At 72.4% G+C, this 57671-nt stretch carries 49 protein-coding genes (1 of these 49 running past the window's edge); 28 read left to right on the forward strand and 21 right to left on the reverse strand.

Features of this window, described 5'->3' with window-relative positions; all coding sequences use genetic code 11:
* Positions 1–55: 55 nt before the first annotated feature.
* The 7 genes from yajC (at position 56) to ABIA38_RS25270 (ending at position 8889) form a co-directional block, all read left to right on the forward strand.
* Complete coding sequence (gene yajC / locus ABIA38_RS25240) at positions 56–547, forward strand: preprotein translocase subunit YajC (RefSeq protein ID WP_424641093.1); 492 nt, start codon at positions 56–58, stop codon at positions 545–547.
* A gap of 174 nt (positions 548–721) precedes the next feature.
* Positions 722–2494, forward strand: coding sequence for a protein translocase subunit SecD (gene secD, locus ABIA38_RS25245; RefSeq protein WP_424641094.1), 1773 nt, complete (start codon positions 722–724; stop codon positions 2492–2494).
* Positions 2494–3669, forward strand: coding sequence for a protein translocase subunit SecF (secF, locus tag ABIA38_RS25250; protein WP_424641095.1), 1176 nt, complete (start codon positions 2494–2496; stop codon positions 3667–3669). The genes secD and secF overlap by 1 nt, the downstream gene beginning before the upstream one ends.
* Entirely contained in the window at positions 3669–4211 is a 543-nt protein-coding gene (locus tag ABIA38_RS25255) for an adenine phosphoribosyltransferase (RefSeq protein ID WP_424641096.1), read from the forward strand. Before secF ends, ABIA38_RS25255 begins: the two co-directional genes overlap by 1 nt.
* Positions 4212–4364: 153 nt before the next feature.
* Positions 4365–7061 (forward strand): RelA/SpoT family protein, encoded by a 2697-nt coding sequence (locus tag ABIA38_RS25260; protein WP_424641097.1) that lies wholly within the window; start codon positions 4365–4367, stop codon positions 7059–7061.
* Between the two features lie 159 nt (positions 7062–7220).
* Complete coding sequence (locus ABIA38_RS25265) at positions 7221–8126, forward strand: ABC transporter ATP-binding protein (RefSeq protein ID WP_424641098.1); 906 nt, start codon at positions 7221–7223, stop codon at positions 8124–8126.
* On the forward strand, positions 8116–8889 hold the full coding sequence (locus ABIA38_RS25270) for an ABC transporter permease (protein ID WP_424641099.1): 774 nt from the start codon (positions 8116–8118) through the stop codon (positions 8887–8889). The genes ABIA38_RS25265 and ABIA38_RS25270 overlap by 11 nt, the downstream gene beginning before the upstream one ends.
* 604 nt (positions 8890–9493) lie before the next feature.
* Here ABIA38_RS25270 and ABIA38_RS25275 read toward each other — a convergent pair.
* The 14 genes from ABIA38_RS25275 to ABIA38_RS25340 all read right to left on the reverse strand — a co-directional run bounded on the left by ABIA38_RS25275 (position 9494) and on the right by ABIA38_RS25340 (position 25585).
* Complete coding sequence (locus tag ABIA38_RS25275; protein WP_424641100.1) at positions 9494–11860, reverse strand: beta-ketoacyl synthase N-terminal-like domain-containing protein; 2367 nt, start codon at positions 11858–11860, stop codon at positions 9494–9496.
* Between the two features lie 11 nt (positions 11861–11871).
* Complete coding sequence (locus ABIA38_RS25280; RefSeq protein ID WP_424641101.1) at positions 11872–12948, reverse strand: hypothetical protein; 1077 nt, start codon at positions 12946–12948, stop codon at positions 11872–11874.
* Positions 12949–13015: 67 nt separating this feature from the next.
* Positions 13016–16153 carry a hypothetical protein gene (locus ABIA38_RS25285; protein WP_424641102.1) on the reverse strand — a complete coding sequence of 1046 codons (3138 nt, stop codon included), beginning with the start codon at positions 16151–16153 and terminating at the stop codon, positions 13016–13018.
* On the reverse strand, positions 16153–16449 hold the full coding sequence (locus ABIA38_RS25290; protein ID WP_424641103.1) for an acyl carrier protein: 297 nt from the start codon (positions 16447–16449) through the stop codon (positions 16153–16155). Before ABIA38_RS25290 ends, ABIA38_RS25285 begins: the two co-directional genes overlap by 1 nt.
* Positions 16443–16946, reverse strand: coding sequence for a 4'-phosphopantetheinyl transferase superfamily protein (locus tag ABIA38_RS25295; RefSeq protein WP_424641104.1), 504 nt, complete (start codon positions 16944–16946; stop codon positions 16443–16445). The genes ABIA38_RS25290 and ABIA38_RS25295 overlap by 7 nt, the downstream gene beginning before the upstream one ends.
* Positions 16946–17770, reverse strand: a complete 825-nt coding sequence (locus ABIA38_RS25300; RefSeq protein ID WP_424641105.1) for an SDR family NAD(P)-dependent oxidoreductase — start codon at positions 17768–17770, stop codon at positions 16946–16948. The genes ABIA38_RS25295 and ABIA38_RS25300 overlap by 1 nt, the downstream gene beginning before the upstream one ends.
* Positions 17767–19041 (reverse strand): phosphopyruvate hydratase, encoded by a 1275-nt coding sequence (eno, locus tag ABIA38_RS25305; RefSeq protein WP_424641106.1) that lies wholly within the window; start codon positions 19039–19041, stop codon positions 17767–17769. Before eno ends, ABIA38_RS25300 begins: the two co-directional genes overlap by 4 nt.
* Positions 19042–19052: 11 nt before the next feature.
* Entirely contained in the window at positions 19053–20072 is a 1020-nt protein-coding gene (locus ABIA38_RS25310) for a transketolase family protein (RefSeq protein WP_424641107.1), read from the reverse strand.
* On the reverse strand, positions 20065–20865 hold the full coding sequence (locus tag ABIA38_RS25315) for a transketolase (RefSeq protein WP_424641108.1): 801 nt from the start codon (positions 20863–20865) through the stop codon (positions 20065–20067). The genes ABIA38_RS25310 and ABIA38_RS25315 overlap by 8 nt, the downstream gene beginning before the upstream one ends.
* Entirely contained in the window at positions 20862–21773 is a 912-nt protein-coding gene (locus ABIA38_RS25320; RefSeq protein ID WP_424641109.1) for an aminotransferase class IV, read from the reverse strand. Before ABIA38_RS25320 ends, ABIA38_RS25315 begins: the two co-directional genes overlap by 4 nt.
* A 300-nt stretch (positions 21774–22073) precedes the next feature.
* Positions 22074–22655 carry a TetR/AcrR family transcriptional regulator gene (locus ABIA38_RS25325; protein ID WP_424641110.1) on the reverse strand — a complete coding sequence of 194 codons (582 nt, stop codon included), beginning with the start codon at positions 22653–22655 and terminating at the stop codon, positions 22074–22076.
* Positions 22656–22668: 13 nt separating this feature from the next.
* The gene (gene aepY, locus ABIA38_RS25330) at positions 22669–23826 is read right to left on the reverse strand and encodes a phosphonopyruvate decarboxylase (protein WP_424641111.1); all 1158 of its coding nucleotides are present in this window, start codon (positions 23824–23826) and stop codon (positions 22669–22671) included.
* Positions 23805–24668 (reverse strand): isocitrate lyase/phosphoenolpyruvate mutase family protein, encoded by an 864-nt coding sequence (locus ABIA38_RS25335; RefSeq protein ID WP_424641112.1) that lies wholly within the window; start codon positions 24666–24668, stop codon positions 23805–23807. Before ABIA38_RS25335 ends, aepY begins: the two co-directional genes overlap by 22 nt.
* 83 nt (positions 24669–24751) lie before the next feature.
* Positions 24752–25585, reverse strand: a complete 834-nt coding sequence (locus tag ABIA38_RS25340; protein WP_424641113.1) for a phytanoyl-CoA dioxygenase family protein — start codon at positions 25583–25585, stop codon at positions 24752–24754.
* Between the two features lie 324 nt (positions 25586–25909).
* On the opposite strand from ABIA38_RS25340, the gene ABIA38_RS25345 reads away from it, so the two are divergent.
* Positions 25910–27112: a sensor histidine kinase gene (locus ABIA38_RS25345; RefSeq protein ID WP_424641114.1), complete on the forward strand. Its 1203-nt coding sequence runs from the start codon at positions 25910–25912 to the stop codon at positions 27110–27112.
* A gap of 87 nt (positions 27113–27199) precedes the next feature.
* Here the strand turns inward: ABIA38_RS25345 and ABIA38_RS25350 are convergent, their stop codons facing one another.
* The 3 genes from ABIA38_RS25350 to ABIA38_RS25360 all read right to left on the reverse strand — a co-directional run bounded on the left by ABIA38_RS25350 (position 27200) and on the right by ABIA38_RS25360 (position 30328).
* Positions 27200–27805 carry a response regulator gene (locus tag ABIA38_RS25350; protein WP_424641115.1) on the reverse strand — a complete coding sequence of 202 codons (606 nt, stop codon included), beginning with the start codon at positions 27803–27805 and terminating at the stop codon, positions 27200–27202.
* 343 nt (positions 27806–28148) lie between these two features.
* A complete protein-coding gene (locus ABIA38_RS25355) occupies positions 28149–29378 on the reverse strand; it encodes a DUF349 domain-containing protein (protein WP_424641116.1) in 1230 nt (409 codons plus the stop codon).
* Between the two features lie 104 nt (positions 29379–29482).
* On the reverse strand, positions 29483–30328 hold the full coding sequence (locus tag ABIA38_RS25360) for a peptidylprolyl isomerase (RefSeq protein WP_424641117.1): 846 nt from the start codon (positions 30326–30328) through the stop codon (positions 29483–29485).
* A gap of 302 nt (positions 30329–30630) precedes the next feature.
* Here ABIA38_RS25360 and ABIA38_RS25365 point away from each other — a divergent pair, with 302 nt between their 5' ends.
* The 7 genes from ABIA38_RS25365 to ABIA38_RS25395 all read left to right on the forward strand — a co-directional run bounded on the left by ABIA38_RS25365 (position 30631) and on the right by ABIA38_RS25395 (position 38077).
* Positions 30631–31326 (forward strand): MBL fold metallo-hydrolase, encoded by a 696-nt coding sequence (locus tag ABIA38_RS25365; RefSeq protein ID WP_424641118.1) that lies wholly within the window; start codon positions 30631–30633, stop codon positions 31324–31326.
* 14 nt (positions 31327–31340) lie between these two features.
* A complete protein-coding gene (hisS, locus tag ABIA38_RS25370; protein ID WP_424641119.1) occupies positions 31341–32600 on the forward strand; it encodes a histidine--tRNA ligase in 1260 nt (419 codons plus the stop codon).
* A complete protein-coding gene (gene aspS, locus ABIA38_RS25375; protein ID WP_424641120.1) occupies positions 32597–34495 on the forward strand; it encodes an aspartate--tRNA ligase in 1899 nt (632 codons plus the stop codon). Before hisS ends, aspS begins: the two co-directional genes overlap by 4 nt.
* Positions 34496–34778: 283 nt before the next feature.
* Positions 34779–35243: a hypothetical protein gene (locus ABIA38_RS25380; RefSeq protein WP_424641121.1), complete on the forward strand. Its 465-nt coding sequence runs from the start codon at positions 34779–34781 to the stop codon at positions 35241–35243.
* On the forward strand, positions 35240–35752 hold the full coding sequence (locus ABIA38_RS25385; protein WP_424641122.1) for a hypothetical protein: 513 nt from the start codon (positions 35240–35242) through the stop codon (positions 35750–35752). Before ABIA38_RS25380 ends, ABIA38_RS25385 begins: the two co-directional genes overlap by 4 nt.
* A 106-nt stretch (positions 35753–35858) precedes the next feature.
* Entirely contained in the window at positions 35859–36668 is an 810-nt protein-coding gene (locus tag ABIA38_RS25390) for a vWA domain-containing protein (protein ID WP_424641123.1), read from the forward strand.
* Positions 36669–36715: 47 nt separating this feature from the next.
* Entirely contained in the window at positions 36716–38077 is a 1362-nt protein-coding gene (locus ABIA38_RS25395; protein ID WP_424641124.1) for a replication-associated recombination protein A, read from the forward strand.
* A 1880-nt stretch (positions 38078–39957) separates the two neighbouring features.
* On the opposite strand, the gene ABIA38_RS25400 is transcribed toward ABIA38_RS25395, so the two are convergent.
* Positions 39958–40674 carry an alpha/beta hydrolase gene (locus ABIA38_RS25400; protein ID WP_424641125.1) on the reverse strand — a complete coding sequence of 239 codons (717 nt, stop codon included), beginning with the start codon at positions 40672–40674 and terminating at the stop codon, positions 39958–39960.
* 153 nt (positions 40675–40827) lie between these two features.
* Between ABIA38_RS25400 and ABIA38_RS25405 the strand changes: the two genes are divergently transcribed.
* Complete coding sequence (locus tag ABIA38_RS25405; RefSeq protein ID WP_424641126.1) at positions 40828–41739, forward strand: NAD-dependent epimerase/dehydratase family protein; 912 nt, start codon at positions 40828–40830, stop codon at positions 41737–41739.
* A gap of 26 nt (positions 41740–41765) precedes the next feature.
* Here ABIA38_RS25405 and ABIA38_RS25410 read toward each other — a convergent pair whose 3' ends face one another.
* Both ABIA38_RS25410 and ABIA38_RS25415 read right to left on the reverse strand, forming a co-directional pair.
* The gene (locus ABIA38_RS25410) at positions 41766–43271 is read right to left on the reverse strand and encodes a threonine/serine ThrE exporter family protein (protein WP_424641127.1); all 1506 of its coding nucleotides are present in this window, start codon (positions 43269–43271) and stop codon (positions 41766–41768) included.
* Positions 43272–43743: 472 nt separating this feature from the next.
* A complete protein-coding gene (locus tag ABIA38_RS25415) occupies positions 43744–44526 on the reverse strand; it encodes a DUF2470 domain-containing protein (RefSeq protein ID WP_424641128.1) in 783 nt (260 codons plus the stop codon).
* Between the two features lie 314 nt (positions 44527–44840).
* On the opposite strand from ABIA38_RS25415, the gene rpsD reads away from it, so the two are divergent.
* The 12 genes from rpsD (at position 44841) to aroQ (ending at position 56194) form a co-directional block, all read left to right on the forward strand.
* The gene (gene rpsD / locus ABIA38_RS25420) at positions 44841–45452 is read left to right on the forward strand and encodes a 30S ribosomal protein S4 (protein WP_424641129.1); all 612 of its coding nucleotides are present in this window, start codon (positions 44841–44843) and stop codon (positions 45450–45452) included.
* A gap of 252 nt (positions 45453–45704) precedes the next feature.
* Positions 45705–46139: a DUF948 domain-containing protein gene (locus ABIA38_RS25425; RefSeq protein ID WP_424641130.1), complete on the forward strand. Its 435-nt coding sequence runs from the start codon at positions 45705–45707 to the stop codon at positions 46137–46139.
* Between the two features lie 3 nt (positions 46140–46142).
* The gene (locus ABIA38_RS25430) at positions 46143–46505 is read left to right on the forward strand and encodes a DUF6167 family protein (RefSeq protein WP_424641131.1); all 363 of its coding nucleotides are present in this window, start codon (positions 46143–46145) and stop codon (positions 46503–46505) included.
* Entirely contained in the window at positions 46505–49174 is a 2670-nt protein-coding gene (gene alaS / locus ABIA38_RS25435) for an alanine--tRNA ligase (RefSeq protein WP_424641132.1), read from the forward strand. Before ABIA38_RS25430 ends, alaS begins: the two co-directional genes overlap by 1 nt.
* Positions 49175–49307: 133 nt before the next feature.
* Entirely contained in the window at positions 49308–49808 is a 501-nt protein-coding gene (gene ruvX, locus ABIA38_RS25440) for a Holliday junction resolvase RuvX (protein WP_424641133.1), read from the forward strand.
* Positions 49805–50968 (forward strand): endolytic transglycosylase MltG, encoded by a 1164-nt coding sequence (gene mltG, locus ABIA38_RS25445; RefSeq protein WP_424641134.1) that lies wholly within the window; start codon positions 49805–49807, stop codon positions 50966–50968. Before ruvX ends, mltG begins: the two co-directional genes overlap by 4 nt.
* Positions 50965–51819 carry a shikimate dehydrogenase gene (locus ABIA38_RS25450; protein WP_424641135.1) on the forward strand — a complete coding sequence of 285 codons (855 nt, stop codon included), beginning with the start codon at positions 50965–50967 and terminating at the stop codon, positions 51817–51819. Before mltG ends, ABIA38_RS25450 begins: the two co-directional genes overlap by 4 nt.
* A 178-nt stretch (positions 51820–51997) precedes the next feature.
* Positions 51998–52696, forward strand: a complete 699-nt coding sequence (locus ABIA38_RS25455) for a prepilin peptidase (protein ID WP_424641136.1) — start codon at positions 51998–52000, stop codon at positions 52694–52696.
* A 148-nt stretch (positions 52697–52844) separates the two neighbouring features.
* On the forward strand, positions 52845–54029 hold the full coding sequence (aroC, locus tag ABIA38_RS25460; protein WP_424641137.1) for a chorismate synthase: 1185 nt from the start codon (positions 52845–52847) through the stop codon (positions 54027–54029).
* A gap of 4 nt (positions 54030–54033) precedes the next feature.
* Complete coding sequence (locus tag ABIA38_RS25465; RefSeq protein ID WP_424641138.1) at positions 54034–54663, forward strand: shikimate kinase; 630 nt, start codon at positions 54034–54036, stop codon at positions 54661–54663.
* Positions 54660–55754 (forward strand): 3-dehydroquinate synthase, encoded by a 1095-nt coding sequence (aroB, locus tag ABIA38_RS25470; protein ID WP_424641139.1) that lies wholly within the window; start codon positions 54660–54662, stop codon positions 55752–55754. The genes ABIA38_RS25465 and aroB overlap by 4 nt, the downstream gene beginning before the upstream one ends.
* Positions 55751–56194: a type II 3-dehydroquinate dehydratase gene (gene aroQ / locus ABIA38_RS25475; protein ID WP_424641140.1), complete on the forward strand. Its 444-nt coding sequence runs from the start codon at positions 55751–55753 to the stop codon at positions 56192–56194. Before aroB ends, aroQ begins: the two co-directional genes overlap by 4 nt.
* 83 nt (positions 56195–56277) lie before the next feature.
* On the opposite strand, the gene ABIA38_RS25480 is transcribed toward aroQ, so the two are convergent.
* A protein-coding gene (locus tag ABIA38_RS25480; protein WP_424641141.1) for a trypsin-like peptidase domain-containing protein crosses the window boundary here: on the reverse strand, positions 56278–57671 show its 3' portion. Its footprint extends 628 nt past the window's final position; only the last 1394 of its 2022 coding nucleotides appear in the window; its start codon lies off the right edge, out of view; it ends in the stop codon at positions 56278–56280.

Genomic DNA, 57671 nt, shown 5'->3' on the forward strand with positions numbered 1-57671 from the left:
CCGAGTGTCACCGTCCGGGCCGCCGAGCGGCCTTGGGAAGGAATCGTTTCAAGCCGTGGACCCGCTTACCCTCCTCCTGCCAGTAATCATCGTCGTGGTGTTCTACTTCCTGATCATCAAGCCCGGGAAGGCGCGCCAACGACAGGCCATGGAAACGCAGAACTCGCTGGTCCCGGGGGCCGAGGTGCGCACCATCGCGGGTCTGTACGCGACGGTCACCGAGGTCGAGGACGATTCCGTCATCCTTGAGGTCGCCCCCGACGTGCACTGCCGCTTCGTCAAGACCGCCATCGCGGCCGTGTTGACCTCCGGTGACGAGCCCGAGGACGACGAGGTCGAGGACGAGCACGAGGACGCCGCCGAGACCGGCGACGACGTCGTGCGACTCGACAAGAAGCCCGAGACCGCGGACACCGAGAGCACGGACGCCAAGGCGGCGGACGCCAAGACTGCGGATGCCAAGACTGCGGACGAGAGCCGGGGCGAGGGCACGAGCAAGACGCCCGAGACCGGCGACCGGCTGCGCAAGGACGACAAGCAGGACTAGTTCGGCTCGTGTGGGGTGCGGTGGTCCTCGGGCCACCGCAGCGCAATACAGTCAAGTGACCGGGGGTGACACCCCGGATACGACAGCGCCCGGCGACCCGCCGGGCGCCGTGCCGTGCCGGCGGATGCGGCGAGAGCCCGTCCGCGGCGGCATCGAGAGGGAGATTGGGCGAAGGTGGCAGCACCGAAATCGAGTTCCCGAGGGCACCCGGGGCGGGTCCTGGCCTTCATCGGGGTCGTGATCGTCGCGTTGTACGCGATCATGTTCTCGACCGGGGACAAGACCCCACGTCTGGGCATCGACCTCGCGGGCGGCACGAGTGTCACGCTCACCGCAAAGGCCGACCAGGGCCGTAGCGGCGCGGTCAACAAGTCGAACATGCAGACCGCGGTGGAGATCATCCGCCAGCGCGTCAACGCGTTCGGCGTGTCCGAGGCGGAGGTGCAGACCGAGGGCGATCGCAACATCGTCATCAGCATCCCCAAGGGCAAGAACGAGAAGGAGACGGCGGAGCAGGTCGGCCAGACCGCGAAGCTGTTCTTCCGGCCCGTTCTCGAGGCGTCGCCGATCGCGCCCCAGGGCGGCACCAAGCTGCCGCTGACCCCGCCGTCGACGCCCCCCGCGAGCACGCCGCCGGCCGCCGGCACGCCCCCCGCGGCGAGTGCGCCGCCGTCGGCACCCGCGTCCAACAAGCCGCAGGGTCGGGTGATCCCGAACCTGAAGGACGCGCCCGGCGCCACGACGCCGCCGGCGAACCCGCCCGCCGGCACTCCGCCGGCCACTACTCCGCCCGCGACGCCGCCGGCCGGTGCCGACGCCAACGGCATCACGCCCGAGCTGCGCGCGAAGTACACCAACCTGGACTGCAGCCTCCCGCAGAACCGCGGCCTGGGCATCGAACCCATTCCCGAGGACAAGCCGACCGTGGCGTGCAGCCGCACGCAGGGCGACAAGGCGGAGAAGTACATCCTCGGCCCGGTCCTGATCCCCGGCACCGACGTGTCCTCGTCGAAGGCGCAGCTGCCGCAGAACGGTTCCGTCGGCGGCTGGGAAGTCGAGCTCAAGTTCTCCGACTCGGGCACCAACAAGTTCACCAAGATCACCGGTGACCTGGCGGCGAACAAGTACCCGACCAACCGCTTCGCGATCGACCTGGACGGCGTGGTCGTCTCCGCGCCGTCGGTGCGGGCGGAGATCCCCGGCGGCAGCGCGGTGATCTCCGGCGACTTCACCCGCACCTCGGCGAAGGACCTGGAGAACGTGCTCAAGTACGGCGCGCTCCCGCTGTCCTTCACCAAGAGCGACGTGACCACGGTGTCCGCGTCCCTCGGCGGCGACCAGCTCCGGGGCGGCCTGATCGCGGGTGCGATCGGCATCGTCCTGGTCATCCTGTACTCGCTGTTCTACTACCGCGGTCTGGGCCTGGTGAGCATCGCGAGTCTGGCGGTGTCGGCGGCGCTGACCTACGCCATCATGTGCCTGCTGGGCCGAAGCATCGGCTTCGCGCTCAACCTTCCGGCCGTGTGTGGCGCGATCGCCGCGATCGGTATCACGGTGGACTCGTTCATCGTCTACTTCGAACGCATCCGGGACGAGATCCGCGAGGGTCGCACGCTGCGCCCGGCCGTACAGAAGGCCTGGCCGCGTGCCCGGCGCACCATCCTGGTGTCCGACGCGGTGTCGTTCCTGGCCGCCGCGGTGCTCTACGTGGTCTCGGTCGGCAAGGTCCAGGGCTTCGCGTTCACGCTGGGCCTGACCACGCTGCTCGACGTCGTGGTGGTGTTCCTGTTCACCAAGCCGCTCATGACGATCCTCGCCCAGCGCAAGTTCTTCGCGGACGGCCACAAGTGGTCCGGCCTCGATCCCGTCGCGCTCGGTGCCAATCAGCGCCAGTCGTATCGCAGCCGTCGTCCGCGGACGCGCACTGCCGGCGTCAAGGAGGCGTGATGAGTCGTTTGGGTGACCTCAAGAACATCGGCGTCCGGCTGCACCACGGTGACGTCTCGTTCGACTTCGTCGGACGCAAGAAGCTGTGGTACTCGATCTCCGGCCTGATCCTGGTGCTCGCGGTCGGCGGTCTGCTCGGCCGCGGGCTGCACGAGGGCATCGAGTTCAAGGGTGGTTCGGTCTACACGATCGAGCACACCTCGGCCTCGCAGAACGACGCCCGCAAGGCGGTCGCCAACTTCACCAACGGCACCGACGCCATCGTGCAAAAGCTCGGCGGCGACGGTCTGCGGATCCAGCTGGCCGAGTCCGACGCGAACAAGACCAAGGTGATCGCGGCGGAGATCGCCAAGGACCTGAAGGTCGCGCCGGACAAGGTCAACACGCAGGTGGTCGGTCCCAGCTGGGGCAAGGAGATCTCCAACAAGGCCCTCCAGGGCCTGGGTTGGTTCATGCTCCTGGTGGTGATCTACCTCACCTTCGCCTTCGAGTGGCGGATGGCGGTCGCGGCCCTGGTCGCGTTGATCCACGACATCGTGATCACCATCGGCGTCTACGCGCTGGTGGGCTTCGAGGTCACGCCCGGCACGGTGATCGGTCTGCTGACGATTCTCGGTTACTCCCTGTACGACACCGTCGTGGTGTTCGACACGGTCAAGGAGAACACCAAGAGCATCACCAAGCAGACCAAGCTGACCTACAGCGAGGCGGCCAACGCGGGGTTGAACCAGACCCTGGTGCGATCGATCAACACCACGATCGTCGCGCTGCTCCCGGTCGCGTCGCTGCTGTTCGTCGGTGGCGGGCTGCTCGGCGCCGGCATGCTCAAGGACATCGCGCTGTCGCTGTTCGTGGGTCTGGCCGCAGGCGCGTTCTCCTCGATCTTCATCGCCACGCCGATCCTGGCCGACCTCAAGGAGCGGTCGCCGGAGATGCGGCAGCTGGCGAAGAAGGTGGCCCAGCGGCGGGCGGCCGAGGCGAAGGCGGCCAAGGCCGCCGAGGCCTCCGGGATCCCGGTGGAGCAGACCGACCCGGACGCGGCGGGCGAGACCGACGCCGATGCCGAGTCGGACTCCGACGAGGACGAGACCGTCCCCGCGCAGGGCGGTGCGCCCCGCGCGGGCGCCGCGCGCGGCCGGGCGCGGACCCGTCCCGGTGGCAAGAGGAAGCGTTGATGGCCGACGACGAGCTGCGCGAGCTGCTGGAGAGCCGGATCCGGGACGTGCCGGACTGGCCGCAGCCCGGTGTGGTGTTCAAGGACATCTCGCCGCTGCTGGCCGATCCGGTCGCGTTCGCGGCCCTGGTCGACGCGCTGGCCGAGCGTTGCCGGGGCCGGGTGGACAAGGTGGCCGGGATCGAGGCCAGGGGCTTCATCCTGGCCGCCCCGGTCGCCTACCGGGCGCAGGCCGGCTTCGTGCCGGTGCGCAAGGCGGGCAAGCTGCCGTGTGCCACCTACGCGCAGTCCTACGAGCTGGAATACGGCTCGGCCACCCTCGAGGTGCATCGGGACGCGTTCGAGCCCGGTGACCGGGTGCTCGTGATCGACGACGTGCTCGCCACCGGCGGGACCGTCGAGGCCACGATCGACCTGGTGCGCCGGGCCGGCGCCGAGGTGGTGGGGGTCGAGGTCCTGCTCGAACTCGGCTTCCTCGACGGCCGGGCGCGGCTCGCGTCGGCGTTGCCGGCGGGCCTGCTGGAGTCGTTCATCGTGGTGTGACACGCCGCCGCAGGCGGGCCGTCGGCGGCCGGAGGCGCCCCAGGTGGGGAGCCTCCGGCCGCCGTCGTTTCGGCGGGTGCGGCACCGGATGGCCCAGTCGTGAGGGCGCGGGTCAGTACGATGGAAGTTCCGTCATCTGTGGGAGGAGTTCCCTTGCCGGACGAGGTAGCGCCCGTCGCGTCGTCCTCGGGGGATGCCGTCGAACACGCGGCTCCTTCCGACGACGCCACCCGCGTCACGCCGGGCCCCTCGGGGCACCCGCCGGTCGGCGCCGGAGCCGCCGACCAGGCGGCGGCGCGGGCGCGCTCCGCCGAGGGTGCCGAGCCTTCCGCCGGGGAGTCGGCCGAGGCCGCGCCGCCGCCGGCCGCCGCCGACGCGGCGCAGCCGCCCGCCCGTGCGGCCCAGGACAGCGCCGACGGCCCCCGGGGCAGCGACGGGCACAGCGGGCCCGCCGCCGGCGCGGCCGGGCCCGAGGCCAGGGGGCCGCGCCCGGCGGCCAAGGCCGCACCGGGCCCGGCGGGCGCATCGCGCGGCGGCGAACGCTCGCGCTCGTTGCGGGTGGACGGGCCCAGCCGGGTCCGGGCCCGCCTGGCCCGCCTGGGCGTGCAGCGCAACAGCGTCTACAACCCGGTCGTGGAGCCGTTGCTTCGGGTGGTCCGGGTCAACGACCCCAAGGCCGACCTGCGCCAGATCGAGCGGGCCTACACCACCGCCGAGCGCTGGCATCGCGGCCAGCGACGCAAGAGCGGCGACCCCTACATCACCCACCCGCTCGCGGTCGCCACCATCCTGGCCGAGCTGGGCATGGACCCGCCGACGCTGATGGCCGGGCTGCTGCACGACACCGTCGAGGACACCGACTACGGGCTCGACGCGCTGCGCCGCGACTTCGGCGACACGGTCGCGATGCTCGTGGACGGCGTGACCAAGCTTGACAAGGTCAAGTTCGGCGAGGCGGCCCAGGCCGAGACCGTGCGCAAGATGGTCATCGCGATGGCCAAGGACCCGCGCGTCCTGGTGATCAAGCTCGCCGACCGGCTGCACAACATGCGCACCATGCGCTACCTCAAGCGGGAGAAGCAGGAGCGCAAGGCCCGCGAGACGCTGGAGATCTACGCCCCGCTGGCGCACCGCCTGGGGATGAACACGATCAAGTGGGAGCTGGAGGACCTGGCCTTCGCCATCCTCTACCCCAAGATGTACGACGAGATCGTCCGCCTGGTCGCCGAGCGCGCGCCCAAGCGGGACGAATACCTGGCCCTGGTCACCGATCAGGTCCAGGGCGATCTGCGCTCGGCGCGGATCAAGGCGACGGTGACCGGGCGGCCGAAGCACTACTACTCCGTCTACCAGAAGATGATCGTGCGCGGCCGCGAGTTCACCGAGATCTACGACCTGGTGGGCATCCGGGTCCTGGTCGACTCGGTCCGCGACTGCTACGCGGCGCTCGGCACCATCCATGCGCGGTGGAACCCGGTGCCCGGGCGGTTCAAGGACTACATCGCGATGCCCAAGTTCAACATGTACCAGTCGTTGCACACGACGGTGATCGGTCCCGAGGGCAAGCCGGTCGAACTGCAGATCCGTACCTTCGACATGCACCGCCGGGCCGAGTACGGCATCGCCGCGCACTGGAAGTACAAGGCCGAGGCGGTCGGCGCCAAGGGCGCGACCAAGGCCGACGCCAAGCCCGCGCGCAAGGGCGAGAACCCGGCCAACGACATGGCCTGGCTGCGCCAACTCCTGGACTGGCAGCGGGAGACCGAGGATCCGGGCGAGTTCCTGGAGTCGCTCCGCTTCGACCTCTCCAGCCAGGAGGTCTTCGTCTTCACCCCCAAGGGCGACGTGATAGCGCTGCCGGCCGGCTCGACCCCGGTCGACTTCGCCTACGCGGTGCACACCGAGGTGGGACATCGCACCATCGGCGCCCGGGTCAACGGCCGCCTGGTGCCGCTGGAGAGTCGGCTCGACAACGGCGACCTGGTCGAGGTGTTCACCTCCAAGAGCGAGACCGCGGCGCCCAGCCACGACTGGCTCGGCTTCGTCAAGTCGCCCCGGGCGCGCAACAAGATCCGCCAGTGGTTCTCCAAGGAGCGCCGCGAGGAGGCGATCGAGCAGGGCAAGGACGGGCTGACCCGGGCCATGCGCAAGCAGGGCCTGCCGCTGCAGCGGCTGATGTCCGGCGGCGGGGACACCCTGGTCACCCTGGCGCACGAGCTGCGCTATCCCGACATCTCCGCGCTCTACGCGGCGATCGGCGAGGGGCACGTCTCGGCGCAGACCATCGTGCAGCGCCTGGTCGAGTCGCTCGGCGGCGAGGAGGGCGCGACCGAGGACCTGGCCGAGGCCACCCGGCCGACCACCACCCGGCGTCGGCCGCGCTCGACCGGCAACCCCGGGGTCGTGGTCAAGGGTGTGGACGACATCTGGGTCAAGCTGTCCCGGTGCTGCACACCGGTGCCCGGCGATCCGATCATCGGATTCGTCACCCGGGGCAACGGCGTCTCGGTGCACCGGCAGGACTGCGGCAACGTGGAGTCGTTGTCCCAACAGTCCGAGCGGATCGTCGACGTCGAGTGGGCGCCGACCGCGTCCTCGGTGTTCCTGGTCGCGATAGAGGTCCAGGCGCTCGATCGTTCGCGGTTGTTGTCGGACATCACCCGGGTGTTGTCCGACCAGCACGTGAACATCCTGTCCGCGTCGGTGGCCACCACGCGCGACCGGGTCGCGGTGAGCCGGTTCACCTTCGAGATGGGTGACCCGAAGCACCTGGGCCACGTGCTCAAGGCGGTACGCGGGGTGGAGGGCGTCTTCGACGCGTATCGGGTGACCAGCGGGCGGCAGCAGTAGGCAACGCGCGGGTGCGAGGCGGCGTCGGGAGGCTCTCCGGCGCCGCCTCGCGCGTTGTCCGCAGGACTGGCCGGCGCGGGCCGCGCCGGGTGGGTTCGACCCCCTCGTACCGGGTCCGGACGCGTTGACCCGAGTTTCCTTACGTCATATAGTTACTGCATGTTGAGCGTCGCTGGATTACGGAAGCGCTATGGCGAGGTCGTCGCCCTCGACGGATTCGAACTGGAGGTGGCACCCGGGGAGATCGTCGGGCTCGTCGGCCACAACGGGGCCGGGAAGACGACGTTCGCGCGGGCCGTGGCGGCCCTGCTCCGGGTGGACGCGGGGACGGTGCGCGTCGCCGGCCGGCCGATCACCCCCCGCCGTCGGCGACCCGGCGAACTCGGCCTCGCGCCACAGGAGTTGGCCTTGTTCCCGACCACCGCGCTGGAGAATCTGCGCTATGCGGGCCGACTCTACGGCCTCGGGCGGCACACCCTGGCCGAGCGGATCGCGGAGACCGCCGAGGCGCTCGGCCTGACCGAACTCCTGCCGCGGCCCGTCGAGGACCTCTCCGGCGGCCAACAGCGCAGACTGCACGCCGCCGCGGCGATGTTGCACCGGCCCCGCGTGTTGCTCCTGGACGAGCCGACCGTCGGCGCCGACCCGGTCACCCGCGAACTGCTCCTGCACGCCGTGCGGGACCTGGCCGACCGCGGCACCGCCGTCGTGTACACCACCCACTACCTGCCCGAACTCGAGGTCCTCGACGCGACGTTGGCGGTCGCGGACCACGGTCGGGTGATCGCTCGCGGCTCCCGCGCCGAGTTGCTCGCCGCACTGCCCGGCCGGGTCACCCTGTCCTTCGCCGACGGCGCCGGGCTGGTCTTCCCGCCCGATCTGTCCGGCCACGCCGGCGGCCTCCACGGGGACGACGTGGTGATCACCGCGATCGATCCGGCCGCCGCTGCCGCGCGACTGCTCGCGGCCAATCCGGAACACGCGGCGCGGCTGCGCTCGATCGCCCTGGACGCGCCGTCCCTCGACGACCTCTATCGGGAGTTGCTGACCCGCAATGGCGCTTGAACTCGCCGGTGTTCGCCGGCTCTCCGCGGTCGCCCGCCACCAATGTGTCCTGATGGCCGGCGACCCCGGCCCGCTGATCGCGTTCACCGTCATCCCGATGGTGCTGGTCAGCGTGATCCGGCCGATGATGGTGCTGCTCTCCGAAGCGTTGCCGAAGGACCTGACCGACGGCACCGCCCAGGCCACCGCCGGGATGGCGGTGATGTTCTCGTTGTTCGTGCTGAAGCTGGTGGGCGCCGGTCTGCTCGACGAGCGCACCACCTGGCACACCTGGGACCGGGTCCGGGCCAGTCCGGCCCGGTTGGGCGAGATCCTGGTCGGCAAGGCGGCGCCCATGTTCGCCTTCCTGCTCGTGCAGCAACTGCTCCTGTTCGGCTTCTCGGCCGCGGCGTTCGGACTGCGGCCGGCCCGGGGCTGGTGGGCGGTCCTGCTGGTGAGCGTGGCGTGGCCGCTGTGTGTGCTGGCGCTGGGCACCGGCGCATCCACCCTGGTCCGCACCTCCGCCCAGCTCAGCGCGGTCGGGGATATTTCGGCGGTGGTCACCACCATCATGGCGGGCGCGCTCGTGCCGTCCGCGATGTTGCCCGGCTGGATGCGCCACCTCGGTCCGCTCACCCCCGGCTACTGGGCGATGAGCGCCTACCGATCGGCACTGAACGGCTCGGCCCCGCACGGTCTGGCGGCCTCCCTCGCGGTGCTGACCGCGTTCGCGCTCGCCGGACTGGCGGCCGGGGGCTGGGCCGGGCGGCGCGCGTCACGCTGATCGGGAGCCGGGCGATCGAGCACCGGCCGATCCAGAACCGGCCGATCGAGCACCGGCCGATCCAGAACCGGGCGATCGAGCACCGGGCGATCGAGGACCGGCCGATCGAGCACCGGCCGGTCGAGCACCACCAGGGCGGCGGCGGCCGTGCTCTCGTGCGTGATGGTGAGCGCGAGGCCCGTGGGGCCGGGCCCGGCCGCCACCCCCGCCGCCCCGCCCAGCACCACCATCGGCCGATGCCGTCGCCGGCACGCTCCGCCCGGTGCCCGACACTCGGTCGGGTCCGGCAGGATCTCGATGTCCGGCAGGTTCGGCTCGACCAGGCCCAACACCTCGATCACCGCGAGCTTCGCGGCGTACTTGCCGGCCCAGGACAGGCTCGCCGGCCCCCGCGCCAGGTCCAGGGCCTCGCGAGCGGAGAACACCGCCTCCGCGGCGGCCGGCAGTACGTCCTCCGGGTGCCGGCTCGGCAGCGGCAGCAGGACCAGTACGGCCGCGCCCCGAGGGTCGTGCAAACGCGAGACGGCGAGCCCGGTGGGAAGGCCCGGGCCCGCCGTCCGCGCGGCCGGGCGGATCGCGCCGTCCGGCCCCGCGCCGACGCCACTCATCGCGACGGGTCGGCCCGGGCGTCCTCCGGCGCGCCGAGCACCGTCGCGACCACCCCGGCGCAGCCGACCGTCTCGATCAGCACCCGGCGGATCACGCCCTGCTCCGGCCCGTCGGCCGAGGATGCGTGCGCGCCGAGCGCCGACAGGTCGAGGTCGCCGCGCATCGCGGCGATCGCGGTGAGTACGTCGAGGAGCCCACCCGCGGCCAGTGTCTCGCCCAGTCGCCCCCGGGTCCGCGCGATCGCCGTCGAACCCGGGAACACCCGGGCCAGGGCCACGAGTTCGGCCTGCGCCTCGACCCGATCCGGGGCTGCCCCGGCGGCGAGCACCCAGTCGATCTCGCGCGGCCCGCGACCCGCGGCGGCCAGCGCCCGGCCGGCCGCCGACGCGAAGGCCGAGGGGTCGGCGGGCCGCCCGGCCGCAAAGTCGGCGCCGCCCGCCTGACCGGTGCCCTCCACCACGGCCGACGCTCGCCGGCCGCGCGCCCGGGCCCGCCGGGCGGACTCCACCACCACCGCCGAGGCGCCGTCGACCCACCGCCCCGGACCCCACCACCGGAGTTGCGCGTCCCGGAACGTGTCGGTGATCTCGTCACAGCCCACGACCACGGCGTACGGCACCTCCCCACGCGCGACCAACCCGCAGGCGTGATCGAGCGCCTGGAGCCCGGCGGTGGCACCGGAGAGGAACGTGATGGTCGGCCCGCGCAACCCCAGGCAGATGCCCAGCGTCCCGGGCGCGGACGTCATCGTGGTCCGGGCGAACGATGCCCGCCGGGCCGGGACCAGGAGTTCGGACAACGATCGGCCGAACTCCTCGACGCTGCGCATCGGGCCGCTCGCCGTGGCGAACATCAGCGCCGCCTCCTCGGCCGGCCCGTCCTGCGCGCGCGGATCGATGCCGGCCTCGCGCAACGCCTCGACGGCGGCGACCACGGCCCGCCGGGTGAAGCCGTCCATCCGCCGCCACTGCCCGGGCAACACCTCGTCCGGGCAGGCGAGTTCGGGCCCCTCGGCAACGGACTCGGCGGCGGCCGGCGCGGCCCACAGCGCGGCGTGCCCGACCCCGGCCGGTCCGACCGCGCCGACGCCGGTGATCACCACCCGATCGCGAGCGGCCCGAGCGCGGGATCGGGCCGGGACCGCGCCGGGAGAGGCGAGCAGGATCGAGGCGTTGTTGCCGCCGAACGCGTAGCTGTTCGACAGCACCACCTCGACCCGGGCCGGCCGGGCGTGGTCGGGCACGATGTCGATGCGATCGTCGAGCACCCCGCCCGCGCCCGCCGTCGGCGGCAACACGCCCTCGCGCAGCGCGAGTACCGACGCGACCGCCTCGATCGCCCCGGCCGCGCCGAGCGTGTGCCCCACCGCGGACTTGACGCTGCTGATCGGGACCGCGCCCACCCGGTCGCCGAACAGCAGGATCATCGCCTCCTTCTCCATCGTGTCGTTGCTCGCCGTGCCGGTGCCGTGCCCGCTGACGTAGTCGATCCGCTCGGCGCCGAGCCCGGCCGCCGTCAACGCCCGCCGGGCGGCGGCCAACGCGCCCCGGGCGGTGGGATCCGGCGCCACCGGATGGTAGGCGTCCGCCGACATGCCGCTGCCCAGGAACTCGACCAGGATGTCGGCCCCGCGCCGGACCGCGTGTTCCCACTCCTCCAGGATCAGCACCGCCGCGCCCTCGCCGACGCTCATCCCGTCCGAAACCGTGTACGGGGCGCAGCGCCCGGCACTGGTGGCGCGCAGTCCGTGGAAGCCGGCCAGGGCGAACAGGCACAACGATTCCGCGCCGCCGGCGACCATCACCTCCGCGCGGCCGTCGCGGATCTGCGCGGCCGACCAGGCGAGCGCGGTGGTACTGGAGGCGCACGCCGTGGAGATCACCGCCTGCGGCCCGCGCAGCCCGAAGCGGCGGGCGATGTGGTCGGCGGGGCGGGTGTACATGTCCGCCACGTGCCGCTCGCCGCGCAGCGGCAGTTCCGCGCCGTCGGCATGGAACATGCCCTGGCAGGTCCCGATCCCGAGCCCGTGCCGGCCGCCGTCGGGCACCGGTGCGGCCAAGCCGCTGTGCGCCAGCGCCTCGGTGACCGCCGCGCCGAGCATCGCGGTGGTGCGCTCGACCGGCTCGCCCCCGGTCGCGGCGGCCAGGGCACGGTCGTCGACCCGCGTGACATAGAGCTCGCCGAGCGGGCCGGGTACCGAGCCCAGCAGCCCGAGCGCGGTCCGGCCGGCGAGCAACGACGCCCAGAACGGCTTGACGCCGACCCCGAATCCGGACACCACGCCCAGTCCGGTGACGGCCACCCGCCGGTCGCCGCCGACCCCGCCGGGGCGGACGTCGGCGTGCTCCGCGTCCTCGTCCATCGTGTCCCCTCTCACCCGATCGACACGGACCAGCTCAGCGGGACCAGATACGGCGACGACACCGAGCGCACCGGGATCGGGCCGTCGACGCCGGTCACCTCGCAGTCGATGCCGGACGCCGCCCAATCCGGCGCCACCCGGGCCAGTGCCAGTGTGCGACCCGGTCCCGGGCTGTCCGCGTGGTGGACCAGCCGGCCGATGGTCAGCCCGGCCACCGACACCTCGGCCTGCTCGGCCGGTTCGACCCCGCGCGGCAGGCTCAGGCCGACGGTGCGTACGGCGGGGCCGGTCTTGAACTCGGCGAGCAGCGCGTCGCGGCCGATGAAGTCGGGCTGGTCCAAGTCGGCGAGCCAGTTGTAGCCGCAGCCCAACACCGTGTCCCCGGGCCCGACTTCGCGATGCGGAAGCGGTTGGCGCACCTCCAGCATGGCCGCCTCCAGGGTGCGGAACCCGGCGGGGACCGCACCCTTGGCCACGGCCGCGTCGAACAGCGCGGCGCCCAGCGCGGCGGGCACGAACACCTTGTAGCCGTACTCGCCGGTGTATCCGCTGCGGGCGACCAGGATCGGCGCGTCGCGCCAGGTGCGGTGCACGATCCCGCCGAGCGGTACCGAGGTCACCCCGTCGCCGAGCAACTCGCGCAACACCCGCCAGGCGTACGGCCCCTCGATCCCGATGGTGGCGAACTCGGGCCGTACGTCCTCGGGTTCGACGCGGTCGGCGTCGTCGAGGGCGGCGCCGACGGAGGTCAGGTGGGCGAGGGTGTCCGGGCCGCGACCGAACGCGGTCTCGAGCAACCAGCGGTCGCGCAGTCGATAGGCGGTGATCGTGTCGAGCGGATGGCCCGCCGGGTCCAGGAGCAGCGTGGTCGCCGACTGCCCGGGGAAGACCGCCTTGAGGTCGCTGGGTACGGCGGTGCGCAGCAGTGCCTGGGCGCCCGGGGCGGGCAGCGCGATCAGGCCGGTGCAGTCCAGGTCGAAGACGGCCGTCTCGTGGCGCAGCGCGTGATACTCGCGTTCGTCGTCGCAGTAGGTCCAGGGCACGACCGCGTGCTCGATGACGGCGGTCCGCAGGGGTGTGGCCGGCACAGTGATGTCCCTTCGTTCCTTGGATGTTCGAGACCGGGCCCGATCGGCGGGCGATGGCCGGCGGCGCTCAGTGGGCCGCGGCGGCGGCTGCCCGGAGGGCCTCGGCGAGTCGGCCCAGTGCCCCGGCGGGCACCGGACGCGGCGCGTTCGCGACGGCGAGGCAGGTCGCGGTCACCGCGCCGGCCGCCGCCGAGGATTCGGTGCGGGCCAGCGCCCGGATCGACCAGTCGTCGCCGTCGCGAAAGCCGAGTACGTCGGTGTCCGGTGGTCCCGCGAGGAGCAGGCCGGGGCCGGGCGGGTCGGTGGGCTCGGCCGGGACCAGGGCGCCGCATCCGGCGGAACCGGCGATCGGCCGGTTCGAGCCGTGCGGCGTGGCGTGGTACTCGAATTCGGTGCCCTGGCGCAGGCCGCGGAAGAACCAGGGCGATGGTTGCGCGGCGTGTACGGCGACGCAGAAGTCCGGCGCCGGGTCGAACGCCCGGCCGTCCCGGTGCCCGCGCGTGAGCACGATCAGCAGCGAGGCGCCGGGTGTCATCAGGTAGTCGACGTCCAGGCCGAGGTCGGTCCCGGCGAGGTGGATCTCGCCGGTGAGCCGCAGCCCGGACCAGGTCCGGCCCGCCGCGGTCAGGTGGGTGGGCGCGGTGCGGATCGGCGTCCAGGCGAACTCCTCGCGCGCGACGCTGGTGTTGGGGTCGGCGCGGTGTGCGACGGTGGATATGTTGAGCCCGCCCCGGGCCCTGGGCACGATGCCCATCGGCCGCGGGCGCGGGTAGGTGGAGCGCAGCAGTTCGGCGCCGCCGGGGCGGCGCAGGCCGACCACGCTCGCGCCGAAGTCGGGCGCGATCCGCGCGGTCAACTCGCCGTTGTCCAGTACCCATACGTCGCCCGTGTCGACCGCGGTCACCGGCTTGGCGGCGGCGCCGCGGGTCACCGGCAGCACGTCGTGCCGCGAGCTCTGCCGGGCCGACTCCTCGACCCACTCGACCCGGACGCCGACCGATCCGGGCCGCCGCGCCGGTACTACGATCCGTCCGGCGAAGGGGTGGTCGCCGGCGGCGTCGCCCGCGAACAACGTCTCGGCCGGCCCGCCCTCGACCGCCGCCGTCAGCCGGCCGTGCCGGGCCCGCGCGGAGAGTACGGTGAGCCGGCCGCGCACAAGCATCGTGTCCGGGGCGGTCTCGACGCCCGCGTCCACCTCGCCCGTCGGCTCGAGGCCGATCCGTACCGGCACCGGCGCCGCGAGTGGTGGACGCTCGATCGCCGGCATCGGCTCGGCGGGATCGGTCAGCGCCGCGCAGGCGTCGCGAACCGTACGCTCGTCGCCGGGTCCGCAGAAGAGGGCGTAGCCGGGGAAGGACAACACGCCCTCGGCTTCCGGGTCGGCCGGCTCGCCCGCAAGGAGCAGTGCCGGCATCCACTGCAAGCCGTACCGCAGTTGCTCGGCCCGCTGCCACAGCAGGCCGACGCTGTGTCCGCCGTCGTCGGTGAACGCGGTCCAACGCTCGGCGTAGCGCGCCGGCTCGGCCGGCAGGTCGGCCGAGCCGAGCAGCTCCAACGAGTGCATCCCGAACGGGAACCGTTCGTAGACCACGGGCGCGCGCCACAATCCCTCGGCCAGCGGCACGCTCATCGTCAGGGCCCGCCCGCGCGCCCACGGATGCACCCGCAGCAGGCACTCTCGCGCCGCCACCGCGCGCCGCAACCGCGGTTCGGCGTCGATCAGTTCGGTGCGCACCTCGACCAGTTGGTCACCACCCACCACCAGCGTGCGGCGCAGCCGGGCCCGGGACAGTCCGAGATCGGGCCGGGTCGCCGCGTAGGCCGCGCCGTGTCGCCGCCACCAGATGTTGGCCGGGGCCTCCAGGGTCAGTTCCGCGCGGCCGTCGGCGACGATCGCCCGGACCCGGGCCGGGTCGCGGCGCGGTGGGGTCTTGAGCGCGGCGGGGAAGGGCGGGCCCAGGTCGGGCCACAGTTCGCGGATGGCCGGTCCCCGGTCGCGGGCGGGCTCGATCTCGCAGGTTCCGGTGGCCTTGTCGACGATGAGCCGCAACCAGCGGTTGGCCAACAGCCAGTGGTCCTCCCGCTCCTCCAGGCGCGGCCGGGAGCGTGGTGCCCGGGCGGGCGCGGGGGCGGCCGGCGCCGCGGCGACCGCGCGCACCCAGCTGTGCAGGGTCAGCCGGGCCGGATGCGCGGAGCCGGCGTGCGAGACGTCGGCGTGGACGGTGAGTTCGGCCTCGTGCTCGCCGAGGTGGTCCAGCGCGAGCGCGGTCTCCCCCTCGATCGCCTCGCCGGGCGAGAGCGCGAACCGTCGCGGGCTCGGCGCTTCGCCGCCGCCGGCTCGGCGTACGGCCAGCTCGACGGTGATCGGGCGGGTGCCCCGGTTGGCGATCCGATGGACGAATCCGGCCGAGCCGCCGACCGGGACGCGCCGGGTGCGGGTCGCGGGGTGGAAGTCGATCTCCAGGCCGTCCCAGTTCAGCGCGCAGACCCGGTCGTGGGTCAGGTCGACCACGAATGTGCTCTCCGCGCCCGAGCCGATCATGGGATAGCGGAAGGTGGCCGCGCCGTGATAGTCGGCGACATCGTCCGCGGCGTTGCGCGGGGCCCGCCCCGGCACCCATGGACTCGAGCCGAAGTCGGTCCAGGCGCGGGCCAGTTCGGCCTGCCGCGCGCCCAGTCCCAGAGCCTGGATGATGAACCGGTACAGGTACGGCAGATAGGAGCGGAATTCCAGGCGGTCGTCGCCGCACGGGTCGGTCGAGGCCTGCCGGAAGCCGCCGGGGCGGACGATCGCCACCATCGAGGGGTTCGCGGGCGAGGCGTTGCAGTCGACCCGGTCGTAGCCGTGCGCCACGCAGTAGGCGAACGCCTCGACGAACAGCCGGATGGGCACCGCGCCGAGCCGGAACCGGGGATCGATGGCGAAGGTGTCCATCCACACCACCGCCCCCTGGCCCGCCTTGAGCGCGGACACCGGGTACAGCGCCAGCGAGCCCACCACGCGGTCCTCGGCCAGGGCCACGAACGTCTCCACGGCGCCGCGTTCGGCGACGAACGCGGCGTAGTCGGCGGCCGAGAGCGGGGCGCCGCCGAGCGGGCCCGGGTTCCAGTGGAAGGCGTTGATCCACGCGGCCATGGCCGCCGCGTCCACCGCCGCGACCGGGGCGACCGCCACCTCGGCGACGTGCCCGCCGGGGCCGGGCATCAGGCGTCCTCGCGCCGGGACTCGATGAAGTCCGCGAGCATGTTGACCGAGCCGAACCGGTCGAGTTCGTCGTCGGTGATGTTCACCTTGAACTGCCACTCGATGCCGACCACCACCTCGATCACGTGGATGCTGTCGAGTTCCAGGCCCCGGCCCAGGATGGCCTGGTCGTCGGTGAGCCAATCCGGATCCAGGTCGAGGTCGAGGCGTTCGACGATCACCTCCTTGATCTCGCGGCACAGGATCTGCCGCTGCCGTACCCGCTCCAGGACCCGGGTCTGCGCCGCTGTCAGCACGTCGTGCTCCCTTCCGTGTCGATGTCCGCCGACTCCGCCGGCGCTGCCGCTTGCCTCGGGTCGCGGCCCAGGACCACCGCGACCACCAGTCCGGCGCCGCAGCCCCACGCGGCGCTCGCCCCGGATTGGGCGGGGCAACACGGGCCCACTCCGGGCGCGCGGACCGAGGCGGACCGGGGTCGGCCGGTGAACAGGCCCTCGATCAGCGCGTCGGCCCGGGCACCGCACCCGCAGCGGTGGGTGCGGATCGGGTCGATGCGGATGTCGTGCCAGGTGAAATTCGGCCGGCGACCGCCCGCGCACTTGATCGCGGCCTCCTTGAGCGCGATCCCCGCCGCGAGTCGCACCGGCGATGCCGGGTGGGCGAGCGCCCAGCGCAGTTCCCGGGGGTTGAGCACGGCGCGCGCCACGAGTTCGTCCGCGCGGCCGGCCCGGGCGAGCCGGGCCGTGCGGACGGCGTCCACGCCGATGCGCGCCGCCGGGCCGTCGGCGGGCATCAGCGGGCTCCGGCGAACAGGCGCGAGCCGAACCGGGCGACCCGGCGCGGGGCGACCGTGGACAGCGCGGCGAGCAGCCGGTACGCGGCGCCCGGCACGCACACCGGCCGGCCCCGCTCGACCGCGCGCAGGCCCGCCCGCGCCACCCGCTCGGCGGGCAGCCAGGCCCGCGCCGGTACCCGGCTGACGTCGATGCCGGCGCGCCGGTGGAACTCGGTCGCGGTGAAGCTGGGGCACAGCGCGGTGACGTGTACGCCCGAGCCGCGTACCTCCTCGTACAACGCCTCGCTCAGGCTCAGGCTGAACGCCTTGGCGGCGCCGTAGGTCGCGGTGAGCGGATCGGGCTGGAACCCGGCGAGCGAGGAGACGTTGACGATCCAGCCGGAACCGCGCTCGACCATCGGGGCCAGTGCCGCGCGGCACAGCCGGACCACCGCGACCGCGCCGAGCGCGACCACGTCCAGCTCGGCCTCGACCGGCAGGGTGTGGAACGCCCCGCGCGTGCCGGTGCCCGCGTTGTTCACCAGCAGGTCGATCGGCGCGCCGGGATCGCGCAGGCGCGCCTCGACCCGGTCCAGGCCGGCGACGGTGCGCAGGTCGGCGGCGAGGCAGGCGACCTCGACGCCGTGCTCGGCGCGCAGCCGCTCGGCGATCTCGGCGAGGCGTTCGCCGTCGCGCGCGACCAGGACCAGGTTCGCCCCGTCCCGGGCGCCGGCCTGCGCGAAGGCGAGCCCGATGCCCGCGGTGGCGCCGGTGATCAGCGCGGTTCGCCACGGCACGCCGGCGTCGCGGGTGCGCTCGGCGGCGGTCGCCGGGGCCTTCACCGGCGCCCGCCCGACGCGGCCTCGGTCTCGCCGGCCGGCTGCTCGCGGGACAACTCCTCCGCGATGCGCAGCAGTTCGTTGAACTTGGCGACCCGGTCCATCCGGGCCGGCCCGCCCGCCTTGAGCCAGTCGGCGCCGCCCGCGACCGCGAGATGGGTGATGAAGTCGCTTGCGTTCTCGCCGCTGCGCTGGGACACCACGGTGCTGATCCCGTGCCGGGCCCCCAGCGCCAGCGCGTCGAGCGCCTGGGTGACCGTGCCGACCTGGTTGGGCTTGATCAACGCGCCGTCGGCCAGCCCGGCGGCCACGCCGCGGTCGATGCGCTCGGCGTCCGAGGCGAACAGGTCGTCGCCGACCACCGCGGCCCGGCCCGCCAGTCGTTCGCGCAGCCCGCGCCAGGCCGCCTCGTCGGTGGGGGCGAACGCGTCCTCCAGGAAGGTCAGCGGATATGTCCGTACCCAGTCCAGATAGCGCCGGGCCAGGTCGGCGGTGGAGAGCGGGTTCGCCGACCAGGGGAAGACGTAGCCGGCCGGTCCGGCGAACTCGGCGCCGGACAGGTCCAGGCCCAGGTGGAAGTCGCGCCCGCCGACCAGGCCGCAGTCCTCGGCGGCGGACACGATCAGCTCCATCGTCGGCTCGCAACCGCCCAGGTCCACCGACCAGCCGCCCTGGGTGCTGTCCGAGCAGCGGTGGCCCTTGCCCGCCAGTCGGGCGGCCAGCGCCGCGCGGACCCGGACCCCCTGGTCCAGGGCGGCGGCCGGCTCGCGCGTGGTGGGCAGCAGCAGGAACTCGGTGTAGACCGTGTTCGAACCGACCGCGCCGTCCGCGATGTTGAACATCGGCACCGGCAGCCGGCTCGGCCGGGCCGCCGCCAGGTGTCGGTAGAGCGGGCGACCGGTGGCCAGCGCGCCCGCCCGGGCCACCGCCATCGAGGTGGCGACCGCGACGTTGCCGCCGATCCGGCGGAACCAGGCGCCGCCGTCGAGTTCGCGCAGCGCGGTGTCGACGGCCCGCTGGTCGCACACGTCGCGGCCGATCAGCGCGGGCCGCACCAGGTCGGCGACGGAGGCCAGGGCCGGGGCCACGGCGGCGAGCGTGGGCAGCGCGGCCGCGTCCTCGAGGACGTACGCCTCGAACTCGCCGGTGGTCGAGCCCCGGGGAGCCGCCTCCGCCGCCCGCACGCCGCCCTCGGCGACGATCTCCACCTCGATGGCGGGGATGCCGTTGGAGTCGAACACCGCTCGGGCTCCGACCTCGCGTATCGCTCGCACAGTCTGCTCCTTCAGCACGTCTTGGTCCTCGTCGACGGTTCGGTGCGCGCGCCCGGTCCACCGTTGGCGCCGGGTGCGGCGCGCGGGCCCGGCTCGGTGAGTCGGGCGTGGGTCGCGGCGGCGATGGCCGGGCCCGCGATCCCGTACTTGTCCAGGAGTTGCCGATACGGGCCGGTCTCGGTGAACGTGTCCGCGATACCCAGGCGCAGTACCCGCGGGCCGCCGCGCGCCGCGATCAGTTCGGCGACCGCGCCGCCGAGGCCGCCGATCGTGGAGTGCTCCTCGACGGTGACCACGAGCACGCCGGAGCGGACCAGGTCGTACACCTCCGAGTCGGGGAACGGCTTGAGCCGCAGCGCCCCGAGCACCCGGGCCGCGACCCCGCGGGCGGCCAGCAACTCGGCCGCCGCGACACATTCCGCCACCGCCACCCCGCAGGCCACGAACACCACGTCCGGGTCCGGGTGGTCCCACACCCGCAGGTCGCCCGGACCCCGGGGGCCGCCCGGTACCGGCGGCATCGGATTGCGGCACAGCCGCACGTAGTTGGGGCCCGGCCGGGGCGGTGTGTCGGGGCCGCCGGCGCCGGTCAGTACCTCGGTGCCCAGCGTGTCGGCGTCGGCGTCGTCGGCGGGCACCCACACGTTCATCCCGGGTACCGAGCGCATGAAGGCCAGATCGGTGATCGCGTGATGCGGGGCGCCCTCCAACGACCCGGACACGCCCGCGTAGTGGCCGGCGATCGTCACCGGCAGCCCGGGCCAGCCGATCGAGAGCAGGATCTGCTCCGCCGCGCGGCCGACCAGGATCGAGGCGAACCCGGAGACGACCGGGCGGTATCCGGCCAGCGCCAACCCCGCCGCCATGCCCAGCATGTTCTGTTCGGCGATGCCGGTGTTCAGGAACGAGCCGGGCAGTCGGTCGGCGACCCGGCCGCTGCGGGTCGAGTGGGAGCAGTCCCCGTCGAGCACGAACAGGCGTCGGTCCGCCTCGCAGGCGCGCAGCAGCGCGGCGCCGAAGGGGTCACGCATGGCCCAACTCCCGTACGGCCTCGGCCAACCGGCTGGGGTCGGCGACCGAATGCCAGTTCGGGTCGTCCTCCATGAAGGAGACCCCGCGCCCCTTGACGGTGTGCGCGATCACCGCGCGCGGACCGGCCGCCGGGGCCAGCGCGGCGATCAGCTCGGCGCAGTCGTGTCCGTCCGCCTCGACCACGTCCCAGCCGAAGGCGCGCCACTTGGCGGCCAGGGGAGCGGGGCCCACGATGTCCTCGGTGCGGCCGTCGTGCTGGATGCCGTTGGCGTCCACGATCACGGTCAGGTTGGCCAGTGCCAGCCGGGCCGCGCACATCGCACCCTCCCAGACCTGGCCCTCCTGGCACTCGCCGTCGCCGAGCAGGGCGAACACTCGGGCAGGGAGCCCGCGTTCGCGCAGGCCCAGGGCCAGCCCGACGGCGACCGAGAAGGCCTGCCCCAGCGATCCGGAGCCGACCTCGATGCCGCGAGTGCGCGGGTCGGGGTGGCCCTGGAGCGGCGAGCCGAGCGCGCGCAGCGAGCCGGCCAGCTCGCGCGGGAGCACGCCCAGGTCGATCAGCACCGCGTACAGCGCGGGTGCCGCGTGCCCCTTGGAGAGCACGAATCGGTCGCGCTCGGCCCAGGCGGGATCGGTGGGGCGGTGTCGCATGACGTGGTAGTGCAGCACGGTCAGGATCTCGATCGCGGACAGCGAGCTGCCGGGATGCCCGGCGCCCGCCGCGGCGATCATGCGCATCGTCTCCAGCCGCAACCGGGCCGCGGTCGCGTCCAGTTCGGGCCGGCCGCTCATCGTGCGCCCGAATTCGTGAGCCGCACCGAGGTGACCACGTCGTCCAGGTGCGGGGTCTCCCCTCGGGCGGCCCGGTCGAAGGCCGTGACCAGGGCGATCGCGGCGTCGTGCGGGAGGGGGTGCTCGTCGACGGCGCCGACCGCGGCGGCACCCAGCGAGGAACTGCACAGCAGCGCGCCGTCCGCGGTCAGCACGTCGGCCGGGGTCAGTGGGCGGTGCTCGGGGGTGAGCCCGAGCGCGCCCTTGGCCACGATGCCGAGCAACTCGCGCGTGATGCCCGGCAGTACGCCCTCCGCCACCGGCGGCGAGAGCAGTCGGTCGCCGTCGAGCACGAGCAGGCTGGCGCGCGAGGTCTCGGTGATCCGGCCCGCCTCGTTGCGAAAGAGCACGTCGTCGCGACCGGCCCGGCGGGCCCGCAACAGCGCGCGACGCGCCCCGGCGTAGTGCGCGGTCGCCTTCACCCAGCGCGGCAGGTCGGTGTACGCCGGACGGGGTTCGTCGGCGGTGGCCAGGGTCAGCGGCCGGTTCGGCGCGTAGCCGTCCAGGGGGCGCAGGAACACGCATACCCCGGGGGACGCGTCGTCCAGGAATCCCTCGCCCTCGGCGTAGGCGAACAACCGGACGCCCACCGCCCCCCGCCCGTGGTGTCGCCGGGTCACCGCCACCACGGCCTCGGCCAGTTCGTCCGGCGCCCAGGGCAGTGCGAAGCCCAGGCCCGCGCAGGAGCGGCGGAATCGGGAGAGGTGCGCGGGCAGATCGAGAATGCGCAATGTGGTCCCGGTGGGATCGGCCACCGCCGCACAGCCGTCGAATACCACCTGCGCATAGCGCATGGCGGCCGAGTCGATCGACAACCGGACCTCGTCGAGACCGGTCAGCCGGCCGTCGCGCCAACATTCCTGATGCATAATCCGGCATCTCCCAATATCCGGCCGCACGCAAGGATAACTATATGACGTATAGAATAGTGGTGCGCATGACTCTGTCAATGCTTTTCGACGGTCGTCGATCCGACCGCGAGCACAACCGCGAGTCGATATCCACGCGATATCCACTCAATATCGAAGCGCGCCGAAAGAAACACCTGCGGGCACGAATTCGGCCAGGCTGAAATCAGCCGTACACGGCGATCGAGGAACATTGATCAAGAAAGCATGATCAAGCAGGAACGGTCGGCCGAGATCGCCGGCCCGAGTCGCCGGTCGGCGTCAGTTGCCGGGGTCGCCCACCTCGGGCGCCACGCCGGACGCGGGGGCCGAGGTGATCAACTTGCGGAGGGTGTCCTCCAGGTAGGCGTAGTCCGCCTCGATGTCCGCCGCCGACTGGCCGAACCGGCCGCTGACCTCGCTGGTGGCGAAGCCGACCACCATCGTGCTGAGCAGCCGTTCGGCCCGATTGACCTCGGTGATCGACAGGCCCGCTTCCAACAGGGCGGCGAACACCGCCTGCCGGACCCGGTGCGCCCCCGGGGTCGCCGCCGACCGGGTCAGCAGCAGCGGGAACACGTCCGGGTGGCGCCGGGCCGAGTCGCGGGCGGCTCGCCCGATCCGGGCCAGCCGCTCGTCCCACGGCAGTTCGACGTCCGGCAGCGGGAACTCGGACAGCAGTTCCTCGACGATGCCGTCGAGCAGGGCCGCCTTGTTCGCGATGTGCCCGTACAGCGACATCGCCGTGACGCCGAGTCGACGGGCCACTGCCTGAAGGGTCACGGCCTGCAGCCCCTGCTCGTCGGCCAGTTCGAGACTCACCCGAAGGATGGCGGAGCGGTCGATGGTGCGCGGGCGACCCATGGACCTCAAGGTATCACCGCCGTTCGGCGTGATCCGCCCACGGCGGCCCGGCGCCCAACGCGGCCCGCAGCCGGTGATGGATCTCCCGCGCGCCGATCGAGGCGGTCGCCCGCGGCGGCGCGGCACCGGCTGATCGACCGATGGGCACCACCAGCAGATGCGGACCCGGAGCAGCCCGGGCCGAGGCCAGCGCGGTGCCCAGATGCGCGAGATCGCGACAGCACACCGCCGACGCGTAGCCGCACGCCCGCGCGATCGCGGCGAAGTCGGTGCTGCCGGACGTGGTGGCCTGCGCGCCGGTCGACTCGTACGCGCCGTTGTCCAGCACCACGTGCACCAGGCCCGGCGGCGCCAGCGCGCCGATCGTGGACATCGTGCCCAGGTGCATCAGCGCCGCGCCGTCACCGTCCACGAGCACCACCTCGGCCGCCGGCCCGCGCAGCGCCAGCCCCAGGGCGAACGCGGACGCGTGTCCCATCGAACCCTGCATGTAGAAGTTCGTCGGCACATCGCCGGTCGCGAACAACTCGCGCGAGGTGTACCCGGTGGTGGAGACCACCGGAACTCCCGCCGCATGCGCGGTGATCGACCGCAGCACCGCGGCCCGGGCGAGCGCCGGCCGCGCGGCCGGCGGGTCGACGCCCGGCGGCGGCACCTCCACCGCGCCCTTCTCCACCAGGACGAACACACAGTTCCCCGAGGCGAGTTCCTTGTCCGTCCCGGCCAACAGCGCGCGCAGCCCGGCCGCGTCGGTACCCCGGCGCAGGGTCCGGTACCCGACCCCGAGGGCGTCCAGCACCTCGTGGGTGGCGGCGCCCATCACCGCGTGCTGCGGCTCGTCGCCGCCCGGATCGGGCCAGCCCCGCAGGCTGGTGAACACCAGGGCCGGGATGTCGTAGGTCATCAGCAGCGAGGTCAGCGGGTTGACCAGGTTGCCCAGGCCGGAGTTCTGCGCGACCACCGCGACCCGGATGCCCGCCACGGCGGCGCCCGCCGCGATGGCCAGCGCCGCGCCCTCGTTGGCGGCCGGCACATAACGCCCCTCGCGGGTGAAGCGGGCGATGGGTGCGGAGAAGAACGAGCACGGTACGCCGGTGACCAATGCCACGCCGAAGTCGGCGAGCGCGTCGCAGAAGTCGTCCGAGGCGATCACCAGTCCAACGCCTGCCACGCGTCCAGCCGTTGCAGCGCGAACACCTCGCGCACACTGGCGATCCGGTCCTCCACCTCGACCGAACTGCCCGCGCGCAGGATCGCGCCGTAGGTGTCGCGCAGCGAACTGACCGTGGCCCGCAACCCGTGGTTGGCGTAGATGACCACCGAGACCCCGGCCGCGGCGGCGGCTCGAGCGTCCCACTCGGGATAGGTCGTGGGCACCACCACGACCGGCACGGCCTTGTCCCACCCGTCCAGGAACCGGGTGATCTGCTCGCTGGTGCGGATCTTGGAGTGCACGAGGACCGCGTCCGCGCCCGCGTCGGCGTAGGCCGAGCAGCGCTTGAGCGCCTCGTCCACGTCGAGCCCGCTGATCAACGCCTCGGTTCGGGCGATCAGGAAGAAGTCCGGGGACTGCTGGGCGTTCTTGGCGACCTCGATCTTGCGCGCGAAGGTGCTGATGTCGAGCAGCGAGTGGTCGACGGCGGCGAAACTGTTGATCTTCGGGAACATCTTGTCCTCGATGCACACCGCCGTGATGCCGCCGGCCTCGTACTCGTGCACCATGTGCGCGACGTTCAGGTTGTTGCCGTACCCGGTGTCGCAATCCGCGACCACCGGGACGGACAGCGCCTTTTGCATGTTGACGGCGGCGTCCAGATACTCGCTCATCCCGAGCAGGCTCGCGTCGGGCAGGCAACGTGCCGCCGACACCTCCAGACTCGACGACCACACCGCGTGGAAGCCGGCCTCCTGCGCCAACACCGCGCCCAGCGCGTCGTGCGCGCCCGCGACGCGCACCAGGTCGTGTTGCTCGAGAACGGCCCGGAACGGCGCTGCGAGAGCAGTCCTGAGCACTGACGATCTCCTATCCGGTTCGAGGGGGCGGGCCGGGTTTCGGCCCGCGGGCGGCGCGCTGTCGGCCCGGGTCTCGGCCCGGTTCACGGCATCACGAGCTTGTAGAAGTCGGTGGGGTGCGCGGCCTCGCCCAGCTCCCCGAAGATCAGCCGCTGGCGCTCGCTCATCGCCGCCACCACATCGGCGGGCATCCGATCGAAGTCGAGCGGCCGACACCACAGGTGCCCGTACCGGATGATCACCGAACGCCGGGTCAGGCCACGGGAGTTGGGCGCCACCGCGTGCCACAGGTTGTACGGGAAGACGACCGCGTCGCCGGGCTCGGCCAGGATCTGCACCGCGTCCGGCGGCATCTCGCCGCGCCGCCAGTGGTCGTTGGGGCCGGGCAGGTAGCAGTCGTCGTCCAAACGCTCGGGGCGAGTGCGGTGACTGCCGGGGATGACCGTGAAGTTTCCCGAGTCGGGCCGGCTGACATCGGTGAGGAAGTACTGCACCTTCAACTGCAACGCCCGACTCGCCGGATCCAACACGATGCCCATCAGCGAGGCGCCGCCGTCGGTGTGCCAGCCCTCCAACGGCGCCGCGCCGCCCTCGCGGACGAACGCCTCGCTGCCCAACACGTGCAGATCCGGCCCGAGCAGCTCGACCAGCGTGGGCAACACGCCCGGATGGTCGACCAGATCGAGCAGCGCCGGACCGGCCGCCACCGCGTTGCGCACCCGGATGGAGTGCTCCTGGTCGTTGCGATAGCTGACGTGCGTGGTGCGGACCCGATCCCGCCGGCGGACCGCGACGTCGACCCCGGCCAGGGCACGTTCGACGTCCGCGTCGGAAAGCGCCTTTCTGATGTGAATGTAGCCGTTTTGATTCCACTGTTCGCGTCGGCTCCCGAGTATTTTCTCGGGTGATTCCCCCACCGGTGGACCTCCGCTCGGTCGTCTTCGCGCATTGACCTCAGCTTCACGGGCGTTTAGCTCGGCGACCAGTGTCTGCCCACCACACCGACCGTGTGTTCCGGCGCGGCGAACCATGCGAAACGCATGGTTCACCGCTGCTTTCCGCATCGGGACTCTCCCGGATACCCGCGTTGTAGCATCGGCGGATGGGCCCGGAATCGGGCTCCGGAACTTCTTCCAGCGCCATCACCAGCAGCAGTCGCGACCGAAGAGGGCCGTCTTTTGCCTCATGCCGCCCAGGTTCCGGTGGACCCCCTGGACTCCCGCGCTCTTCGCATTCCCACCGTGATCACGGCGGTGGTTCTGCTGAGTTGTCAGGCGGCTTCGGTGTGGTCGGTGCTCAGCGTCCCGGTCACGGCCTGGCGGATGGCCGCGGCGCTGGTCGCCGTCACGGCCGTGGCGTTGCTCCAGGCCGCGGTGTCGCTGCCCGGTCGACTGCGCGGATTACCCCGCCCGGGGCCCCGACTCCTGTGGCCCCAGGCGGTGTTGGCGCTGGTGCCCTCGTTCGCGTGCCCGGGCACCTGGACCGCGGCGCCCGGATTCCTGGCCGGCTCGCTGCTGTTGTTCCTGCCGTACCGGCGGGCCTGGTGGGCGTTCGGCGCGCTGATGTGCCTGACCGCGGTGGTGACGCTGCGGCTGGCCGACGACTTCGACGACGTGCCCTACGCGCTGGTGGCGAGCACCTCGACCGGACTCGTGCTCTACGCGCTGATGCGGATCACCGAACTGCTCGCGGAAATGCACCAGTCCCGGCTGGAACTGGCCCGGCAGGCGATCGTGCGCGAGCAGCACCGCTTCGCGCGCGATCTGCACGACCTGCTCGGCTACAGCCTCGCCACGATCGGGGTCAAGAGCTCGCTGGCGGCGCGGCTGCTGCCGCACGACGTCGAGCAGGCGCGCGTCGAGCTGGCGGAGATCGTGACCATCACCCGGCAGGCGGCCATCGACATGCGCGAGGTGGTGCATCGTTACCGGGGGATGTCACTGGTCGTCGAGGTCGAGGCGGCGCAATCGTTGCTCGCCTCGATCGGGGTGCGGGCCACCACCCGGATCGCGGTCGAGGCGTTGAACGGCGCCACCGAGACGGTGCTGGCCACGGTGTTGCGTGAAGGGCTCGCGAACATGATGCGGCACAGCTCGGCCACGCAGTGCGAGATCACCGCCGAACGCGACGGCGGGTTCGTCCGGTTCGGTGTCTGCAACGACCGGGCCGGCGCGCCGCGACCCCGGGGGAGCGGCGGACTGCGTCAGGGCGGTACCGGGTTGGCCAGTCTGGCGGTCCGGGTCGAGGGCATCGGGGGCCGGCTCGACGTCGGCACGGACGAGGGCGGGTGGTTCCGCCTGGTCGCCCTCGTACCGGACGCCGATCCGGCCGCCGTGCCCGACCACGATCCGGCGCCCGTCCCGGACCGCGACCCCACTCTCGATTCCGCCCTCGACCCCACCGAGGGTCCGCGCGAGGCGGCCCGAGCCCCGGTCGCCGGCTGAGCGCCCGGGGCACGCCGGGCGCCGCGTGGCCCCGGCGGGCCCGGCCCGAGGTAGCGGGCGATCCGACGTCCCACCCGGTGGTTCGGCTCAGAGCCAGCCCTCGTCCCGGGCGATCCGGATCGCGTCGACCCGATTGCGCGCGTTCAGCTTGGCCACCACCGAGTTCAGGTGATTGCGTACGGTGCCGGCGCACACCCACATCTGGTCGGCGATGTCCGAGACCCGATTGCCGTCGGCCGCCGCTCGCAACACCTGGAGCTCGCGGGTGGTGAGTCGGGAGGGGCCGCCGTCGATCGCGGCGAGTGCCACCGACGCGTCGATCACCCGACCGCCCGCGGCGATCTCCCGGATCGCGCCGCTGAAGCGGTCCGGGTCGGAATTCTTGAGCAGGAAACCGGACACCTTGGCCGCCGCCGCGCGGTGCAGATGGCCGGGGGCGTTCATCCCGGTGAGGATCAGCGTGCGACATTGCGGCAGCGCGGTGCGCAGCGCGGCGGCGGCCTCGATGCCGTCGATGCCGGGCAGGCCGATGTCGAGCACCGCGACGTCGGGGAGCACCGCCCGGGCGCGGGGCAGCACGTCGGTACCGGAGTCGACCTCGGCGACCACGTCGATGTCCGGCTCCAGAGCCAACAACGCCACCAGCGCTCTGCGCAATAACGTCATGTCCTCGGCGATCAGGACCTTGATCACGGATTACCCCTCATCCCGAACCGCGGCGCCGAACTCCCTCGGCGTCGCGGTTCACCGGTGATCCCCCGTATCAAGATGCCGATTATGCAGCAGGAGTTCGGCGGGCCCATAGAGCCGAACCCCGGCAAAATCCGCCCCCGCACCGGCCGTTCGCGAGCGGGCGACCCGAAACGCGCCGAGCGGGCAATGGGCGGGCGCCGGGCCCGAACGTAGGGGCGGCGCGGAAAAGGCGCGGACCCGGATCGGCGAGCTGCCGATCCGGGTCCGCCCGTACGCCTACGCGGTAACCACCGGCTCACCTGACCGGCTCACCTCACCGGCTCGAATCACCGACTCCACCGGCTCAGCCGGAGAACTCCTCCAGGGCCTTGTTCGCCTCGGCCAGCCACTCCGCGCGGGCCGCGATCGATTCCTCGGCCTCGCGCAGCTTGCGCTCGTTGCCCGCCGCGCGCGCCTTGTCGGCCTGCTGGGTGAGCTTGTCGATGGACGCCTGGATCTGGTCCACCGCCGCCTGCGCACGAGCCCGGGCCTCCGGGTTCGTCCGCTTCCACAGCTCCTCCTCGGCCTCGCGGATCGCCCGCTCGACCGTCTGCAGGCGGGCCTCCATCTTCGGCCGGGCATCACGCGGGACGTGGCCGATCGCCTCCCAGCGATCGTTGATCGAACGCAGCGCCGCCCGGGCCGACTTGACGTCGGTCACCGGCAGGATCGTCTCGGCCTCGGCAAGGAGCACCTCCTTGGCGGCCTGGTTCTCCCGCTGCTCGGAGTCGCGCTCGGCGAACACCTCGCTGCGCGCCGCGAAGAACACGTCCTGCGCGGCCCGGAAGCGCTGCCACAGCTCTTCCTCGACGTCGCGCTGGGCCCGACCGGCGGCCTTCCAGTCGTTCATCAGGTCGCGATAGCGCGCGGCGGTGTCGGTCCACTCGGTGGACGCGGACAGCGCCTCGGCCGCCTCGACCAGCTTCTCCTTGACGCGCTTGGCGCTGTCCCGCTGCCCGTCCAACTCCGCGAAATGCGCCTTGCGACGCTTGGCGAAGTTGGACCGGGCCTGCGAGAACCGGTGCCACAGTTCGTCGTCGGCCTTGCGGTCCAGGCGCGGCACCGCCTTCCACGCGTCCACCAGCGCGCGCAACCGCTCGCCGGCGGGCCGCCAGTCCGTGCTCTGGCCCAGCTGCTCGGCCTCGGCGACGATCCGCTCCTTGGCGCCCTGCGCCTCCTCCTGCGCCTTGGCACGGGTGGCCTTGCGCTCCTCGCGCTTGGAGTCCACCACGGTCACCAGCGCGTCCAGGCGCTTGACGAGCGATTCCAGATCGCCGACCGCGTTCGCGTCGACGATGCTCGCGCGCAGGCGCTCGATCGCGTGGTGGGCGTCCTTGGGCGCGAGATCGGTGGTCCGTACCCGCCGCGCGAGCAACTCCACCTCGACGGCGAGCCCCTCGTACTTACGCCGGAAGTAGGCCAGGGCCTCGTCCGGGGAACCCGCCTGCCACGAACCGACGGAGCGTTCACCGTCCGCCGTCTTGACAAAGACGTTTCCCTGCTCGTCCACGCGGCCCCACGGGTCGCTGCTCACAGCGGCCTCCTTCGATGCTGAATGCGGCGCACTTTACACAGGACCCCGGGGCGCCGGCCGGGCCGCGCCCCGGAGTCGCCGTGGAACATGCGTCCGGTCGGTTGCTACTTGGCCACGGTCACGCTGTCGAGGACCACGTTCTCGTGCGGCGCGCCGTCCGAGCTGCCGTCCTCGGTGCCCGCGGCGGCGATCTTGGCCAGGACGTCCATCCCGCCGGTGACCTTGCCGAACGGGGTGTACTTGGGCGGCAGTTTGCTGTCCGCGGTGACCAGGAAGAACTGGCTGCCGTTGGTGCCCGGGCCCGAGTTCGCCATCGCCACGGTGCCGGCCGGGTAGGACGCCATGCCGTCCCCGCCCGCCGTACCCAGGTTCTCGTCGGCGAACTTGTAGCCGGGACCACCGCTGCCGGTCCCGGTCGGGTCGCCGCACTGGAGCACGGCCAGGCCGCCCGAGGTCAGCCGGTGGCACTTGGTGTGGTCGAAGAACTTCTTGCCCGCCAGGAAGTCGAACGAGTTGACGGTGTGCGGCGCCTTGCCCGCGTCCAGCGCCACCTTGACCTCGCCACACGTGGTCTTGAGCGTCATCGTGTACGCCGCGCCGGTGTCGATCGACATCGCCGGCTCGGCGGCGAACTGCTCCTTCGTCGGCTCGCCCGCGGCCGGCGGCGCACAGGTCTTCGGCTTGGTGTTGGGCGCCGGTGCCTGCGGTGCGTCGGTGGGCGGCGTGCTCGGCGGGGTCGACGCGCCCGCGTTCACCGTCTTCTTGTCGTCGTCCTTGCCCGACGCCACCGCGAGCCACGCGCCGCCACCGGCCACCACGACCACCGCCGCGACCGCGGCGATGACCTGGTTGCGCCGGCGCCGACGTGCGTGCGCGGACCCGCGTCGCTGCTGCTGGCGCTCGAACTTCTCGCGCGCGAGCTGCCGCTGTCGCTGCTGTTTGGTGACCACCGCGTGTTCTCCTGGATTCGAACGGACTCGATGTGGACGGACTCGACCGGGACACCCGACGGCCGGGGGAGGGCCGAGCCGGGCTGGTGGCGCCGTGCCGGGATCCGCGCACCGGTCCCGACCTGCGACGATCCCATCGGTTCGGAACCGACCGCAGCTCGCGCACAGTCTAGGCACGCACCCCCTGAACCGGTTCGCGATCCGCCCCCGCGCGCCGGTAGTCTCGTACCTGATTCCCACGTCCGCCGCATACTTCCGTGCTTGCCCCGCCGCCGGAAGACCCCGAGACCGAGAGGACGAACGTGATCGTCGCCGGGTTCCCCGCAGGGTCCTTCCAGACCAACTGTTACGTGGTCGCCCCGGCCGCCGGTGAGGAATGCGTCATCGTCGACCCCGGGCAGGACGCGTTCGACGGCGTACAGGACATCATCCGCGAGCACCGACTGCGCCCGGTGGCCGTCGTACTGACCCACGGGCACATCGATCACATGTTCTCCGTGGTCCCGGTCTGCGCCGAGCACAAGGTGCCCGCGTGGATCCACCCCGACGACCGCGACCTGCTCTCCGACCCGGCCAAGGGCCTGTCGCTCGGCGTCGGACAGCAGCTGTTCGGCGGGATGACCTTCACCGAGCCCGAGGACGTGCGGCTGCTCACCGACGGCGCCGTGCTCGACCTCGCGGGCCTGGAACTGACGGTCCATCATGCGCCCGGCCATACCCAGGGGTCGGTGGCTTTCGGCACCCGGGGGAGCGCGGACATCCCGCCCATCCTCTACTCGGGTGACCTGCTGTTCGCCGGCTCCATCGGACGCACCGACCTGCCCGGCGGCGACCACGCGCAGATGTTGCGCTCGCTGACCCGGGTCTGTCTGCCGCTGCCGGACGAGACCGTCGTCCTGTCCGGCCACGGCCCCCAGACGACGATCGGCCGCGAGCGCGCGAGCAACCCTTATCTGCAAGAGCTGACGCCGCCCGCGGGACCGCACCGAGGAATGTGACGGATTTTCATACCGTGAGTACCTTCAACGCCCCCAAGGGCACCTTCGACATGCTTCCGCCGTACTCGGAGACGTTCAACCGGATCCGGATCCAGTTCGGCCTGGAGCTGCGCGACGCGGGTTTCCAGTACATCGAGACCCCCACCTTCGAGGAGACCGGCCTCTTCCTGCGCGGCGTCGGCGAGTCCACCGACATCGTGACCAAGGAGATGTACACCTTCGAGGACCGCGGCGGTCGTTCGCTCACGCTGCGCCCCGAGGGCACCGCGGCCGTGATGCGCTCGGTGCTCCAGCACAACCTCTACGCCGGCCGACTGCCGGTCAAGCTGTGGTACTTCGGCTCGTACTACCGCTACGAGCGCCCGCAGGCGGGCCGTACCCGGCAGTTCACCCAGGTCGGCGCCGAGGCGATCGGCAGCGACGATCCGCTGGTCGACGTCGAGATGATCGCGCTGGCCGCCGAGGGCTTCATGAAGCTGGGGCTGCGCGACTTCCGGCTGCTGCTCAACTCGCTCGGCTGCCGCGAGTGCCGGCCGGTCTACCGCGCCAAGCTCCAGGAGTTCCTGCGCGCGCTCCCGCTGGACGAGGAGACGCACGCGCGGATCGAGCTCAACCCGCTGCGGGTGCTCGACGACAAGCGGCCCGAGGTACAGGCACTGATCGCCGACGCGCCGCTGATCACCGACCACCTGTGCGAGGCGTGCGCCGAACACCACTCGTTCGTCCGCGGCATGCTCGACGAGCTGGAGATCGCCTACGAGGACACGCCGCGGCTGGTGCGCGGCCTGGACTACTACAACCGGACCACGTTCGAGTTCGTGCACGACGGCCTCGGCGCGCAGTCGGCGATCGGTGGCGGCGGGCGCTACGACGGCCTCTCCGAGGACCTCGGCGGCCCCGACCTGCCCTCGGTGGGCTGGGCGCTCGGCATCGGCCGCACGATGCTCGCGATGGAGGCCGAGGGCCAGACCGTGGAGACGCCGGCCGACTGCGACGTCTACGGCGTGGCGATCGGCGACCCGGCCCGGCGCGCGGTGTTCGCGATGATCACCCAGCTGCGGATCGAGGACATCCCTGCCGACATGGCCTTCGGCGGGAAGAAGCTCAAGGGCGCCATGAAGGCCGCGTCGCAATCGGGCGCCCGCTACGCCATCGTCGTCGGCGACCGCGACCTCACCGAGGGCGTCGCCCAGATCAAGGACCTGTCGAACGGGGAGCAGACCCCGGTCCCGCTCGACCAGGTCGTCACCGTCTTGAAGGAGAAGCTTCAGTGATCCGCACCCATGACGCCGGGACGCTCCGCGCCGAGCACGCCGGCCACACCGTGACGCTCGCCGGCTGGGTGGCCCGGCGGCGCGACCACGGCGGCGTGGCGTTCGTGGACCTGCGGGACGCCTCGGGCACCGTCCAGGTGGTCTTCCGCGACCTGGAGACGGTGCACAACCTCCGCTCCGAGTTCTGCGTGAAGATCACCGGCGACGTGCGCACGCGCCCGGACGGCAACGAGAACACCGAGATCCCCACCGGTGCGATCGAGGTCGTCGTGGACGACTTCGAGATCCTCTCCGAGGCGGCCCCGCTGCCGTTCCCGATCGAGGAGTACACCCCGGGCACGGTCAACGAGGAGGTGCGGCTCAAGCACCGCTACCTCGACCTGCGGCGTGCACCGATGGCTCGCAATCTGCGGCTGCGCTCCAAGGTGACCCGGGTGATCCGCGAGGTGATGGAGGAGCACGACTTCCTCGACATCGAGACGCCCTACCTGACCCGGTCCACGCCCGAGGGCGCTCGCGACTTCCTGGTGCCGGTGCGGCTCCAGCCGGGCTCGTGGTATGCGCTGCCGCAGTCGCCGCAGTTGTTCAAGCAGCTGCTCATGGTGGCCGGCATGGAGCGCTACTACCAGATCGCGCGCTGCTTCCGGGACGAGGACTTCCGGGCCGACCGGCAGCCCGAGTTCACCCAGCTGGACGTCGAGATGTCGTTCTGCGACGCCGAGGACGTCCTGGCGCTGACCGAGAAACTGATCGCGCGCGTGTGGCGCGAGGTGCACGGCGTGGAGATCCCGCTGCCGCTGCCCCGGCTGCCCTACGCCGAGGCGATGGCGCGCTACGGCTCGGACAAGCCGGATACCCGCTTCGGCTGTGAACTGGTGGACCTGACGGCCTACTTCGCGGGCACCTCGTTCCGGGTGTTCCAGGCCGAGTTCACCGGCGCGGTGGTGATGCCCGGCGGCGCCGCGCAGACCCGCAAGGAGCTGGACGGCTGGCAGGACTGGGCCAAGGCGCGCGGCGCGCGCGGGTTGGCCTATGTACTGGTCGACGCGGAGACCGGGGAACTGCGCGGGCCGGTCGCCAAGAACCTGTCCGAGGAGCACCTGGCCGGGCTGGTCGAGGCGACCGGCGCGACGAAGGGCGACTGCATCTTCTTCGCGGCGGGACGGCGGACCGCCTCGCTCGAACTGCTGGGCGCGGCGCGCCTGGAGATCGCCCGTCGGGGGTCGTTGGTCGACGAGTCGAAGTGGAACTTCCTCTGGGTCGTCGACTTCCCGATGTTCGAGCCGATCGAGGACGCGGCCGGCAACCACCAGGGTTGGCACGCGATCCACCACCCCTTCACGGCGCCTACGGCGGAGTGGGTCGACTCGTTCGACAAGAATCCGGGGGAGGCGCTGTCGAACGCGTACGACATCGTGCTCAACGGGACCGAGATCGGCGGCGGTTCGATCCGTATCCACCGTCGCGACGTGCAGGAGCGGGCGTTCGCGGCGATCGGGATGTCGGAGGAGGAAGCCCAGTCGCAGTTCGGGTTCCTGCTGGACGCGTTCGCGTACGGGCCGCCGCCGCACGGCGGGATCGCACTGGGACTGGACCGGTTGGTGGCGCTGTTGGGCGGGGCGGAGTCGATTCGGGATGTGATCGCCTTCCCGAAGACGGCCTCCGGTGGCGACCCGCTGACCGGGGCGCCTTCGCCGATCACGGTGCAGCAGCGGCGGGAGGCGGGGATCGACGCCAAGCCGAAGGGTGGGGCTGGGTCGGCCGGGGCTGGGGCTGGGGCTCGGGCTGAGTCCGGGTCTGGGGCTGGGTCGGGCTCGGGGGCGGCTTCGGGTGAGGCGGCCGGTGCTGGTGGTGCGGCTGCGGCTGCGGGGTCGGGTTCGGCGTCGCAGGGCTGAGTTTTCGGGGGGCCTGGGGGCCTGGGATCCCGGGACCTGGGATCCCCGGATCCGGGGGACCCGGGACCCGGGATCCGGGAACCTGGGTGGCTGAGGGCGGCTTGCCGGATCGATCGATCGATCGATCCTGGTGGGTCGCCTTTCGGCGTTTGCCGTGGTGAATGTCGACTCGGCGGAGTAGCCGAAACGCTTCTGCACAGGCTCGGAGCGGGTGCGAGCGTGCCTGCCTACCTTGGAAGTCGAGCCGGCGCTGGGCCGGTTCGGGCGATTCGGGGAGGTCGACATGGCGGCGGAGGATGCGACCGGGCGGCAGGTGCCGGCGGAATATGTGACCCGGTCCACCGTGCTCGGCCGGGGTTGGACGCAGGGCGCCATCGCGCGTTTCCTGGCCGAACCGGACGGCACAATGGCCAACTTGCGCTATCGCGGCTCGCCGCCGACCCGGTTGTACGCGATGGCGCGCGTGCAGGCGATCGAGGGCACGCGGGACTGGCAGGAGTGGTTCCACGTCTCGCAGCGCCGACGGCGGCCGACCACGGTGGGGCGGGCGGACCCGGCCGGGGTCGCCGAGCGGGGTGAGCCGCCGGCGCCGGTGCCTGCGGCGGGCTCGGGCGGCGGAAGAGACGGAACAGGTGGAACAGGCGGAGCGGTCGGACCTGTTGCCCCCGTCGCGGTCGGTCCGTATGTCGGAGCCGGGCGGGATGCTGGGACGGGTCGAGGTCGGGGCGCGAATCGGGAGGTCGCATGAGCCACACCGTGCACATCAATCCGCTGCGCTGGTTCACCGATGGCGAGGGCGGCCTGGAGTTCGTCGAGTCGTTCGGCACGCCGGTGCCGGCCGATCTCCTGGAGGAGGCGCGCGCCGCGTCCTATCCGGGAGTGGGCGAGGTATTGGCCGTCCTGCGGGGCGAAGGACTGTCCGCGCGCTGCTGGTTCACCCTGTGGGTGGACGGCGCCGAGGTGGTGAACCCGCTGCCGGAGCAGCCCGGGGGAGGGGAGGCCGATCACCTGGGCGGGCTCGCGGTGGCGGTCGCGGGCGAGCGCAAGCGGATCGGGGTCGACGAGCCGGCGTCCGGGCTGACCTGCCGGGCTCCGGGCGCGGGTGCGGCGGAGCGGGCGGTGGCCGCGCTGGCCGAGGCGTTCGGACCACAGGTGATGTGGGCCGGCGACATCGGCGAGGTCGTGGTGGTGCCGCCCGGGTGGACCGCGGCACAGGTCCGGGACCGACGGGTGGGGTGTGACATGGCCGATTCGTGATGGATCTGCCCCTGTTCGCGGCGGCGGCGGATCTGGGAGCGTGGGCGCGGGAAGCCCCCGGGAGGGGGCGGCCACCCGATTCGTTCGACTGCTGGGAGCCCTCGCCATGCCCTTCTCGCTGTTCGGCCGCAAGAAGTCGAAGCCGACTCCGTCCGCCGCGCCCGCGGCCGGTGCCGCACCCTCGGCCACGGTGCGCAGCGGCAGCGGTTCGGCGGTCAGTCTGGACAAGATCGAGCGCTCCGCGCCCGGGCTGGTCAGCCTCTACAAGGCCGCCGGGGTCAGCCTGGAGAAGAACCGGCTCGCGGGCGTGCGCGCGGCGGTCTACCTGGTCCTGGACCGGTCCGGCAGCATGGCGCCCTTCTACAAGAACGGCAGCGTGCAGGCGCTCGCCGACCGGGTGTTGGCCGCCGCCGCGCACTTCGACGACGACGGCACGGTGCCGGTGATCTTCTTCGACACGAAGGCGTACCGGGCCGAGGAGATCTCGCTGGACAACTACGGCGGCCGGATCGCCGCGCTGCACAAGAAGCTCGGCCACATGGGTACGACCGACTACGTGTCCGCGATGGAGGCGGTGATAGCGCACTACCGCTCGTGTGGCGCCACCGATCCGGCGTTCGTGATCTTCCAGACCGACGGTGCGCCGAACAACGCCAAGGCGGCGGAGAAGACCCTGTGCAAGGCGGCCGAGCTGCCGATCTTCTGGCAGTTCATCGGCTTCGGCCGGGACGAGTTCCGCTTCCTGCACCGCCTGGACGACCTGCCCGCCCCGAAGTACCGCGTGGTCGACAACGCGGGCTTCTTCGAGGCCGGCGCCGATCCCCGGCGGATGCGCGACGGCGACCTGTTCGACAACCTGATGAACGAGTTTCCCGAGTGGCTGCAGACGGCGAAGGCGGCGGGGGTGCTGCGGTAGGGAAGGCGACGGGGGTGTCGCGGTAGGGGCGGGGTTAGGGTCGGGGGGTGGACGCCGATCTCTTCACCGCCGCTGCCGAGGCCCGGCAGGCCAAGGACCCCTCGTTGGCGCCGCTCGCCGTGCGGATGCGACCGCGCGATCTGGACGAGGTGGTCGGCCAGGGGCATCTGCTCGGCGAGGGATCGCCGCTGCGCCGGTTGGTGTCGTCGGACAGTCGGGTCACCGCGCCGACCTCGGTGATCCTGTGGGGGCCGCCCGGGACCGGGAAGACCACGCTGGCCTACGTGGTCAGCCGGGTTACCGAGCAGCGCTTCGTGGAGTTGTCGGCGATCACGGCGGGCGTCAAGGAGGTGCGCGCGGTGATCGAGGACGCGCGCCGCCAGGCCGGTGCGCAGGGGCGCGACACGGTGTTGTTCCTGGACGAGATCCACCGCTTCTCCAAGGCCCAGCAGGACTCGCTGCTGCCCGCGGTGGAGAACCGGTGGGTGACGCTGATCGCGGCGACCACCGAGAATCCCTACTTCTCGATCATCAGCCCGCTGCTCTCCCGGTCGCTGCTGCTGACCCTGGAGTCGTTGACCGACGAGGACCTGCGTGAGTTGGTACACCGGGCGCTGGCCGACGAGCGCGGGCTGAAGGGGACGTTGACGCTCGACCCGGACGCCGAGGAGCACCTGCTGCGGATCGCGGGCGGCGACGCGCGGCGGATCCTGACCGCGTTGGAGGCGGGCGCGGGGTCGGCGGCCGACAAGGGCGAGGACACGATCACGCTGGACACACTGGAGAGCGCGGTGGATCGCGCGGCGGTGCGGTACGACCGGGACGGCGATCAGCACTACGACGTCGCGAGCGCGTTGATCAAGTCGATCCGGGGCTCGGACGTGGACGCGACGCTGCACTACCTCGCGCGGATGGTGGACGCGGGGGAGGACCCGCGCTTCATCGCCCGCCGGCTGATGATCTCGGCCAGCGAGGACATCGGGATGGCCGACCCGACCGCGCTCCAGGTCGCCGTGGCCGCGGCCCAGGCGGTGGCGCTGATCGGCTTCCCCGAGGCGCGGATCACGTTGTCCCAGGCGGCGATCCACCTCGCGCTCGCGCCCAAGTCGAACGCGGCCTACCTGGCGATCGACGCCGCGCTAGCCGACGTCCGCAAGGGCCTGGCCGGTCCGGTACCGCCGCACCTGCGCGACGGCCACTACAAGGGCGCCGCCAAGCTCGGCCACGCCCAGGGCTACGTCTACCCCCACGACGTCCCCGGCGGCGTCGCCACGCAGCAGTACGCCCCCGACGCCATCCACGGCCGCACCTACTACCACCCGACCCGCCACGGCGCCGAGGCCCGCTACGCCGAAATCACCACCTGGACCCGAGCCCGCCTCAGCGGCGAGCCACCGACAACGGAGTAGCACGGACCAATCGGGCGGCAAGCGCGAAGCGCAAGCAACCCTGCTGGCGGGCGACCAAGCAACAACCGGGAACGCAGCCGGACATGGGGCGTAGGCGCGGGCGCGACATAGCGGCGCCGCACGTGCGCCTCGCGACGGGCGCGGGGCAGGCGCGCGCGGCCGCTCCCGCGACGCTTGGCTCGCCTGCTTCGTGACCGTGCGGGCGGGGGCGCGGCGCGACATGGCCGACCCGCGCCCGGCGACCTGCCGAGTGGCGTTGCGCGTCTGTTGGGTGGCTGCTTTTGCCTGGGGCGGCTTGGGTTGTCGTGGCGGGGGCGGTTGGCGGCTTGGCGTCGTGGGGTTGGGCTGGTGTGGGGTTGGCCCCGGGTCCGTTCGGCGGGGCGGGGTCGTGGCGGGTGGCCGCCGCCTCGTCGTTGCTCGTCCCCTCCGGGGCCGGGGTTTTTGCTTGGTGCTTCGCATCCGTTGTTGCCCGTCCACTACGTGGCCGTTGCCACCCTGGTCGGCATCCCCCGACTCGCGGTCGGGGGCGGTTGGCGGCTTGGCGTCGTGGGGTTGGGCTGGTGTGGGGTTGGCCCCGGGTCCGTTCGGCGGGGCCGACTCGTGGCGGTGGCCACCGCCTCGTCGTTGCACGTCCCCTCCGGGGCCGGGGTCTTTGCTTGGTGCTTCGCATCCGTTGTTGCCCGTCCACTACGTGGCCGTTACCGCCCTGGTCGGCATCCCCCGACTCGCGGTCGGGGGCCGTTGTCCCGGCGGCGGCCCCCGGCGGTCGGTGGCCATGCCGCGTCTCGCAGCCCACCCCGGCTCCCACTCTCTCCTCGGGACCGAAACCGGATCCCGACGAGACTCCCAAGGCTCGAGACGAGGCGTGACCTGCGGTTTCACCCGGCACCCAGATCCTCGCAGGTCGGCGAGTGCCGGTTTCGTGCTCTCCGGGCCGAAACCGAGGCACGACAAGGCAAAAAGGGCCGCACGCCGACGGAGAACCGAGCGCCTCACACACCCCGCCGGCGCAACCCGAGCCAACAAACCCACGCCCCTAACGGAAGTCGACCAAATCGCAGGAGGCCGGAACGCCTGCGCAGCGGCCGAACACCCCGACGCCCCACGCACAACCGCCCCCGACCACGAGCCAGGGAAGCCGTCCCGGGTGGTAACGGCCACGTAGTGGACGGGCAACAACGGATGCGAAGCACCAAGCAAAAACCCCGGCCCCGGAGGGGACGAGCAACGACGACACGGCGGCCACCTGCCACGACCCGGCCCCGCCGAACGGACCCAGGGCCACCACGCACCAGCTCAACAGCACGACGCCGAGCGGACAACGGCCCCCGACCGCGAACCAGGGAAGCCGTCCCGGGCAGTGACGGCCACGTAGTGGACGGGCAACAACGGATGCGGAGCACCAAGCAAAGACCCCGGCCCCGGAGGGGACGTGCAACGACGAGACGGCGGCCACCGCCACGACCCTGCCCCGCCGAACGGACCCGGGGCCAACCAGGGCAGCAGCCCAACACCACGACGCCCAAGGGACAACGGCCCCCGACCGCGAGTCGGAGGAAGCCGACCCGGGCAGTAACGGCCACGTAGTGGACGGGCAACAACGGATGCGGAGCACCAAGCAAAGACCCCGGCCCCGGAGGGGACGTGCAACGACGACACGGCGGCCACCTGCCACGACCCGGCCCCGCCGAACGGACCCGGGGCCGCCCCACACCAGCCCCACACCACGACGCCAAGCGGCCAACCGCCCCCCACCACGAACCAGCCAAGCCGACCCGGGTGGTAACGGCCGCGTGCCGGACCGGCAAGACGTGCTCCCGGCCGGGAGTTCAGGCGTGCCGGGGCGGGGTGTGTTCAGGGCCCGCGTCGTGTCGTCGTGTTCAGGGGGCGATCGTGCGTAGGCCGTCCGGGGTGGGGGCTCGCATTGCCTGGGCGATTTCCGGGTCGACCTCCCCCGTGACCGCGCCTACCACCGTGCGGCGGATCAGGGTGGTCCAGGTCGGGGCGTGGCGGAGCATCGCGTGGCCGTCGGGGAGTTCGAAGCGGCAGACGCGCGGGGAGACCTCTCGGGCGGTCAGGGCGTAGCGGTGTGAGGCCTTCGGGCTCGTGGTGTGGTCGGCGGTGCCGTGCACGATGACCACGTCCCGGTCGGCGAGTTGGGTGTGCGGCTCGTCGTCCTCGATCCAGGGGGCGAGGGCGCAGATCGTGTGCACGCTCTCGTGGTCGGCCACCCGTAGCGCCGTCCGGCCGCCCATCGAGTGCCCGACCAGGGTGACCGGGGCGTTCGGGTAGCGGGCGCGGATACCTTCGAGCGCCCACCACGCGTCCTGGACCGGGTCGAGATCGGGCTCGTTCCAGCCGCGTACCCGGTAGCGCAGCAGCCAGGTCTCGGCGCCCTCCGCGCGCGTCGCGCGGTGGATGGCGCGGGCGATCGGCACCATCCGGCGATAGGCCAGGTTGCGCGTGGAGGCGGGTTGCCGACTGCGCGCTCGGCCGCCGGGCAGGACCAGTACCACCGCGCGTACCGGCGTTCCGGTCGGCGGGGACCAGGTGCGCAACGCGGCGAGCGGCCCGGTGGCTGGGTGCGCGTCCGGCATGCGGGGCCCTCCGTGCTTCGGCTGGGTCGAATCGGGGATCCGGCGCTCGATCACCGGCCCCAGAATCCGAACGCCCCCGGCGCGCGCGTCGTTCCCGCCCCGGCGGGGCAGGCTGCGGGCGTCGGATCGAGGGCGAGGGGGCGAAGGAGTGCCATGGGTACAGCGGGCGCAGCCGGCGCGGGGACCCTGGTGGTCACCGGTGCGGCGGGGCGGATCGGGACGGTGCTGCGTCGGGCGCTGCGCGGCGAGGTGGAGCGGTTGGTGCTGCTCGACCTGGTCCCGCTCCGCGCGGAGGACCCGGTCGAGGAGGTGCGTACCCTCGACCTCCTGGACGCGCCGGCCGTCGAGGCCGCGTTCGTCGGCGCGCGGGCCGTGGTGCACCTGGCCGGCATCCCGGACGAGGCGCCGCTCCCGGACCTGGTCCGGGCGAACGTACTGGGCACGCACACCGTCCTGGAGGCCGCCCGGCGCACCGGCGTCCCGCGCGTCGTACTGGCCGGCAGCAATCGGGTCACCGGCTTCCATCCGGTCGGGCGACACACCGGGCCGGACGATCCGGTGCGCCCGGACAGCCTGTACGGGGTGAGCAAGGTTGCCGTCGAGGCGTTGGGGCGGCTGTACGCGGACAAGTTCGGCCTGTCGGTGATCTGTCTGCGGATCGGCAGTCTCGAACCGGCCCCGGTCGAGCCCCGCCACCTGGCCACGTGGCTGAGCCCGCGCGACTGCGTCGGCTACGTCCGAGCCGCGCTCGCCGCGCCGGCCGGCGCCGGGTTCACCGCCGCCTACGCGGTATCGGCCAACACCCGCCGCTTCTGGGCCCTACCCACACCCGCCGAACTGGCCTACACCCCCGTCGACGACGCCGAACAGCACGCCGCCGACATCCCCGACGCCGACACCCCGGCGGACCCGGATGCTCCGCAGGGAGGTGCCTACGCACTACCGGAGTTCACCCTGAAGCACCTGACGCACCCGGAGCACCTGACGCACTCACAACACTCACAACACCCGGAACACTCACAAAACCCGGAACACCCGGAACACCCGGAGCACTCGAAACCCTGAGCGCGGTCCCCGGCCGCCCGCAGCCCTCAGAACCCCCGTGTCCGCTTCGACGCCGGGCGCATCTCGCGCCCCGTGCGCGGCGGTGGCGAGGGCAATACGAAGCGGGCCGCCTCGGAGCCGACGTTCACGCCCGCCGCCAGGGCCAGGGCCAGTGATGCCGCGTTGACCAGGCTGCGCCAGCCGGTGTCGGTGTGGCCCAGGGCCAGGGCCAGCATGCCCTGGTACATCGCGCTGCCCGGCAACATCGGGCCGATCGCCGGGATGACGTACGGCAGCGCCGACGTGCCGTGCCAGCGGGCCAGCAACTGGCCCAGCAGGCCCAGCAGGCCGGTGGCCACGGCGGTGGCCAGGACCGGAGCGGCGCCCGCCTCGCGGAGCACCTGGAACACCGCCCAGCCGACCGCGCCGCCCGCCGCCGCCACCGGCAGCAACACGCGCCGTACCTGGACCAGTACCGCGAAGGTCAGCGACACCCCGCCCGCAGCGAGCAGTTGCACGATGCGCGGGTTGGCGTTGAGGTTGAACGTCCCCTCGACGGTGAACTGCACGCCGACCCGGTCGCCGATGTAGAGCACGATCGAGATGCCGACGATGATCCCGACGATGAGGTAGAAGACCTCGAGCAGTCGGGCCGCCGCGGTGATGTAGAAGCCGGTCAGGCCGTCCTGTACGGCGGCGACCAGCGCGCGGCCGGGCAGGAGCGCGAACAGCCCGCCGGTGACCACCGCGTACGGATTGATCCCGACGCCCACCTTGATCATCAGCACCGTGATCGCCGCGGCGGGCATCGACGCGAGCACGAACTGGTAGAACTCCGGCACGCCGCGATCGGAGAGCAACTGGGCCAGCCGTTCACCGATCAGCGCCGCCACACAGGCCGCGAGCGCCACGATCGGTCCGCCGCCGACCATCACGCTCGCGAAGGCCGCGATCAGTCCCGCGGACAGCAGGAGCAGTCGGCGCGGATAGGGGTGCCGATTGCGGCGGATGTCGGCGAGGCGGTGGTACGCCTCCTCCAGGGTCAATTCGGCCCCGGTGATCGCCGCGACCAACTGGTGCGCCTCGTCGAGCCGGGTGTAGTCCACCGCGCGGCGGCGTACCACCCGCTCCCCGGTGACCGGGGGTTCGACCAGGGACGGCTGGTACGACAGCGTGATCGCGACGAAGGTCACATTGGGCTGGCAGCGTTCCAGGCCGTACGCGTCGGTGATGCCCAGCATCGCCGCCTCGACGTCCTCCCCACCCTCGCCGCTGGCCAGCAACAACTCGCCGGTGCGCAGCGCCAGATCGAGCACGCGCGGGACGGACGGCCCGGCCTCGGGCTTCTCCGCGGCGGGCGGCACGATCGGGATGCTCGCGGTGTGCCCGCTGAACCGCAGCTGGGTGCGCAGCCGGTCCTGCCACGGGCTCGCGCCGGACCGGGGCGCCCGGCGTTCCGGCTCCCAGGGCGCGCGCGGGCTCGGCCGGCCGAGGCCATTCGTGTCCTCGTCCGCCGGCCGCGCCGGCTCGTGCCGCCCGTACTGCTCCGACACCCCGTGTCGTCCCTTCGCCGTCCCGCCGCGGTCCGTCCCGTGCCGGCGGTCTCGTCGTCGGTCCGCCGTGGCGAGCCGTCCGGGTGGATGGCCCACCCGATGCCGCGACCCGAAACGTTAGCCGGTTTCCGGCACCCGACCCGGCCCGGTCCGCGCCGGCGCCCGCCCCGGGACGGAGAGACTGCCCGCCCGACGGCGCATCATGCGACCCCGACAGCCGCACGGCGCTCCCTGCCCGGCACGGCAACGGGCCCTTGGGCGGGGGCTGATCGACCAGCGGCACATCATGCGACCCCGACCCGACCCCGACCCCGACCCCGGTCCCCGCTCTCCGGCGCCCCGCCCGGCTCCCTGGCCGCCGGCAACCGGCAGCCGGTGGCCCTGCCCCCGACACCCAACCCCCGCTCCCCGGAACCCGACCCCCCTCCCCGGCATCCGCCCCACCCCGTCGCCGACCCCCCCGCCCGAAACCTCACGCTCCGCCCGGCGTCTCGTGGATTCCCTGCAGCAGACGCCGCAGCGCGCCGCCGAGTTCCATCGGGTCGGCCACCGGGGCCTCGAACTCGAAGCGCACGTCGCACGTGCGCTCGGGTCCGCCGGTGCGCAGTCGGATGCCGTGTCGATCCAGCGACACCGGCGCGACCCGATCCGCGCAGGCCGGCGCGCCCGCGACCATGGCGAGGCGGGACAGGTCGTCCCCGTGCGCGGCGGCCAGGTGCTGGAGCAGCTCGGCCTCGTGCCCGGCCAGCGGATCGGGCGCGGCGTCGGCGTAGTCGTCGGGCTCGACATGTCCCGTGCCCCACAGGTCGTCCACCAGCACCTCGCCGACCTCGAGCCGCACGATGGTGCCGGCCCGCGAGGACGCGGTCGGGTCCGGTGCCACCTCGGCCAGCCGGGTGGCTGCCGTGTCGGCGTCGGCGCCGGTCGGGATGCTCAGCCACCCCGCGATCCAGCAGTGCGCCCGGACCCGGTGCGGCACCGCGACCGGCGCGACGTCCACCAGGTGCAGCACCGCGGCCGTGTCCTCCCGCGCGGTCAGCACGACCGCCGCGGTCTCGCCGGGGACCAGGAGCAGCAGCGAGCCGTCCGGCTCGACCGCGCGCGCGGCCGGGATCACGTGTTCCTCCCGGTCGCCGGGGAGGTCGAGGGTGGCCGAGCCGGCGAAGGCGGCCAGGGTGCGGGCCCGCTCGGCGGTTCGCGGCCGTCGGGAAGAGACATCGGTACGCCCGGCGTTGGCCTCGGTGGGAACAGACATGGCGTCCTCCAGGTGTGGCGCTGTGTGGCGCTCGTTCGCGACCCCCGAGTGGGCTACCGAACGCATCGTCGTTAAGGTTAGGCTTACCTAAGTAGGTCGATCTTGGCAAGACGGCCCCGATCGCACGGCCCACCCCGAGACCGCCCACAGCAGCACGGCAGCCGACCAGCACGGCAACAGAGCACCACCGCAACAGAGCACCACCGCAACAGAGCACCACCGCAACAGAGCACCACCGCAACAGAGCACCACCGCAACAGAGCACCACCGGCACACAGCCCACACCCGAACAGCCCCGCACGGAGGACCCGACCTTGACGAACCAGACGCGCCCCAAGATCCGCCGCAGTCGCGCGCTGGGTGTGGCGCTCACCCCCAAGGCCGCCAAGTACCTGGAGAACCGGCCCTACCCGCCGGGCGAGCACGGTCGTGGTCGCAAGCAGTCCTCGGACTACAAGACCCGGCTGATGGAGAAGCAGCGGCTGCGCTTCCAGTACGACATCTCCGAGGTGCAGATGCGGGCCGCGTTCGACCGCGCCAACAAGCACGCGGGCAAGACCGGCGACGAACTGGTGGTCGACCTGGAACGTCGGCTCGACGCGTTCGTGCTCCGCGCGGGCTTCGCGCGCACCGTCTACCAGGCGCGCCAGATGGTCACCCACGGCCACATCGAGGTCAACGGCGGCAAGGTGGACAAGCCGTCCTACCGGCTCAAGCCGGACGACATCGTCGCCGTGCGCGAGCGCAGCCGTACCAAGCCGCTGTTCCAGGTGGTCCAGGCCGGCGGGTTCGCCGCCGCCGAGACCCCGCGTTACATCGAGGCCCGCCTGGACAAGTTGATGGCCCGCCTGGACCGGCTCCCGCAGCGCCGCGAGGTCCCGGTGATCTGCGACGAGCAGTTGGTCGTGGAGTACTACTCGCGCTGACCGCGACCACGTCCGCGACCACGTCCGACGGCGCGCCCCGAGCGGCTCCGCGGGCGATCCGCGCAGACCGCCCCATGGATCAACAACCGCATCGGGTATCGATCAGGAAGCGACACCCGCCACGACACGCGCCACGCCGACCGCGCGGGTTTCCTCGGACGAGGGGACCCGCGCGGTCGCGGTAGGGTCGGGTTTTCCGAGGTGGGCGACGCGTCTTCGCCACCTCGACTGATCCCACTCATCAAGGAGCGCATGACGGTGTCGGGTGGCGAAGTCGCGCTGATGATCATCGCGGTTTTCTGGGCGATCCTGGTCGCCTTTCTCGCATTGGCTCTGGTCAAGCTGACGAAGGTGCTCAAGGAGGCCACGACCCTGGTCGCGGGGGTGGCGGACCGGGCGGTCCCGCTGCTCGACGAGGTCACCGAGACGGTCCGGGCGACCAACGCCCAGATGGGCCGGGTCGACCAGATCGCGGGCAACGTGCAGACCATGACCACGAACGCCACCGCGCTGTCCTCCACGGTCGCCGCCACCCTGGGCGGCCCACTCGTGAAGACCGCCGCGTTCAGCTACGGTGTGCGCCGCGCGCTGTCCGCGCAGCAGCGCGCCGAACTCGGCCGCCGGGTGCGGGTCGCGGCCAAGGCGCAGAAGGTCGCCCGGCAGCGCGGCATGCGCGGGAGGGGCTGACCGATGGCGAGACTGTTCTGGATCGCGGTCGGCGCCGGCGCCGGCGTGTGGGCCGCGCGCAAGGTCAAGGACAAGGCGTACAAGTACACGCCCGAGGGTGTCGCCGACAATGTCACCGGCATCGGCGAGGCGATCAAATACTTCGCGGACGAGGTCCGCGCGGGCATGGCGGAGCGCGAGCAGGAGTTGTACCGCGCGATCGGCGCGGACGTCTCCGCCGCCGCGCTGCCGCCCGCCCCGCTCCGCCGCGCGCTGCCCGGCACACGCGAGCCGCAGGACGACTACTGGCACGACGGGCGGGATCACTACGACCCGCGCGAGCTGTACGAAGGCAAAGCAAGGTACGACCGAAGGGACGGCAGCTGATGGAATCGGCCGAGATCCACAAGCGCTGGCTGCGCTTTTTCGAAGAGCGCGGACACACCGTCGTCCCCTCGGCGTCGCTGGTCGCGGACGACCCCACGCTGCTCCTGGTGAACGCCGGCATGGTGCCGTTCAAGCCCTACTTCCTCGGTGAGGTCAAGCCCGGCTTCAAGCGCGCCACCAGCGTGCAGAAGTGTGTGCGCACCCTCGACATCGAAGAGGTCGGCAAGACCACCCGGCACGGGTCGTTCTTCCAGATGTGCGGCAACTTCTCGTTCGGCGACTACTTCAAGGAGGGCGCGATCGCGCTCGCCTGGGAGTTGCTCACCAACTCGATCGAGGACGGCGGCTACGGGCTGGACCCGGAGAAGTTGTGGATCACCGTCTACCTCGACGACGACGAGGCCGAGCGGATCTGGCGCGAGGTGATCGGCGTACCCGCCGAGCGCATCCAGCGCCTGGGCAAGTCGGAGAACTTCTGGTCGATGGGCGTGCCCGGCCCGTGCGGCCCGTGCTCGGAGATCAACTACGACCGCGGCCCCGCCTACGGCGAGGCGGGCGGCCCGGCGGTCAACGGCGAGCGCTACCTGGAGATCTGGAACCTGGTCTTCATGCAGTACGAACGCGGCCCGGGCACCGGCAAGGACGACTACCCGATCCTCGGTGAGCTGCCCGCGAAGAACATCGACACCGGGCTCGGCCTGGAGCGGCTCGCCTGCATCCTCCAGGGCGTCGACAACCTGTACGAGATCGACACGTCGCGGATGATCCTGGACCGCGCCGCCGACCTCGCGGGCAAGACCTACGGGCAGGACCGGCGCACCGACGTGTCGCTGCGCGTGGTCGCCGACCACGTGCGCACCGCGGTGATGCTGATCGGCGACGGCGTGGTGCCGGGCAACGAGGGCCGCGGCTATGTGCTGCGCCGGATGATGCGCCGGGCGATTCGCAACATGCGGATGATGGGCGCCGAGGGCGCGACGCTGCACGATCTCGTCGAGACCACGATCAAGGCGATGGGTCCGCAATACCCGAACCTGACCGAGGACGCCGAGCGGATCGACGCCGTCTCGGTCGCCGAGGAGAAGCGCTTCCTGGCCCGCCTCCAGGACGGCACCGCGCTGCTCGACGAATCGATCGTCAAGGCGAAGAGCGAGGGCCGGAACGTGCTGCCCGGCGAGGTGGCCTTCCTGCTGCACGACACCGAGGGCTTCCCGATCGACCTGACCTTGGAGATCGCCGCCGAGCAGGGTCTCGCGGTCGACGAGGACGGCTTCCGCCGGCTGATGAACGAGCAGCGGCAGCGGGCCAAGAAGGACGCGCAGGCACGCAAGCAGGGCCTCGCCGACCTCTCCGTCTACCGCGAGGTCGCCGACGCGGCCGGCGGCACCGTGTTCACCGGCTACCTGGACACCACCAACGAGGTGACCGTGGTCGGGCTGCTCGTCGACGGCGTGCCCGCGCCCGCCGCGCAGGAGGGTGACGAGGTCGAGGTCGTACTCGACCACACCCCCTTCTACGCCGAGGGCGGCGGCCAGCTCGCCGACACCGGCCGGATCCGCCTGGACACCGGCGCCGTGGTCGAGGTCCGCGACGTGCAGACCCCCGTGGCCGGTGTCACCGTGCACCGCGGCCGGGTCCAGGTCGGCGAAGTGCTGGTCGGCGGCCAGGCGTTGGCGCAGATCGACACCAAGCGCCGGAACGCGATCGCCCGCGCGCACAGCGCCACCCACCTCACCCACCAGGCGCTGCGCGACGCGCTCGGCCCCACCGCCGCGCAGGCCGGCTCGGAGAACGCGCCCGGCCGCTTCCGCTTCGACTTCGGCGCGCCCGGCGCGGTACCGGCGAGCGTGCTCACCGACGTCGAACAGAAGATCAACGAGGTGCTCGCGCGCGACCTCGACGTCACCGCCGAGGTGATGTCGATGGACGAGGCGAAGAAGCAGGGCGCCGTGATGATGTTCGGCGAGAAGTACGGCGACCGGGTCCGCGTGGTCACCATGGGGGACTACTCCAAGGAACTGTGCGGCGGCACGCACGTGCACAACACCGCCCAACTGGGCCTGGTCAAGCTGCTCGGCGAATCCTCGATCGGCGCCGGTGTGCGCCGGGTCGAGGCGCTGGTGGGCACCGACGCGTACAACTTCCTGGCGCGCGAGCACACCATCGTCAACCAGCTCACCGACGTGGTGAAGGGCCGCCCGGAGGAGCTGCCCGAGCGGGTCGCCTCGATCATGGCCAAACTGCGCGACGCGGAGAAGGAGATCGCCGCGCTGCGCGGCGCCCAGGTGCTCCAGGCCGCCGCCGGTCTGGTCGACGGTGCCGCGGACGTGCACGGCGTGGCGCTGGCCACCGGGCAGCTCCCCGACGGCACCACGCCCGACGACCTGCGCAAGCTCGCGCTCGACGTGCGCGGCCGGCTGGCCGGTCGGCCGGCCGCGGTCGCGGTGGTGTCCGTGGTGGGCGGCAAGCCGATGGTCGTGGTGGCCGCCAACGAGGCCGCGCGCGAGCGTGGCGTCAAGGCCGGCGAACTGGTCCGGGTCGCCGCGCAGACCCTCGGCGGCGGCGGTGGCGGCAAGGACGACGTGGCCCAGGGTGGTGGCTCGGACCCCGCCAAGGTCGCCGACGCACTGGCCGCCGTCACCCGGACGGTTGCCGAACGCGCCTCCTGAGTCGTCCCCTACCCTCGTTCCCCCGGTCGGTGTGGAAGTCTGGAAACGGACTCCGCACTGCCGGGGGACTTGTATGACGGGGCGTCATGCCCGAATAGTTCAGTGACGCAGAGTCTGTGACGGAGAGCCGACCTTGAGACGCGGAGTACGAATTGCGGTCGACGTGGGAGACGTTCGGATCGGCGTCGCGGCCAGCGACCCGCATGGCCTGATCGCGACCCCGGTGGAGACGGTGCCCGCGGGCAAGCGCGGCGTGGCCCGAATCCTGGAGATCGTCGCCGAGTACGAGGCGATCGAGGTCGTGGTCGGGCTGCCGCGTTCGCTCTCCGGCAAGGAGGGCGCCGCCGCGGCCAAGGCCCGCGCCTTCGCCGGCCGCCTGGTGGCCCGGCTCGACCCGGCGATCGAGGTCCGCCTGGTCGACGAGCGACTGACCACCGTCACCGCCACCCGAGGACTCCAGGCGTCCGGCGTCAAGGCCAAGAAAGCCCGCGGTGTGGTCGATCAGGCCGCCGCGATCGTGATCCTGCAAAACGCGCTCGACACCGAGCGAGGTTCCGGACGTCCGCCGGGCCAGGCCGTGGCACCACCCGCTCCGGCCGGGCCCGTCTCCGACTCTGAAAGGCCCACGGCATGAGCGATCTCGGACTGCGGATGGAGTCGGAGTCGGAGCCGCGCAGCCGGCGACGGGGCAAGGAGGACAATTCCCGCGGCGGGCGGCGCGGTCGGGGTCGCAAGAAGAAGAACCGCAGCGGTTGTGCGGTGTCCTTCGCACTGGTGATCGTGCTCGCCGTGGTAGGCGGAGGCGGCTACTGGGCCTATGGCTTCCTGAAGGACCGTTTCGGCCCGCCGCCGGACTACAGCGGCAACGGCAGCGGTTCGCTCGTGGTCGAGATCAAGCCGGGCTGGGCCACCCCGCAGATGGCCAACGAGCTCAAGCGGGTCGGCGTCACCAAGAGCGTCGAGGCGTTCACCAAGGTCGCGCGCGAGGACAAGGACCAGCGCGCGTCCAAGATCCAGCCCGGCGCATACACGATGGCCAAGCAGATGTCCGCCAAGGCCGCGTTCGAGTTGTTGGTCAACCCGAAGAACAAGCAGGACTTCATCCTTCGACCCGGCCTGCGCGCCACCCAGGTCTTCGAGTTGTTGGCGAAGACGCTCAAGGTGCCGAAGGAGAAGGTCGACGCCGCCGCGAAGGATCCCTCGCTCGGCCTGCCGGACTACGCCAAGGGCAACATCGAGGGCTTCCTCTTCCCCGGGTCCTACGTCGCCGCGCCGGGGATGGACCCGCTGGTGGTGGTCAAGGAGATGGTGAGCCGGGCGGTCAAGGAGTACGACAAGGACGGACTGCCGGCGAAGGCGCAGCAGTCGGGCAAGTCGCCCTATGACCTGATCATCATCGCCAGCCTGGTCGAGGCCGAAGGCAAGACCACCGACGACAAGGGCAAGGTCGCCCAGGTGATCTACAACCGGCTCGACAAGAACATGTCGCTCGGCCTGGACTCGACGGTCAACTACTACCTCGGCAAGAGCAACATCCAGCTCACCAACAAGGAACTCACCGACGCGAGCAACCCCTACAACACGCGCGTCAAGAAGGGCCTGCCGCCCGGGCCGATCGGCAACCCGAGCAAGGCCGCGATCGACGCGGCGGTGTCGCCGCCGGCGGGCAAGTATCTGTACTTCGTCACCGTCGACCCGCTGGCAGGCACCACGAGGTTCACCGACAGTGACAGCCAGTTCCAGGAGTACAAGGCCGAGCTGGCGAAATGGATGAAGGAACACCCCAATCCGTGACGACCCCGATCCCGCGCCGGGCCGCCGTGCTCGGCGCCCCCATCCGGCACTCGTTGTCCCCGGTCCTGCACCGGGCCGCGTATGCCGAACTGGGCCTGACCCACTGGACCTACGACGCGTTCGAGGTCGACGAGGCGGCCCTGCCGGGCTTCGTCGCCGGGCTCGACGCGTCGTGGGCCGGGCTGTCGTTGACCATGCCGCTCAAGCGGGCGATCCGGCCGCTGCTCGACGAGATCGCGCAGGTCGCGCGCGACGTGGACGCGGTGAACACCGTGGTGTGCGGCGCGGACGGGCGCCGGGTGGGCGAGAACACCGACGTACCGGGCCTGGTCGCGGCGCTGCGCGAACGCGGCGTGCGGCGGGTCGAGTCGGCGGCCGTGCTCGGCGCGGGTGCCACCGCCACCTCGGCGCTGGCCGCGCTGCGCGAGGTCACGGACGGGCCGGTACGGGTGTACGTACGCGGCGACGACCGGGCGCGCGAGATGTGCGCGGCCGGCGAACGGCTCGGCGTCGCGGTCGAGGTGCGCCCGTGGGCGGACGCGGCCGAGGCGTTGCGGGCCCCACTGGTGGTGGCGACCACGCCCAAGGGCGCGGCGGACCATCTCGCGGCCGAGGTGCCCGGCGCGCCCGGGGTGCTCTTCGACGTGGTCTACGACCCGTGGCCGACCGCGCTCGCGGGCGCGTGGGGACACGCGGGTGGTCCGGTGCTGGGCGGGTTGGACCTGCTCGTGCATCAGGCGGTGCTCCAGGTCGAGTTGATGACCGGCCGGCCGGGACCACTGGCCGCGATGCGCGCGGCGGGGGAGGCGGCGCTGGCGGGGCGGGGTCGCATCGGCGGGGTCGTTCGGTGACCGAGTCGGTCGGCAGGTAGACAGGCAGGCAGGCACGCAGGCACGCGGGCCGACCGGCTGCTCGGTGAGCCGTTCGTCAAGTTCGTCGTCCCCAGGCGCCGCCATCGGTGTGATCATCGGCTCGGACCTGGGGGCGACGGAACGTGATCGGCAGGCGATGCTGCGTATCGTCACTGGGGTGTTCCCCGGACTGACTCTCGTTTGCGCGCTGCTCGGTTTCGTCGCCGGGCTCGGGTTGCCCCGACCCCTGCATGTGCTGCTCGCCCAGGGCGCGGATCCGCCGCGCGTGTCCGTCGCACCGGTGTCGGCCGCGCTGGGGCGATTCGGGCCCTTGCCGGTCGCGGCGGCAACCGCCTTCGTCTGCGCCCTACTCGCCGTACGCCTCGGGCCCGGGCTCGATCTGATCGCGTTCCTGGTGCTCGCGGTCGCCGGCGTCACGCTTGCGATCGTGGACATCCGCACCCTGCGGCTGCCCGATCCGGTGTTGCTGGTGACCCTGGCCACCGGGCTGACCCTGCTGGGCATGGAGTCGCTCGCGCTGGGCGACTTCACCGCGTACCGCCGGGCGCTGCTCGGCGGTGCCACGCTGGCCGGCTACCACCTGTGCCTGGCCGCGCTCTCCCGAGGCAGCCTCGGCATGGGCGACGTCAAACTCGCCGGCGTGCTCGGGCTGCATCTGACCTGGCTGGGCTGGGGCGTGCTGGTCACCGGCGCGTTCCTGGCCTTCCTGCTCGCCGGACTCGGCGCCGGCGTGCTGCTCCTGGTGGGCCGGGCCCGGCGGGAGAGCCGGCTGCCGTTCGGGCCCTGGCTGCTCCTGGGCGCACTCGGCGGCGTGTTGTGCGGCGCCGAGGTGTCCCGGCTGCATCTCGTCTGGTGAGACGAGGGTCGGCCGGCCCGGCTGTCCGGCAAATGGACGCGGGGAGGGATGGCCTCCGCCGGCATGAAAGGATTCGGGCCGAGAGCCACCGCGCCGTCCCCCCTACACGGGACGCGGAAAGCGCAAGCAGGCGCAAGAAGGAGCATTCGTGGGCAACCTACGCTGGCTGACCGCAGGGGAGTCGCACGGCCCCGCACTCGTGGCCACCCTCGAGGGGCTGCCCGCCGGCGTGCCCATCACCACCGACGTGGTCGCCGACGCGCTCGCGCGGCGCCGACTGGGCTACGGGCGCGGCGCGCGGATGAAGTTCGAGCGCGACGAGGTCACCTTCCTGGGCGGCGTCCGGCACGGGCTGAGCCAGGGCGGCCCGGTGGCGATCATGGTCGGCAACACCGAGTGGCCCAAGTGGGAGACGGTCATGTCGGCCGACCCGGTCGACCCCGAGCTGCTCGCCGCGCAGGCCCGCAACGCCGCGCTGACCCGCCCCCGGCCCGGCCACGCCGACCTGGCCGGCATGCAGAAGTACGGCTTCGACGAGGCCCGGCCGATCCTGGAGCGGGCCAGCGCCCGGGAGACCGCCGCCCGGGTCGCGCTCGGCGCGGTCGCCAAGTCGTTCCTGGAGCAGGTCGCCGGCATCCGGATCGTCAGCCACGTGGTCGAGTTCGGCGCGGCCAAGGCGCCCGCCGGCGTCTTCCCCGGCCCCGACGACACCGCGCGTCTGGACGCCGACCCGGTGCGTTGCTACGACCCCGAGGCCTCGGCCGCGATGGTTGCCGAGGTGGACGACGCGCAGAAGGCCGGCGACACGCTCGGCGGCGTGGTCGAGGTGCTCGCCTACGGCCTGCCCCCCGGCCTGGGCAGCCACGTGCACTGGGACCGCCGGCTCGACTCCCGCCTCGCTGGCGCCCTGATGGGCATCCAGGCGATCAAGGGCGTCGAACTCGGCGACGGCTTCGAACTGGCCCGGGTGCGCGGCTCGAAGGCGCACGACGAGATCGTCAACACCCCCGACGGCGCCAAGCGCACCTCGCACCGCTCCGGCGGCGTCGAGGGCGGCATGTCCACCGGCGAGGTGCTGCGGGTGCGGGCCGCGATGAAGCCGATCGCCACCGTGCCCCGTGCGCTGGCCACCTTCGATGTGCGCACCGGGGAACCCGCGCAGGCGCACCACCAGCGTTCCGACGTCGCGGCCGTACCGGCCTCCGGCATCGTGGCCGAGGCGATGGTCGCGCTCGTGCTGGCCGACCTGGTCACCGAGAAGTTCGGCGGTGACTCGGCCGCCGAGACCGCCCGCAACGTGCGCGGCTACCTGGACGCGCTGGAGATCCGGTAGCGCCATGGCGGACATCGGGGACACTGCGGAGCACGAGACTGCGGACCACCGGGACGAGGGCGCCCGCCCGCTGGTGGTCCTGGTCGGGCCGCCCGGCGCGGGCAAGACGACGGTGGGTCTGCTGCTCGCCGCCGCGTACGGGGTCGGCTTCCGGGACACCGACGCCGACGTGGCAGAGCGTGCGGGCAAGTCGATCCCGGACCTGTTCGTCGACGAGGGCGAACCCTACTTCCGCGCGCTCGAACACCGGGCCGTCGCCGAGGCGCTCGCCGGGCACGACGGCGTACTCGCGCTCGGCGGCGGCGCGATCCTGGACCCCGCCACCCGCACCCTGCTGCGCGGGCACCACGTGGTCTTCCTGGACGTCGACCTCGCGGACGCGGTCAAGCGGGTCGGTCTGGACGCGCCGCGCCCGCTCCTGGTCGGCAACCCCAGGGCCCGCTGGCGCGAGCTGATGGCGGCCCGTCGGCCGCTCTACACCGAGGTCGCCGCCGTCACGGTGAACACCGCCGGCCGTACCCCGGACGACGTGGCGGCCGAGATCGGCGCCGGCCTCGACACCGCGCCGCCGCAGCAAGAGCAGACGCACCAAGAGCAGACGCAGACGCAGCCCGAGAAAGACGTGAATCGATGAGCGGCAACCCCTCCGCGCCCGTCCGGATCCGCGTCGGCGGCACCTCGGAGCCCTACGACGTGATCGTCGGCACCGGCCTGCTCGGCGAACTCGCGGGCCTGATCGGCACGTCCGCCCGCCGGGTGGCGATCCTGCACCCCGAGGCGCTGACCGCCACCGGCGAAGCGGTCCGCGAGGACCTCGCCGAGCAGGGCTACGAGGCGATCGCCATCCAGGTGCCCAACGCGGAGGAGGCCAAGGACGTCGCGGTCGCCGCGTACTGCTGGTCGGTGCTCGGCCAGACCGGCTTCACCCGCTCCGACGTGATCGTCGGCATCGGCGGCGGCGCCACCACCGACCTGGCCGGCTTCGTCGCGGCCACCTGGCTGCGCGGGGTGCGCTGGATCGCGATGCCCACCACGCTGCTCGGCATGGTCGACGCGGCCGTGGGCGGCAAGACCGGGATCAACACCGCCGAGGGGAAGAATCTGGTCGGCGCCTTCCACCCGCCGGCCGGCGTGCTCGCCGACCTGGCCACGCTGGACTCGCTGCCGCGCAACGACTACGTCAGCGGGCTGGCCGAGGTGATCAAGGCAGGCTTCATCGCCGACCCGGTGATCCTGGACCTGATCGAGGCCGACCCCGAGGCCGCGCGCACCCCGCAGGGCGCCGACACCGCCGAGCTGATCACCCGGGCCATCCAGGTCAAGGCCGACGTGGTTGCCGGCGACCTCAAGGAGGCCAGCCGGCGCGAGATCCTCAACTACGGCCACACCCTGGCGCACGCGATCGAGAAGGCCGAGCGCTACAAGTGGCGACACGGCGCTGCGGTCAGCGTCGGCATGGTCTACGCGGCGGAGCTGGGCCGGCTCGCCGGTCGGCTCGACGACGCCACCGCCGACCGGCACCGCAGTGTGCTGGCCGCGGTCGGCCTGCCGCTGACCTACCGCGGCGACGCGTGGCCCAAGCTGCTCGAAACCATGCGGGTGGACAAGAAGTCGCGCGGCGACATGTTGCGCTTCATCGTCCTCGACGGCCTGGCCAAGCCGGTCGTCCTGGAGGCCCCCGACCCGACCTTCCTGGTCGCCGCCTACGCCGAGGTGTCGGCGTGAGCGCGCGCCGGGTGCTCGTCCTCAACGGCCCCAACCTCGGCCGGCTCGGCAGCCGCGAGCCCGACGTCTACGGCGCCACCTCCTACCCGGGCCTGGTCGCCGAGTGCGAACGGCTCGGCGGTGAGCTGGGGTTCGCCGTCGAGGTGCGCGAGACCAACGACGAGGGCGAGATCATCCGCTGGATGCACGAGGCCGCCGACGGTCGGATCCCGGTGGTGATGAACCCCGGCGCGTTCACCCACTACTCCTACGGGTTGCGCGACGCGGTCGCCCAGCGCACCGCGCCGTTCATCGAGGTACACATCTCCAACCCGTACGCGCGTGAGAGCTTCCGGCACACCAGCGTGGTGGCCGCGGTCGCCAGCGGCACGATCGCCGGCTTCGGCATCGGCTCCTACCGCCTCGCGCTGCGTGCGCTGGCCGAGGAACTCGACGGCTGAGCCGGTACGGCACGGTTCTGGTGAACGCCGCGGGCCCGGGTCACCCACGTGGGTGACCCGGGCCCGCGTAACGTCCGCGCCGCTCAGGCCAGTAACCGCCCGATCGCCGTCGCCACCTCCCGATGCCCCAGATACGCCCCGATGTCATGCGGGCGATCCAGCGGATTGGAGACCGTGCACTCCGCCGCCAACCCGCTCCACTCGTCCGCCAGCGGGCAGCCGATCGCCACCGGATCGGTGGGGCACCACGCGTTGAACCACGCCCCCGCGATGGCCGGCAGGTGTGGCCCGCCGACCCGCAGGTGCGTGTAGACCGCCTCCATCCCCAGCGGACTGCCCACGGTGATCAACCCGGCCACCGGCGCCGCCGGCCCCAGCCGGGTCAACAGATCCATGGCCACCACCGTGCCCAGACTGTGCGCGACCAGTACGACCGGGCCGTCCGCGGGCATCCCGGCCAGCACCTGGTCGAGCACCGCGTTGCGGGTGTCGTCCTGGTCCAGATAGGCCGCGACGTCCTTGAACGCGGTCTGGATCACCAACCGGTCGAGCCCGGTGTGCGCGGCCAACCAGCTCAGCGGCTCGTGCACCGAACCCACCACGTCGTCCCAGATGCTCTCGGTCACCGCGACCCGCCCCGACGTGGGCATCCCCGACCGCCGCGCCGCCTCGTCGAGCAGCCGGCCGTACAACTCCTGCCCGGACCCGGACAACGACGGCTCGACCGGCTGCGCCGACTCCATCACCTGCACCAGCCGGTCGCCGTAGAACGGGAACCAGACGTCCTGCGGATCCACCGTCGGCAGCCCCGCCATGGTCAGCCCGCTGTTCAGCCCGGCCGCCCAGGTGCGCCGCAACTCCTCCGGATCGTGCCCCTGCTGACTGCGCCCGTGTACGAACACCAGCCGCACCCGGCCGCCGAACGCGCCGGGCCGCCCGGTCACCCCGACTGCGGTGACCGCCTCGGTAGCCGCCTCGGTGCCCGCCGCGAGCGCCGCCGCGTCGCCCGGCGGCCGAGGCGCGGGCACCGTCGGGGACACCGCCGGCGCCGAACCGAGCCCCGACGCCGGACCCAGCTCGGCCAGCAACGCGCGCTGCGCGTCGTCCGTGGCCAGCGCGGCCAGCCGGGCCAGGATCACGCTGACCCGCACCCCCTCGTTGGCGATCCACTTGACCTCGGCCAGTCCCTGCTCCGGCCGCCACGGCCGATCGTGCAGGTCCAGCACCGCGCCGCTCGCGTCGTGCGCGGGCACCCCGGCGTGGTGCAGCGCGACCGCCTCCCACTGATCGTTGAACACCGGCGAGCCGGAGTTGCCCGGCTCGGTGTCGGTCTCGTACTGGTAGAAGTCGTCGAAGCGCTGGGTGAACCGGTTCTGCCGGATCGCGATCTCCTTGAGCCGCCCCTCCGGGTGCCCGATCACATTCACCGGATCGCCGACCACCAGCTTGCCGTCGGCCGCGATCAGCCCGACGTACC

It is taken from the genome of Embleya sp. AB8 (genome assembly GCF_049739465.1).
Lineage (GTDB): Bacteria > Actinomycetota > Actinomycetes > Streptomycetales > Streptomycetaceae > Embleya.

Excerpts from the sequence above, each read along its gene's own strand:
- secF (WP_424641095.1), top strand. The coding sequence starts at position 2,494 with ATGAGTCGTTTGGGTGACCTCAAGAACATCGGCGTCCGGCTGCACCAC.
- ABIA38_RS25255 (WP_424641096.1), top strand. The coding sequence starts at position 3,669 with ATGGCCGACGACGAGCTGCGCGAGCTGCTGGAGAGCCGGATCCGGGAC.
- ABIA38_RS25265 (WP_424641098.1), top strand. The coding sequence starts at position 7,221 with ATGTTGAGCGTCGCTGGATTACGGAAGCGCTATGGCGAGGTCGTCGCC.
- ABIA38_RS25270 (WP_424641099.1), top strand. The coding sequence starts at position 8,116 with ATGGCGCTTGAACTCGCCGGTGTTCGCCGGCTCTCCGCGGTCGCCCGC.
- ABIA38_RS25275 (WP_424641100.1), bottom strand. The coding sequence starts at position 11,860 with ATGGACGAGGACGCGGAGCACGCCGACGTCCGCCCCGGCGGGGTCGGC.
- ABIA38_RS25285 (WP_424641102.1), bottom strand. The coding sequence starts at position 16,153 with ATGCCCGGCCCCGGCGGGCACGTCGCCGAGGTGGCGGTCGCCCCGGTC.
- ABIA38_RS25295 (WP_424641104.1), bottom strand. The coding sequence starts at position 16,946 with ATGCCCGCCGACGGCCCGGCGGCGCGCATCGGCGTGGACGCCGTCCGC.
- ABIA38_RS25310 (WP_424641107.1), bottom strand. The coding sequence starts at position 20,072 with ATGCGTGACCCCTTCGGCGCCGCGCTGCTGCGCGCCTGCGAGGCGGAC.
- ABIA38_RS25315 (WP_424641108.1), bottom strand. The coding sequence starts at position 20,865 with ATGAGCGGCCGGCCCGAACTGGACGCGACCGCGGCCCGGTTGCGGCTG.
- ABIA38_RS25320 (WP_424641109.1), bottom strand. The coding sequence starts at position 21,773 with ATGCATCAGGAATGTTGGCGCGACGGCCGGCTGACCGGTCTCGACGAG.
- ABIA38_RS25325 (WP_424641110.1), bottom strand. The coding sequence starts at position 22,655 with ATGGGTCGCCCGCGCACCATCGACCGCTCCGCCATCCTTCGGGTGAGT.
- ABIA38_RS25380 (WP_424641121.1), top strand. The coding sequence starts at position 34,779 with ATGGCGGCGGAGGATGCGACCGGGCGGCAGGTGCCGGCGGAATATGTG.
- ABIA38_RS25385 (WP_424641122.1), top strand. The coding sequence starts at position 35,240 with ATGAGCCACACCGTGCACATCAATCCGCTGCGCTGGTTCACCGATGGC.
- ABIA38_RS25390 (WP_424641123.1), top strand. The coding sequence starts at position 35,859 with ATGCCCTTCTCGCTGTTCGGCCGCAAGAAGTCGAAGCCGACTCCGTCC.
- ABIA38_RS25400 (WP_424641125.1), bottom strand. The coding sequence starts at position 40,674 with ATGCCGGACGCGCACCCAGCCACCGGGCCGCTCGCCGCGTTGCGCACC.
- ABIA38_RS25405 (WP_424641126.1), top strand. The coding sequence starts at position 40,828 with ATGGGTACAGCGGGCGCAGCCGGCGCGGGGACCCTGGTGGTCACCGGT.
- ABIA38_RS25415 (WP_424641128.1), bottom strand. The coding sequence starts at position 44,526 with ATGTCTGTTCCCACCGAGGCCAACGCCGGGCGTACCGATGTCTCTTCC.
- ABIA38_RS25425 (WP_424641130.1), top strand. The coding sequence starts at position 45,705 with ATGACGGTGTCGGGTGGCGAAGTCGCGCTGATGATCATCGCGGTTTTC.
- ABIA38_RS25430 (WP_424641131.1), top strand. The coding sequence starts at position 46,143 with ATGGCGAGACTGTTCTGGATCGCGGTCGGCGCCGGCGCCGGCGTGTGG.
- alaS (WP_424641132.1), top strand. The coding sequence starts at position 46,505 with ATGGAATCGGCCGAGATCCACAAGCGCTGGCTGCGCTTTTTCGAAGAG.
- mltG (WP_424641134.1), top strand. The coding sequence starts at position 49,805 with ATGAGCGATCTCGGACTGCGGATGGAGTCGGAGTCGGAGCCGCGCAGC.
- ABIA38_RS25465 (WP_424641138.1), top strand. The coding sequence starts at position 54,034 with ATGGCGGACATCGGGGACACTGCGGAGCACGAGACTGCGGACCACCGG.
- aroB (WP_424641139.1), top strand. The coding sequence starts at position 54,660 with ATGAGCGGCAACCCCTCCGCGCCCGTCCGGATCCGCGTCGGCGGCACC.